Below are 41755 nucleotides of genomic sequence, written 5' to 3'. Positions count from 1 at the left end.
GACACCGCCGAACTCAACTTAAAAGACCCGGTTCAACGATTTATCCGTTGAACCGGGTCTTTTTATATTCGAGCCTTTTACTGCTCGAACCCTGACGAATGCGCCACAGTGACCGGGGCGGCGTGGGAGCGGTACACACACCATCGGTAGTCTCCGGTCACCCACAGGTCGATGAGCAGCTCTACCTCGGGTGACGCGCGGATAACGCCTCCCCACCAAATCGGCAGCCGCCGAACGGGTCCTTGCAGTCAAGACTTACCCTGCTATTCCGTGACCCCGTTGCTGATAGTCCAGCCGGACGCGACGGACCCACCAGGTCTGCTCGCCGACTGGCTTACCGAGGCCGGCGCAGAACTGACGGTGTGCCGACCCTTCGCGGAGGACCCGGTTCCCGCGGATCTCGAAGGATTCACCGGGCTGGTCGTGCTCGGTGGCGCCATGGGTGCGCTGGACGATGAACAGTATCCGTGGCTGGCGAAGGTACGCGCACTCCTGTCCTCGGCGGTGGGGAACCGGGTGCCGACGCTGGCGATCTGTCTCGGTGCCCAGCTGCTGGCGGTGGCCACCGGTGGTCGTGTCCGGGAGATGCCGGACGGAGCGGAATCGGGCCCCTCGCTCGTGGCGAAGCGGGATGCGGCGAATCAGGACCCGCTCTGGGCGGAACTGCCGTTCACCCCGGACGTGATCCAGTTCCACCGGGACGAGATCACCACACTCCCCGGTTCGGCGCAGCTGCTCGCCTCGGCGCCACAGTGTGCGAACCAGGCGTTCCGGGTCGGGCAGTCGGGGTACGCGACCCAGTTCCACATCGAGACCACCCCGCGGATCGTGCTCGACTGGGCGGCGGAGGCTCCGGAGAGCGCGGCCGCGGCCCCGCAGGGCACGCTGGACCCGGAATACCTTGCCACGGTCCACGAAAACCTGACCGAGACCTGGCGGCCGTTCGCCGCCCGATTCGTCCGACTGGCCGCAGGCGAGCTCGAGCCCGCCTCTTCACGGATATCGATTCCGCTGGTATGACTTTCCGTGCACAGTCCATAACAGTCGGACGGAGGTCCGCATGGACTACTCGCTGATCATCATCGTCGTGATCACGGCGCTCGCCTTCGATTTCACCAATGGCTTTCACGACACGGCGAACGCCATGGCGACCTCCATCGCGACGGGGGCACTCAGACCGAAGTTCGCGGTGGGCCTTTCCGCGGTACTGAATCTCGTCGGTGCGTTCCTCTCGGTCGAGGTGGCGCGCACGATCTCCTCCGGGATCGTGGCCGAACGGGTCGTGACCCCCAACGTGGTGTTCGGTGCGCTCGTCGGCGCGATCCTGTGGAACCTGGTCACCTGGTACTTCGGGCTGCCCTCGAGCTCCTCGCACGCGCTGTTCGGCGGGCTGATCGGGGCTGCCTGGGTCGCGGCGGGCACCGGGGCGGTGCACTTCGGCGCGATCGTGGAGAAGATCCTGCTCCCCGCGCTCGCCGCTCCGATTGTCGCGGGGCTCGCCACGGTGTGCGGGACCGCGCTGGTGTACCGGATGACCCGCGGGGTGAGCGGGAATGTGCGCACCCGTGGGTACCGCTGGGGCCAGATCGCCTCGGCCTCCCTTGTCTCCCTCGCGCACGGCACCAACGACGCGCAGAAGACGATGGGCGTGATCACGCTGACGCTGGTGTCGATGAACGCGCTTCCCACCGGTGCGGCGCCGCCCACCTGGGTGATCGTCTCGGCGGGTGCGGCGATCGCGCTCGGCACCTATCTCGGTGGCTGGCGGATCATCAAGACGGTGGGCACCGATGTCACCGATATCGAGGCACCGCAGGGCTTCGTGGCGCAGACCGGCTCCACCGCGGTGATCCTGGCTTCGGCGCACCTCGGATTCGCGCTGTCCACCACGCACGTGGTTTCCGGCGGCATCGTCGGCTCCGGGGTCGCCCGCGGGGCGCGCGCGGTGCGCTGGGGCATCGTCGGCCGGATGGTCGCGGCCTGGGCGATCACGCTGCCCGCTGCGGCGCTCGTCGGCGCGCTCGCCGGCTATGTGGCCGAGCTGGGCACCGGCGGGTTCATCGCGGTCGGCCTGGTCGGGCTGGCGATCGCGATCCTGCTGTTCGTGCTCGCCAGGCGCAGCAAGGTCGGCGCGGACACCTTCGCGAAGGACAGCATGACCCGCACCAAGTCGAAGTCGAAGTCGAAGAAGGACGACAAGGACATGCCGCTGGCCGCGTAGCGGCGCAGTAGTGTGGTCGGTGATGAACGAACGCAGGCGTGGGGTTCCCTCGCCGGCGCGGTTCGGGCTCACCGACGCGAGCTCGGAGACCGAGCTGCGCGCCGCGGGATGGTGGGATGACACTGGGCCGGTGCCTTCGGCGCACCCGGTGCTCACCGCGCTCGCCCGTGCGGCGGACCCCAACCTCGCGCTGCGCACCCTCGACCGGCTGCGCACCGCGGCGGGGCAGGAGTGGCCGAAGCTCGCCGAATGGCTGACCGATTCGGCCCGCTTCCGCGGCCGGTTGTTCGGGGTGCTCGGGGCATCGACCGCGCTCGGCGACCATCTCGTGGCCAACCCGGAGCAGTGCGCCTGGCTGCGCGCCGCGGACCCGGCCGATCCGGACGAGGTGCTCGCGAACGCGCTGCGGGACACGGCGGGCTCGGCCGCGATCGCCACCCTGCGCACCTGCTACCGGGGCCTGCTCGCCGGGATCGCCGCCGAGGACCTCGCAGGCACGGTGGAACCCGAACTGCGCACCCCGAGCCTCGAAGAGACCATGGCGGCGCTGACCGGGCTCGCCGAGGCGGTGCTGCGGACCGCCCTTGAGCTGGCTCGCGCCGAGCACACCGAGACCGAACCGTGCTCGCTCGCGGTGATCGCCATGGGCAAATGCGGCGGACGCGAACTGAACTACGTCTCCGATGTGGACGTGGTCTTCGTCGGTGAGGGCGATCTGCCCAGCGCGACCAAACTGGCCAGCGCCATGATCCGGATCGCGAGCGCGGCCGCCTTCGAGGTGGACGCCGCGCTGCGGCCCGAGGGCAAGGCGGGCGCGCTGGTGCGCAGCCTCGAAGGGCACATCGCCTACTACGAGAAATGGGCGCGCACCTGGGAGTTCCAGGCACTGCTCAAGGCGCGGCCGGTGGCCGGGGACACCGAACTCGGCCGGCGCTACCTGGACGCGGTGTACCCGATGGTCTGGCAGGCCGCGGACCGGGAGAACTTCGTGGCCGATGTGCAGTCCATGCGCCGCCGCGTCGAGGAACACATCCGGCCGGACTTCCGGGAACGGGAGATCAAGCTCGGCAGGGGCGGGCTGCGGGATGTGGAGTTCGCCGTGCAGCTGCTCGAGCTGGTGCACGGCCGCACGGACGAGCACATCCGCAGGCAGTCCACGATGGACGGGCTGCGCGCGCTCGGTGCGGGGGGCTATGTGGCCCGGACCGATGCCGCCGAGCTCGCCGAGTCCTATGCGTTCCTGCGCCTGCTCGAGCACCGGCTGCAGCTGGAGAAGATGCGCCGCACGCACGTGTTCCCGGCCGAGGACGACCTCGAGGGGCTGCGCTGGCTCGCCCGCTCCGCGCGCATCACCCCGGTACGCGGCAAGGACATGCCCGCCAGCCTGCTCGCCCAGTTCCGCACCCATGCGGCCCGGATACGCAGGCTGCACGAGAAGCTGTTCTACCGGCCGCTGCTCGATGCCGTCTCCCGGGTACCGACCGAGGACCTGCGGCTGACCACCGACCAGGCCGTGCGCAGGCTCGCGGCACTGGGCTTCGCCGCACCGGATGGCGCGCTGCAGCACATCAACGCGCTCACCTCCGGGGTCTCCCGGCGTTCCGCGATCCAGTCCACCCTGCTTCCCGCGCTGCTCGGAATGTTCGCGGACACCCCGGACCCGGACGGCGGGCTGCTCGCCTACCGCAAGGTCTCCGACGCGCTCGCCGAAACCCCCTGGTACCTGCGCTTCCTGCGGGACGAGGGCACCGTCGCGCAACGGTTCGTCTACCTGCTTGGCACCGCGAAGCTCATCCCCGACCTCGCGGTGCGCGCCCCGGAGACCCTGCGGCTGCTCGCGAACGACAGCGCACTCGCCGCACGGGCCCCCGAGGAGGTCACCGCGGCCATGCGCAGCGCGGTCGCCCGGCACGGGCTGCTCACCAACGCCGTCTCCGCGGCCCGTTCGCTGCGCCGCCACGAGCTGCTGCGCATCGCCTGCGCCGATCTGCTCGGCATGATCGAGACGGAGACCGTGTGCGCGGCGCTGTCCACCGTGTGGACCGCGGTGCTGCAGGCCGTGCTCTACACGGTCGACCGTGCGGAGTCGGTCGCCGCGGACGGCAGGAAAGCCACGATCGCGGTGATCGGCATGGGGCGGATCGGCGGCCGGGAACTGGGCTACGGCTCGGATGCCGATGTGCTGTTCGTGTGCCGTCCGCTGGAGGGCGTCGAGGACCGGGACGCGGTCAAGTACGCCTCGCGGGTCGCCGAAACCGTGCGCAGGCTGCTCGGTTCCCCCTCGCAGGACCCACCGCTGCAGGTGGACGCCGATCTGCGCCCGGAGGGCAAGGCGGGCCCGCTCGTGCGCACCCTCTCCGGGTATCGCGGCTACTACGAGAAATGGGCGGACACATGGGAATTCCAGGCCCTGCTGCGCGCCCGGCCGATCGCGGGGGATGAGGAACTCGGCGCGGAATTCCTCGCGATCGCCGACCGGTACCGGTATCCGGAAGACGGCATCGGTACCGCGCGGGCCACCGAGATCCGGCGGATGAAGGCGCGGGTGGAGAACGAACGCCTGCCGCGCGGCACCGATCCGTCCACCAACACCAAGCTCGGCAAGGGCGGACTCGCCGATGTGGAATGGCTGGTGCAGCTGCTCCAGCTCGAGCACGCCGGACAGGTGCCGGAACTGCGCACGCCCTCGACGATCGAGGCACTGCGCGCGGCCCAGGGCGCCGGGCTCATCGAGGAACCCGATGCCGAGGCGCTGCTCGAGGCGTGGCTGCTCGCCACCAAAGCGCGCAACGCCACCATGCTCGTGCGGGGCAAGCAAAGCGATCAGTTGCCCCGCGCCGGACGGGAACTGACCGCGGTCGCCAGTGTGTGCGGTTTCGAGAATTTCGACGATCCCGGTGAATTCCTGGATCACTACAAACGGACGGCGCGGCACGCCCGCGAGGTTTTCGAGCGGCTTTTCTACGACGCGTGAAACTCAAACAAGCTTGCGCCGCAACAGGATCCGCACTCGCATGTCCCACAGATAGCCGTTGAACGGGAACCGGCGCAGGATCGGCGGAAGCGGCCGGGTGAGAGTGCCGATCAGGCCGATCAGTCGTTCGAATTGCTGCTGTTTGCGTGCGTTCCACGGCAGGCCCAGCTGCTCGCGGAACGGCTCGGGAAGAAAGCCCGTCGTGACGAACCTGTTGAAATTGCCGAGCATTTTCCCGAACGGTTTCGGCATGAACTCGAACATGATCAGCTTGTACAGGTATTCCTGCACGAGTTCGTCGATCTCGATCCGGGACATCCCGTCCTGCCAGTACTTCTCGAACTCCTCCCGATCGGCGGGCCACATCTCGGCGGGCACCTGCAGGGTGGTGCCGAGTGTGGCGGCCTCCTGGTAGATGTGTTCGGGAACCTGCGCACCCTTGTTCAGGAAGCGGAAGGTGTCCTCCACACCCTTGTACAGGCAGGCGGCGACCCAGAGCTGTAGCTCCCGGTCGAAGGCGTTGTAGCGCACCGGATCGCCGGGGCGGGAGTGCACATCGCGATGCGAGGCATTGGTGGCCTCCCGGTAGAGCTGCCGCTCCTTCTCGGTACCGGAGATCGCCACCGCGAGGTAGGTCAGCGTGGTGCGCAGCCGTTTGATCGGGTGCCGGAACAGCTGCCCGCTCTCCACCCGGCTTTCCGCGACCCCGTGCCCGACCGGAAGCATCGCCAGCTGCATGATCACGTTCGCCGTTGCCCCGAGCAGGGCGGCGCCGTGCACCGTGTCCAGCAGTCTCTTCGGCTCGCGCATCTCGCAACCGCCAATCTGCGAACGACCGTATGCAGATATATACTCATACCCGTGACGAGCTGTCAAGATCAGGCCCCGTTGCGCACCTATGGCGGCGTACGCGGTTCCGAACGCAGGTCAGCGCGCCGGGAGCGGTTCATCGACGCCGGGCTCGAACTGCTCGGTACCGGGGAGAACGCGCTCACCGTGCGCGGGGTGTGCAAGCAGGCCGGGCTCGCCGCGCGCTATTTCTACGAGAGCTTCACCGATCGCTCCGCGCTCGAGCAGGCCGTCTACGACCACGTTGTCGAGCTGGTCGCCGAATCGACCCTGGCCGCGGTCGCCGAGGCCGGGGCGGGAACCCGGGCGAAGGTCAGCGCGGGGGTCGGCCGGATCATCGGACTGATCGGGGACGACCCGCGGCTGGGCCGCCTGCTGTTCTCCACCGCGCTGGCCGGGGAATCCTTCGCGGTGCGGCGCGGCGAATCCGCCCGGTTGTTCGCCGGACTGCTCGGTCAGCAGGCCCGCCAACACTACGGTGAACAGGAGAACGCCGGACCGGCCGAGACGGCGCTGAATGTCGAGGCCGAGTTCGCGGTCGGCGGGTTCGCGCAGGTGCTGACCGCCTGGCTGGAGGGCGGACTGGAGTTGAACCGCGCCGAGCTCGTGGCGCACTGCACCGAGTTGTTCCTGCGGCTATCGTCGGGTCATGGGTGAGAACAAGGAACGGATGCTGCGCGGCGAGCTGTATCAGGACAAGGATCCCGAACTCGTCGCCGGACGCAGACGGTGCCAGGAACTGCTCGACGAGTTCAACATGACCCGCGCGGGCCAGGAGAGCGAACGCGAGGCGATCCTGCGCAAACTGCTCGGCGGGCTCGGTGAGGGTTCCTGGATCATGCCGCGCTTCCAGTGTGACTACGGATCGCTGATCACCATGGGGCGCAACAGTTTTCTCAACTACGACTGCATTCTGATGGACGGTGCGCCGATCACCATCGGCGACGACTGTTCGATCGGCCCGCGCACCCAGCTGGTGACCGCGCTGCATCCGATGACCGATCACGAGATGCGCCGGAATCGTTGGGAGACAACGGCTCCGATCAGCATCGGGGACAATGCCTGGTTCGGCGCCGGGGCGATCGTCTGCCCCGGGGTGAGCATCGGTTCGAACACCGTGATCGGCGCGGGAAGCGTTGTCACCAAAGACATTCCCGATGCGGTGTTCGCCGCGGGAAATCCGGCGCGGGTCATCCGGGAGCTCTAGGATGGCACCGGTTCTCGTATGGATCAACGGCCCGTTCGGCGGCGGGAAGACCCAGACCGCGTTCGAGCTGCATCGGCGGCTGCCCGGAAGTATCGTCAGCGATCCCGAACTCATCGGCTTCGGCATCCATCGCATGCTGCCGCGCGGAATGCGGCGGGATTTCCAGGAATTTCCCGCCTGGCGCACCGGAGTCCGGGAAGTGCTCGATCATCTGCTGCGCGCGCATGCGGAAACCGATCAGGTCATCATCGTGCCCATGACACTCGTGGTCGGGGACTACTTCGAGGAGATCATCGGAAAACTGCGCGCCGAAGGGCACGACGTCCGGCATTTCGCGCTGCTGGCCCGTCCGGAAACGGTGCGGCGCAGGCTGCGCTCGCGTGGTACACCACTGCTACGCGCCGATTCCTGGGCGCTTTCCCAGGTCGACCGTTGCCTGAATGCCTTGGCGGACAAGCGTTTCGCCGAACACCTGTACACCGATGAGCTGCCGATCCCGCAGGTCGCGGACCGGATCGCCGCAGGGATCGGGCGAACCCTGCTGCCCGCGAGCGGGTCATTCCGAAACCTGGTCGAGCGCGCCAAGACCGGGATCCGGCACATCCGGTTGGGCTGAGGCCGCGATCATTCCTCGGGGCCGAGCGTGGCGAACAGCCTGCGCGCCTCGTCGAAGCCGAACGCGTCGCGGGCCTGCTCGCCGAGTTCGCGGATCGCCACCGGATCCTTGATGCCGTGGAAGAGGTGCATCGCCGACTCGATGATCTGTTCCTGCTGGGTGGACAGTTCGTGCGCGTGCGCCTCGCGGTAGCGCCGGAACTGTTCCATCCACAGTGCGTCCTGCTCGTGCTCGGCGAGGCTGCCGTACCACTGCCGCCGCTGCTCCAGCGAGCCTGCCGTGAACTCGTCATAGCTTCGAGGTGGCTGTTCCATGGGGGCAGCGTAATCGCGGTGGCGATTCCGGTCACTGTGATCGCCGGACACGGCGCGCACTGGTTCCGGATCCCGGAGCTGACCAGGCAGAATCCCGACACCCCTGGACGGTTCGGCTTCCGGTTCCCCTGGCTCGCCGGTGGCAGAATGCCCAGCGTGAGCAGGGGAGAACAGCAGAGCTCGGGGCTCGTCCGGCTCGCCGTCGTCACGGTACTCGTCGGCCTCGGCGCGGGCGTGGGCGGGACCTGTCTCGCCCTGCTGCTGCACGCCCTGCAGCACTTGGCCTACGGCTACGCGGACGGTTCCTTCACCGCCGGGGTGACCTCGGCAGCCTGGCCGCGCAGGCTCATCGTGATGGCGATCGCCGGGCTCATCGCGGGGTTCGGCTGGTGGGCCGTGTACCGGTTCGGTCGTCAGCTGGTCAGCATCGCCAAGGCCGTGCGCAGCGAGGACCCGCGCATGCCCATGCTCACCACCGCCTGCCATGCGCTGCTGCAGATCGTGACCGTCGCGCTCGGCTCGCCACTCGGCAGGGAGGTGGCGCCACGCGAGATCGGGGCGATGTTCGCCGGCTGGCTCACCCGCAGGGCCCGGCTGACCATCCGGGAGTGCCAGATCCTCGTCGCCTGTGGTGCGGGCGCCGGGCTCGCCGCCGTCTACAACGTGCCCGTCGGCGGGGCCGTGTTCACCCTCGAGGTGTTGCTCGGCACCTGGTCCGTGCGCGCCGTGCTGCCCGCGGTCGTCACCTCGGTGCTCGCCACCGTGATCTCCTGGATCGGGCTCCCCGACGCCCCGCAGTACCACCTGCCCGACCTGACCGTCGGCACCTCGCTGGCCATCTGGTCGGTCATCATCGGCCCGATCACCGGCGTGGTCGCCTACGGATTCGCCAAGCTGGCCGCGCGGGCGCGGAAAGGCGCACCACACGGCAGACTCATCATGCTGCTCGCGCCGCTCGCCTTCGTCATCGCCGGTGCCCTGTCCATCGCCTTCCCACAGCTGCTCGGCAACGGCAAAGGACCGGCACAGCTCGCCTTCGACAGCCAGCCCGTCCTCGGGATCGCCGTCGGACTGCTGGTGTTCCGCATCGTCATCGTCGCCCTGTGCCTGCGCGGCGGAGCCGAAGGCGGACTGCTCACGCCATCACTGGCGAACGGCGCGCTCATGGGCGTCGTGCTCGGCGGGATCTGGGCAGCCATGTGGCCCGGCCTGTCCATCGCGTCCTGCGCCATCGTCGGCGCCACCGCATTCCTGGCCACATCCCAGCGGATGCCCATCACCGCCGTCGTGCTCATCGTCGAGTTCACCAACGCGCCGCACCAGCTGCTCGTGCCCATCCTGCTCGCCGTGGCAGGAGCCGCCGCGACCGGTCACCTGTGCGAGCGCCTGGCCACCGCCAGGTCGAACGCCGCTTCGGGGTGACGGATTACCGGCTGCGGGACCCGGTTGCCCGCGCTGAAGCAGGAACGTACACCCGCGGGCAACCGGTACCTCGGAAGGAAGGTCACTCGCTCCCGCGGCAAAGGGGGCCTCTGGAAGTGCACTCCCTTACGGCTCCCACCAGGGAAATCGATGCCTCTGGTTGCTGCGTTACTCGTTAGGGTGAGGCAGTCGGCGCGCGCTGTTACGGGGTGTGCCAGTGCGCTCCGGTTACCGGAGGCCGTCCCGTACCTCGTACAGCCGCGCCGCCAGGATGTCCGGACGTCCGGAGCGTGCCGTGACGTACTCGGAACCTGCTGGTCCGCTCTTGTAGAACACGACACGCCCGTACTCGGCGTGGTCGATGTAGTTGGTCAACTGCTCGCTGGCCTGTCGGCGTCCGTGCTTGTTCCGCATGGCGACGTACAGTTGCCCCTTGCCGAGAGGGTTGCTGTCCAGCAGCCGGGCCAGCAGGCCGGCGTCGCCGCTGCGGCTGGCCACGGCGGACACCATGACGCCCCCGGTTTTCCTGGACTCCTGGCCGACGACCTCGCTGACGGGCGCGCTCGCCGAGCGGAACGCCCCGGTCGGGTACTCCGGCAACACCGAAACCAGGGCCTCGGCGGCGTAGTCCGGGGAAACCTGGTTGATCATCACCACGTCTCCGTCGAGAACCGCGAGATAGGCGTACCGGTCGTGGCAGGCGACGAACACGTTGAACGTGGTTCCATCGTCGCGCGCCACGTAGCCGTAGTACTCCAACGGCGGTCCCGAGAGCGCCTGATAGACCTGCTCCAGCTCGTTCGCGAACTCTTCATCGAACTCGCCGCCGCCGAACAGCTCCTGGTACGCCTGAACAGCAGAACCCACGGCCTCTTCGCTGGTCGTGCCCTTGTACAGGGTGAACAACGGTGCAGGCAGCTCTCCCACGTTGTCCGAGACATCCCAAGACCAGGCGAACACCTCACGGGACAGGTGCAGCGGGAACCGGAGTCGGCTCATTGATCCGTCGCCGTGTCGCCGATAACCGGTGGCGCGGTCGGATCCAGGTCGCCGACGATCTGGTTGCCGTGTTCCTCGTGGATCAGGTACGAGGGAGTCTCGTGCTCTTCGTCGTCCTTCTTCTTACCGCCACGTCCGCCAGGGGGAACGGCGCCCGAGGAACCGCCCTTGCCCGCGGCGCCCGCGCCTTTCCCAACGGCCGTGCCCTCCGGTTCGGCGCCGAGCGCCTTCGCCGCGGTGCGGCCACCCGGCTGGGTTCGTTCAGTCGTTCCCGAACCCTTGCCGCCGCTACCGCTGCCGGATTCGGGCTCCTTCAAGCTGCCGCCGCGGAACGTGCCCGGTTTCGGTGTGCCGCGCAACGTCGATCCACCCCGCCCGCCAGCGCCATCCGTGACGGGCGCGAACGGCGGCACCCCGCCACCTCGTGCGCCGCCGGTCCCACCCGGAGAGGGTGAGAACGATTCCCCGCCACCACCTGGGAGACGCGGATCAGCACCACCGATCGGTCCAGGAGCCAACGGTCCACGACCAGGACCAGGAACGGGGCCGTTGCTCGGCGGAGGCACGTTCACCGGGCCATTCGACGGCGGAGCCTCCACACTCTGTGCCGAAGTTCCACCGGGAGCTCCCACCGGCGGGGCTGAGCGATTCCTGCCACTCGAGGAGGGGCCGCTGCCGAGAATCACCCCACCGGAGCCACCGGAGAAGTTGTAGGTCGAGGTCTGCCCGCCGCTGGTCCTCTGGTGATCTACTGATGGGTCGCTTCCGGGTGGCAGCGCCTGGATCTGGTTGTTCGGGAGTGCTGCTCCCTGCGGGCTCGTCGCCCCGCCATAACCTTGGTAGGCATGCTGGTTGGCTTTCGCCTGATCCTGATATTGAGCGGCATTTATGTCCGCCGGAATACCAGTGATCATGCCGGCCGGTGTCATCGAGGCAATTCCGCCACCGGGCGGCGGGTTCTGCGGGACTTTCTGGACTTTGCCTTTTGCGTCATTGAAACTGCCGACCTGGTCGCCAATTTGCCCGGACGCTTTCCCGGAGAATTTGCCGACCTCATCGAAGTTGTTCTGCACGCGCCCCATTGCCGCGCGAGCGCGATCCGCGGCCTCTCCGTGCCAACCCGAGGCGAGTTGTTGCTTCGCTTTGTTGATGTCTTGAGATATCCCGCCGTACGAGTTCCCGGCCTTACCGTACACATGTTGAGCGGCAGCGTAGGACTGTGTTCCCGGGCCGCCGTGGAAGTATTCCCAGATCTCGTAAGGGTCGACACCACCGACTTTGCCGCCGAACATATGCAGCTTGAAGTAGTCGGCAACGTCCTTGGCGCCCTCTTCCAGCCCGTGGACGACTGCCTTTCCGGCGTCTCCGATCGCATCGCCAACAGCCTCAACCCCGTGGGCTATCCCCTTGCCGACATCGGACAGCATTGACCCGAGCCCCATTGCTACCTCCCGCTCGCATCTGTACCGAACACGATTAGCTCGCCGCCTTCAATGTCTGCACCGCCGCTGTTGCCAGCTTTGTTGCCGCATCGCACGGTTCAACGTCACCGGTGCCGCCCGTGTAGCTTGCAACTATGGCCTGGTGGTTGGATACACCGACTACCAGTCGGCAGTCTCCAGGTAGTTCTTTGTTCTGCGCTTCGTGTAGCACGGGATAGCCCTCGATGGGTGGGCGTTCTTCAAATACCGGAAGCTCCTTGCGTTGAGCGTAAATATAGGAAAGTCCGCCACCGCCTTGCAGGAACTGTAAACCGACCGTAGCATTATTCCCACCGCCACTCCATTGACAATCATTTGACAAGCCCTCGATGGCGCTTTCTTTGCCCGTGGATGGAAGTTGAATTGAAGAAGTTAATGATTCCTTCTGCTGATCAGATATCACAGCACATGGGTGCTTGATGAACTTATCAACTTTCAATGGGTTGGCTATGTTCGGGGCACCGTGTAGATCGTCTGGTGTTGCCGAATCGGAGGACGGACCTCCCGTGGTCGGTTTACCATCGACGGGACCTCCGCATCCGGCGACAACACCAGTAAGCGCTAGGGCTAAAGCGCCCTTTATCCACTTCGTCGACACAGCCTATTCCTTGGATTTTTCGATCGTAACGGTCTTTAAGTCGAGCTCGTTTACCAACTCTGCGTTGTTGTAAGCTTTGTCAATGGCGATAAGTTCGTTCAGAGCTTCGGCTATTTCCTGGCGACGAGCGCGATGATTGGCGACAAACGCCTGATTCGTGTGGATGAGGCTCTTGTGGAATTGGGTGGTGTACTCCGAGCGGCCTGGTTGAACAACGTCGTGAAGCGCGTCAACGGATTGTCGCATGTCGTTCAGGGCTCCCCATGAGTCGCGCAAGGTTGAAAGCGCGTTACGCATCGCGGCGCTGTCGTACTCCATGCTCCCGGACATCGGGGTTCCCTCCCTCGGCCGACCACTTACGCCTTGCGTTTTGCGAGTGTAGCCGACCTATCACCGGCGTAGTACCGGTTCCGACAAGTCTCTCGCTTCAGTACTCGGACGCGCGAGTGGAGGCGATGGTTCCCCGGTGACCGAACGAGTCGAGAGTCGGTTATGTGTGTTATGCGAACTCAAGTGCAGGACGGAGGTGCCCTGGGCTGAGCGCGCTCATACGATCGTCCACGGTGGGCACTAGCGGGGCGTTCCGCGGGGCGAGGGACAGTAAAGCGGCGGCCGACCGGGGAAGGTCAACCGCCGCTTCGGGTCGAGCCGGAACTCAGACGTCGTAGTAGAGCGCGAACTCGTAGGGGTGCGGGCGCAGCCGCAGTGGGTCGATCTCGTGCTCGCGCTTGAACGCGATCCAGGTTTCGATGACGTCCGGGGTGAATACGCCGCCTTCGAGCAGGTAGTCGTGGTCGGCCTCGAGCGCGTCGAGTACGGATCCGAGGTCGGCGGGCACCTGCTGGACGTCGCGGGCCTCTTCGGGCGGCAGTTCGTAGAGGTCCTTGTCGATGGGCGCGGGCGGCTCGATCTTGTTCTTGATGCCGTCGAGCCCGGCCATCATCATGGCGGAGAAGGCGAGGTACGGGTTCCCGGATGCGTCGGGGCAGCGGAACTCGATGCGCTTGGCCTTGGGGTTGTCTCCGGTGATCGGGATACGCACGCAGGCGGACCGGTTGCGCTGGGAGTAGACGAGCGAGACCGGGGCCTCGTATCCGGGCACCAGGCGGTGGTAGGAGTTCACCGTGGGGTTGGTGAAGGCGAGCAGCGAGGGCGCGTGGTGCAGGATGCCGCCGATGTAGTGCCGCGCCGAATCGGAAAGGCCCGCGTAGCCGGACTCGTCGTGGAACAGCGGCTGTCCGTCTTTCCACAGTGACTGGTGGCAGTGCATGCCGGAGCCGTTGTCGCCGTAGAGCGGCTTGGGCATGAAGGTCGCGGTACGCCCGGCCTGGTGTGCGGTGTTCTTGACGATGTATTTGAACAGCTGCAGGTCGTCGGCTGCGTGCAGCAGGGTGTTGAACTTGTAGTTGATCTCGGTCTGTCCCGCGGTGCCGACCTCGTGGTGGGCGCGCTCCATGGTGAAGCCGACGCTCTCGAGCTGCAGGCAGATGCGGTCACGCAGGTCGCCGAAGTGGTCCTGGGGCGGGACGGGGAAGTAGCCGCCCTTGAACCGGGTCTTGTATCCCTTGTTGCCGCCCTCTTCATCGGCGCCGGTGTTCCACCAGGCCTCGATGGAGTCGATCTCGTGGAAGGAGGCGTTCTCGGCGGAGTCGAAGCGGATGGAGTCGAACAGGTAGAACTCCGCCTCGGGGCCGAAGAAGACGGTGTCGGCGATGCCGGATTCGGTGATGTACTGCTCGGCCTTGCGCGCGATGTTGCGCGGGTCCCGGCTGTAGGGCTCGCGGGTGAACGGGTCGTGCACGAAGAAGTTGACGTTGAGCGTCTTCTCGGTGCGGTACGGGTCGACGCGCGCGGTCGTGAGGTCCGGCAGCAGCAGCATGTCGGACTCGTGGATGGACTGGAAGCCGCGCACGGAGGAGCCGTCGAATGCCAGCCCTTCGGCGATCGCGTCCGCGTCGAACGCCTTCGCGGGCACCGTGAAGTGCTGCATGACGCCCGGCAGGTCGCAGAACCGAACGTCGACGAACTTCACCCCTTCGTCAGAGATGAACTTGAGTACCTCGTCGGTAGTTTGGAACACCGTCACCTGCTCCTTCATCGTGGTTGCAGTCTCCGGCGAATCTATGTTCGAGGTGTTGCTCGACCATCACCCGCAGGTTTCGCTCACGTTAACCGCTCCGTTCGTGACGAGCGCGATACCGTGCGCACGAATGGGCGAGGCTATCCTCGCTGTGTGAACGATACGCAGCGTTCGAGCAGGTGGACGGGGTCGTGGCTGTCCGGGCCGCCCACGGCCGATCAGGGTGACCGGCAGGCCTACCCAGGGGAACGCCTCGACCTGCCGGAATCGGGCAAGGGCTCGGTGGCCTCGATGGGGCGCAAGCTCGGCGGGCTGCTCGTCGACCTGGTGATCGCCGGACTGATCGGTGCGCTGTTCCTGCGGGCGAACCCGACGGACACCCCGGCGATGCTGCAGCAGAATTACATCAGTGTCGGGATCTGGTACGTGATCACCGTGATCGGGCACGGTTTCTTCGGGTTCACCCCGGGCATGGCACTGCTCGGGCTGCGCGTGGTCCGCATGGACGGGACCCAGATGGTCGGAGTGCCGAGGGCGGCGCTGCGCACCCTGCTCATCGCGCCGATCATCCCGGCCTGCGTCTGGAACAGTGACAACCGCGGCCTGCACGACCGGGCCTCGGGCACGATGGTGCTCAACGCGCGCTGAGCACCCGGCTGCTCAGCGGCGGCGGATGGTGCGCTGCACGTTGCGCATCTTGGCGCCCTGCGGGGTCGGTCCCTTGGGCATGGCCGCGCCCTTGGTGCCGAGCGCGGTGACCCGCTTCTCGATCTCGTCCACCTGGTTGGTGGTGATGTTCCTGGGCAGCCGCATGAGGTGGCGCTGCAGCTTGGACAGCTTCACCTGGCCTTCCTCGTCCCCGATGATGACCTCGTAGATCGGGGTCTGCCCGATGACCCGGGAGATGCGCTTCTTCTCCTGGGAGATCAGCGACTTGACCCGATGCGGGGCGCCCTCCGCCACGAGGATCACCCCCGGCCTGCCGACCACCCGGTGCAGCGCGTCGAGCTGGGTGGTGCCCGCGACCGCCTGCTTGACCCGCCAGCCACCGCGCAGCTGGTCGAGCGCCCAGGCGGCGGCCCCCGGCTGCCCGTCCGCCTTCGCGTAGACGTTGCGCTGCACCCGCCGCCCGAACACGATCACCGCGCCGAGCACACCGAGCACCACGCCGAGCGGGAGCAGAATCCATGGCTGCCCGATGAGCCAGCCGATGGCGAACACCACGGCGGCGATGACGATGAAGGTGCCGAGCAGCCACGGGATGAGGCCCTTGTCCTCGCGAAGCTGCATCTTGAACGCTTCGAAGAACTGTCCGCGCTTCTGCTTGCGTTCGGCACGCTGCGCCTGCTTTTCCTGCGCCGAGGCTTTCTCCTTGCCAGCCATGCCTACCAGGATACGGCCGGGAGTGTCGTAGGCATCTGCGAGGATGGCTGAGAAGGCTGAGCCGATGCGCGAGGGAGGACCGAGGGAGTTGGCACCGACACTGCTCGAGGGGCTCGATGACGAGCAGCGTGCCGTGGTGCTCGCTCCGCGCGGTCCGGTCTGTGTGCTCGCCGGCGCGGGGACGGGGAAGACGAGGGCGATCACCCATCGCATCGCGCAGCTGGTCACCGCGGGGCACGTCGCGGCTGGTCAGGTGCTCGCGGTCACGTTCACCGCGCGCGCGGCGGGGGAGATGCGCACCAGGCTGCGTGCGCTCGGCGTGGCCTCGGCGCAGGCGCGCACCTTCCACGCCGCGGCGTTCCGCCAGCTCCGGTACTTCTGGCCGAAGGTGATCGGCGGCGCCCCGTGGGAGCTCGTGGAGCGCAAGCTGCAGCTCGTCGGGCGGGCGGCGCATCGTTGTGGCGTGTCCACCGAGCCGGAATCGCTCCGTGATCTCGCCTCGGAGATCGAATGGTCGAAGGCCTCCCTGATCACCCCGGACGGGTACGCCACCGCCGCGAGCAGGGCGCACCGGGACACTCCGGTCGCGCCCGAACTCCTCGCGAAGGTGTACGCGCTCTACGAGGAGGCCAAGACCGCGGCACAGGTGCTCGATTTCGACGACCTGCTGCTGCACACCGCCGCGGCACTGGAGGACAACGCCGAGGTGGCGCACGAGTTCCGGGACCGGTACCGCTGCTTCGTGGTGGACGAGTTCCAGGATGTGACCCCGTTGCAGCAGCGGGTGCTGGAAGCCTGGCTCGGCGGGCGCGACGATCTGACCGTCGTCGGCGACGCCAACCAGACCATCTATTCCTTCACCGGCGCCTCGCCGCGTCCGCTGCTCGATTTCACCAGGCGGTTCCCCGAGGCGACCCTGGTCCGGCTCGAGCGGGACTACCGGTCGACCCCGCAGGTGGTCTCCCTCGCCAACCAGGTCATCGGGGCGGCGCGGAACCGTCCCGCGGGCACCCGCCTGCGCCTGGTCGGCCAGCGGAAGCCGGGACCGGAACCCGAGTTCGCCGAGCACCCGGACGAGCACGCGGAGGCGGCCGCGATCGCGGGGCGGATCAAGCGGTGGATCGCCGAGGGAGTCCCGGCGAGCGAGATCGCCGTCCTGTACCGGGTGAACGCGCAGTCGGAGCGGTACGAGCAGGCGCTCGCCGATGCCGGGGTGCCGTATCTGGTCCGTGGCGGGGAGCGGTTCTTCAACCGGGTCGAGGTACGGCAAGCGCTTGCGGCACTGCGCACGGCCGAGGAGACGAGCGAACCATTGCCCGGCAGGGTGCGCGAGCTGCTGGCTCCGCTCGGGCTCACCGCCGAACCGCCGGAGGGTGGTGCGGCGCGCGACCGGTGGGGTTCGCTGCTGTCCCTCGTCGAACTCGCCGAGGAACTCACCGCGAGCGTTCCGCAGGCGGGGGTCGCGGATTTCGTCCGCGAACTCGAGCAGCGCGCGGACGCGCAGCACCCGCCGAAGGTGGAAGGGGTGACCCTCGCTTCGCTGCACGCGGCCAAGGGGCTCGAGTGGGATGCCGTGTTCTGTGTCGGGCTCGTGGAGGGCACGATGCCGATCCAGCACGCCGAGGGGGACGAGGCCGCGATCGAGGAGGAACGGCGGCTGCTCTATGTCGGTGTCACTCGCGCGCGTGAACGGCTGTCCTTGTCCTGGGCGCTTTCCCGGCATGAGGGCGGAAAACCGAATCGCAGGCGCAGCCGCTTTCTCTATGGGGTGATTCCCGAGGATCACCCGGCAGCGCGATTGCCGAAATCCGCGGGCCAGAAAACCGGGAAACGGGGAGGCACCTGCCGGGTGTGCGGCGGGCCGCTCACCGGTGCGCTGGCCGTGAAACTCGGCCGCTGCGACCATTGTCCGTCCAATGTGGACGATGAATTGCTGGCGCGGCTCAAGGAATGGCGCTCGGCGAAGTGCAAGTCGCTCGGTGTGCCCGCCTACGTCGTGCTGACCGATGCCACACTGCTCGCGATCGCCGAACAACAACCGGCCGATACCCGTGCGCTCGTCGCGATCCCGGGGATCGGCGCGACCAAGCTCGAACGGTTCGGCGAGGATGTCCTTGCCCTGGTCGGGGGCGATCCGATCGCCGTGACGGGGCTCGCGGAAGAAGATTCGAAAAAAGAGTTGCACCCGCGTACCCGATCCGAATAGCCTGCAAGCACCGGGCTCAACGTGGCCCGTGGATGGGGAAGGGTTCCCCGGCGCCGGTTCCCGAGCGGGGCGGCGTGCGTAGCGATGAAGGAGGTGGCCGAAGTGGTTCTCAAGTTCATGGAAATCGACGGTCACCTCGGCGCTCATGGCCAGTTCGAGCGCGCCTGCGCACAGTCCGCCGGAATCACTCGCGCGCGCCGTAGCACCGTTGGCGTGCAGATGGCGGCCAAGCAGGTCGTGATGACCCCAGATATGCCGATGCTGTCGTCCGTACCGGACCGATGCCCTTGACCCACGAGGACTCTCAAGGCACGAGAAGGCCGCGGACCGTGATCGGTTCCGCGGCCTTCTTGTGTTTTGGGGGCCGTTCCCCACAACCGAATATCGAACCGAGGAGACAAGGAGAGAGAGCAAGTGTTGACCGCAACGGTTCCAGTCGACGGTGGAGCCGTACCCGAACTCGACGAGGAATCCTGTACCGGCATCGCAGGTGTCCTCGACGCAGCCGGGACGGGCCGTACCGACTTGCCGTGCCAACTCGGCAATCCGGACCTGTGGTTCGGGGACACCCCGGCCGAGTTGGAAAAGGCCAAGAAACTCTGCACGGACTGCCCCATCAGAGCAGAGTGCCTGGCGAGTGCCCTGTCCCGCGGTGAGCCGTGGGGCGTGTGGGGTGGCGAGATCTTCGAAAGAGGAACCGTCATCGCTCGCAAGAGGCCGAGGGGACGTCCGCGCAAGAACCAGACCAGGCAGGAGGAATTCGTCGCATGACCCGCATTCGACTCGTTCAGACCGCGAATCGGCGGTACGCCGAGAAAACCCCGATCCCGACTTCCCGACCAACCGGGCTACGAACGAAGGAGACCAAGCGAATGTTGATCTACGAGGATATGTCGAGAATACGAATGCGCGAGGACCAGCGCGTGGCCGCCGAACAACGCACCGCGAACCGGATGCTGGCGATCCGCCGCTGGGAACGGCTCGCGGGCTGGGCGGCGAAGCGCGCCGCGAAGGTCCGCGACAGCTGATTCGCGCCCGAGGGCGTCGGTTCTCGCGCGCCTCGCCGGTCGGGGACGCTCCGGCGACCCCGGCCGGCGAGTACCGTGATCGCGATGGATGCCGAGGCGATCGCGTGCGGGCGCTGTGGTCTGGTGCTCGGGCAGGGTGCACCCGCTGCCGAACGGCTGACCTGGGTGCACGAGCGGGCATCGGAACGGGAATCCTGGCTGTGTCCCGCGTGCGCCCGGCTGCATCTGCGGGATATCGAGGGCAAGCTGCCGAGTGAGTACTGGTGATCATGGCGTGTGGCTGGCCGAACGGTCACCCGCCATGAGATAGGCCGTCTCGAGCAGCGTGCGCACCCGCGCCGCGTCCCTGGCGAGCATGCGCGGCGGGGTGTGCACGGCCGCCCTGCCCTGCTCGTTCAGCAGCTTCGCGTGGTGCCCGCTCGGGGTGAAGTCCCAGCTGAGATCGAGGTCCGGCCAGTGCGCCGACACCACGGTCAACGGCCGGTCCTCGGCGTCGGTGAGCGCGGCGTGCCAAAGCGGTGCCGGGATCCGGCTCGCCGCGCAGATGCGGCGCGCCCGCTGCTCGTTGATCGAGGACAGCTTGCCGGAGAGATCGCGGAGCCGGGCGCGCACGGTCGCCGCGCCGCGCTGGCTGCCCTGTTCGAGCTCGGTCTCGAGCTCGAACAGGGAGCACAGATCGTCGCGCAGGGTGGCAAGCAGGATCTGGTCCACCGAGTCGCAACCGGGTTGTTTGCGCGCCGCGTCGATACAGGCCCGTGCCGGGGCGGCGAGCAGGAGCCCGTCGGCCTCGATGGTGCGCGGGGTGCGCGTCGTGCGCTCCACGATCACCCCGGACGGGCTGCCCACCCTCCGGTTCGCCGGAACGAGCACATGCACCGATCCTCGCGGGACCTCCAGCCGCGCCCCATGCCGCCGTAGCGCGTCCGCCCCGGTCAGCACGGTCCCGGGGCCGAGATGCGCGAACACGGCGCGCAGGAACTGCTCGCGGTCCGGGGCTCCGGTGTGCAGCAGGACGACCTTGCCGAACAGCCGCTGCCACGGCCCGCAGGTCCGGCACCGGGTGGCGATCGCGTGCTCGGAGATCCCGGCCGCTTTCAGTTTCGCCAGCGTGGTGACCCCGTGATCCGCGGTATCCATGGCCCGCTCCGATACGGGTTTGGCTGTATTCCCCCACTTTGGGTGTTGTTCTCTGAGCATGGAGTCAATGATGCATGGCCGGTGAATTCCCGTCCTGCAATTTGCCAAAAATGTGGACAACTAACGTCGTGAATGGTCCATTCACACCATGGTGTGGATAACTCTGCTGAGGAATTGTGGACAACTCACGGTTCAGTGCTGTTCGGCGTGCTCGTCCTCGAAACCGTTGAGCCAGCGGTGGGCGATTCCGCGCACCGGAACCTGGGCCCCGAGCTGGCACAGGATGCCGGTGAGCCCACCGAGCACCCGGACGACCAGCAGATACTCCGGCGGGAGGTTGAGCATCCGCCCGGTCTGGAAGTCCTTGCCGCGCAGGTCCGTGACCCGTTCGGCCTCGACCCGCAGCCAGTCCCTGCTGAACTGGAACCGGTCCTGGCGCCAGGCGTCGACGAACGGCGCGAAGAAGGCCTGCACGGCGTTCGCGTCGACCTCGACGTGTTCGCGCACGTACCCCTCCGCGCGCAGCATGGCGAGCAGTTCCTCGGGATCGTCGTGCAGCGCGATGGTGGCGATCTCGCCCAGACCGCGCGGGCTGCCCTCGGGCATCCTGGCGACCGCGCCGTAATCGATCACGGCCATCCGGCCGTCCGCGAGCAGCATGAAGTTACCGGGATGCGGGTCGGCGTGCAGCAGGTGCGCCCGGTTCGGCGAGCTGAACCCGAACAGGGCCAGCAGGTACCCGGCGTGGTTCCGTTGCTGCTGGTCCCCTTCGGCGATGATCGTGGCGAGCGGGGTTCCGGTGATCCATTCGGAGACGAGCACCTTGGGGGCACTCGCCACCACCTTGGGGACCACGAACAGCTCGTCGTCGGCGAACGCCTCGGCGAACGTGCGCTGGTAGTTCGCCTCGGTGCGGTAGTCCAGTTCCTCGACCACGCGTTCCTGGATCTCGGCGAGCAGCGGTTTGACCTCCACACCCGGCTGTACGGTCTGGATCAGCCTGGAGAACCGCTGCAGCTGGCGAAGGTCCGCGTACAGCGCCTCGTCGGCGCCGGGGTACTGCACCTTGACCGCGACGGTGCGCCCGTCCCGGTAGACCGCGCGATGGACCTGGCCGATGCTCGCCGAAGCCACGGGTTCCTCGGTGAACTCGGTGAACCGCTCCCGCCACTGGGTGCCGAGCTGCTCGGTGAGCACCGTCTGCACGGTCTCGAAGGGCATCGGGGGAGCGGCCGACTGGAGCTTGGTGAGTGCCTCCCGGTAGGGCGCGGCCATGTCCTCGGGTACCGCGGCCTCGAACACCGAGAGCAGCTGGCCGACCTTCATCGCGCCACCCTTGAGCTGTCCGAGCACGGTGAACAACTGTTCGGCCGTCTTCGCCGAGATCTCCGCGTTGATCTGGTCGGCGTTACCGCCCGCGATCCGCCTCCCGAACCCGCCGACGACCCGGCTGGCCACGCCGAACGGCAGGCTGGCCAGCCTCGCGGTGCGTTGCATCGATTTGCGCGGGAGTTCGTCACTCACCCTCGCTAGTTTGCCGTGCACCGGCGCAGGTAACTACCCCCTCTCCCGTGTTGCTTGGCGTGCCGGATGTGATTCGGATGACGGTGCCGGTTCGTGCCCTGCTTGCCGTTCGCACGTGCACGCGGGATTCGGGGGCCACGTGCGCCACCGCAGGTTCAGGGTGTCCGGTTCGACGTCCACCGCGGCGTCGCGCAGCTGCCCGAGCGGATCACCGTCCAGGAAGCGCAGTGCCTGCGCGCTCGCGATGGCGCTGGTCAGGTGCGCGACGGCGAGCGGGCAGGGCTGGGGCAGATCGGCCAGTTGGGTCGCGATGCGCGGCCAGCCGGGATCGTTGCCGGTGCGCCACAGATCGATACAGCGCACACACCCGGTTTGGCCTGGGACGATGAGCGGGCCGATCACTCCGGTCCCGTCCCGTGGATAGGCGAGCAGCGCGGGGATGCCCGCGGAGTGCAGCGCGGTCGCGATCTCCGGGCGGGCCGCCGGGGTATCGGTGAACAGCACGAGATCGGGGGCGCGTTTCGGGGAGAGCTTGTCGAACCGCGCGGTGCTCGACACGGTGCGCAGCAGCTCTGGCGCGACCGTCGAGCGTGGTCTGCCGACATCGGTTTCGCGGTAGCCGGTGCCGCAGTCCTGGGCACGCACGGTCCCGCCCGCCGCGAGGTGCACGCGCCCGACACCGGCCGCGGCCAGCGCCAAGGCGGTGGCGATCCCGATCCGGCCGTCACCGTGGATGACCACGGCCGCCCTGGCACGCGCCTCCAGCACGGCGCGCGGGCGCGCGCCCTCGAGTGCCCGCGCCGCTAGATCGCCATCGAGCCTGCCGGGAGGAGGACGCGATCCGGTATCCTCGAGCAGCCCGGATTCATCCAGGTCGGTGACGAGTTCGCGGAGCAGTTCCGGTTCCGCGACGGACTGCAGCAGCTCGGTGTAACTGCGCCTGCCGTCGAGGCCACGGAGCAACTCGTAGATCCGCTTCGAGCCGGTGACACACAGGGCGTGCCCGAGTTGTGCGACGTCCGGGGCCCTGCTGAGCAGGGTGAGGCCCGGCAACAGCCGAGGACGGCTGGACAGTGATCTTCGCGGAGTGTTCGCGTGCTTCGTTATCTGGTTCATGACCGAACCCTGGCACGGTTCCGGCCTCGCCTGGAATACCGGCGACCGCGTCAATGGAACCATTGACGCGTACGAATCGAATGTTCGCGCGCGATAGCGACGAAGAATCCGCGGCCGAGCTGACGCGCGACCGGCGGAGTCACGGTGTCGGTTTAGCTGGCTTTGCCCAGGATACGGGTCATTTTCGTGCCGCAGACCGGGCAGGTTCCCTTGGCCATTCGCCTACCGTTGGTCTCGCTGATCTCCCCCTGGAAATCGCGCTTCTCCCTGCACTTGACGCAGTATCCGTTGTACTGATCCGCCACGACTCACACTCCTTGACTATTCCCTTTTTCCGAGGTCGTGATGTGCTCGGTTTGTTCGCACGCTACCCGTGTATGGGTGTCTATTTGTGCATGTGGGCCACGGTGTGTCTGCCCGGGCCGGTGGTTTTCCGGTGAGCGGTCCATTTTTGTCGGTGATCGGACGTACTGTGGACTCGTGTCAGAACCGCGCATCGAGGTGCGCCGCAGTAAGCGCCGAGTCCGCACAGTCAGCGCGTATCGCGAAGGGGACAAAGTGGTCGTACTCCTCCCGGCGCGCATGAGCAAACGGGAGGAACTCCATTGGGTGGATGAAATGGTCAGCCGCCTGCAACGCAGTGAACAACGCAGGCGTTCACCGGCGGGGGAATCGGATGCCGCGCTGCTCGCGCGTTGTCAGCACCTGGCCAAGACCTATCTCGATCCCGCCCTGGTACCGGAAGCGATCCGCTGGGTACCGCCGATGCGCACCCGCTGGGCCTCGTGCACGCCGAGCAGGCGCACGATCCGAGTGAGTAGCCGACTACGTGAAGCGCCGGGCTGGGTACTCGACTATGTGCTGGTGCACGAGCTGACGCACCTCAAGATCGCGGCGCACGACGACTCGTTCTGGGAGATGGTGAACCGCTACCCGCGTGCCGAGCGCGCGATCGGCTACCTCGAGGGGCTGGCCGCCGCGGCGGGCTGGCCGATCGATGAGGAAGCCGATACGGAAGATTCGGAATAGGCGGACCGAACCGGGCGGTCAGTCCTGCTCGCCCGGTTTCTCGTCGTCCTCGTCCTCGTCCTCGTTCTTGTCCTTGGCCGCCTGCTCCTCGCGCTCGGCCTGTTTGATCGCGGCGATCGGGTCATCGGGGATGGTGAACTCGTCCGAGCCCGCTTCCGCTCCGGCGAGCCGGTCGACGAAGTCGGTCGGGTTGTCCAGGTCCTCGGCGGTGGGCAGCAGGTCCCGGTGCGACCACAGCTTGTCCCGCTCCTCGATACCGAGCCGGTCACCGAGCAGCTTCCACAGCCCGGAGGCGGCACGCAGTTTGCGCGGCCGCAGCTCGAGGCCGACCAGGGTGGCGAAGGTGTGCTCGGCCGGTCCACCGGAGGCGCGCCGCCTGCGCAGGGTCTCGCGCAGCGCGTTCGCCCCGGGCAACCGCTCGCCGACGGCCTCGCTGACCACGACGTCGACCCAGCCCTCGACGAGCGCGAGCAGCGTCTCGAGCCTGGTGAGCGCGGCCTCCTGCTCGGGGGTCTGCTTCGGCTCGAGCATGCCCGAGCTCATCGCCTGCTCGATCGAGGCGGGGTTGTTCGGATCGATCTGTCCGGCCAGTTCCTCGAGGGCCGCGGTGTCCACGGTGATCCCGCGGGCGAACTCCTCGACGGTGGACAGCAGGCGTTCGCGCAGCCACGGCACGTGCTCGAACAGCCGCTGGTGGGCGGCTTCGCGCGCGGCCAGGAAGACCATCACCTCGGAGGCGGGGCGCTCGAGGCCTTCGGTGAACCGCTCGATGTTCGCGGGAAGCAGCGCGGCGGTGGCCGGCTTGCCGAGCGGGAGGCCGACATCGGAGGAGGTCAGCACCTCGGAGCCGAGCTGGGCGAGCGCGTTGCCCAGCTGCGAGCCGAAGGCCATCCCGCCCATCTGGCCGAGCATGCCCAGCAGCGCGCCCGCGGCCTGCTTCGCCTCTTCGGGGAGCGCTTCCACCCAGGCGCCCGACATCCGCTGGGCGACCGGGTCACACAGCCGCTGCCAGGTCTCGAGGGTGTGCTCCACCCAGTCCCGGGCCGACCAGGAGCTGATCTCGCGGGCACCCACCGGCAACGTGGTCACCGGATCGAGCCACATCTCGGCGAGATGCATCGAATCGGTGACCGCCTTCTGCTGATCGGCACCGGCGAGCCCGGCCGCGTTGGTGAGCTGCTGCACGGCGATCTGCTTGGCGAGGTCGTAGTTGACCGGTCCGCTCGACGTGCCCGCGTTCGACAGCATCTGACCGAGCTGGGAGAGCATCTGGCCGAGCTGGCCGACGTCGAAATTCTCCCCGCCGGGGCCGCCCATACCGGGCATGCCCGGCATTCCCCCGGGCAGCGCGCCGAAGCCGAACCCGCCCTGCTGCGGGCCCTGCTCGTTCTCGCCTCGCTTGTCGGGGTCCTCGGGCTCGCCCTGAGAGAACCCGAACGGCATATTGGTCATGCCTCCCACCGTACGCGGAGTGCGCGCGAAACGCGTATCGCCGCCTGCGAACAGGCCAGGTCGCCAGGGCTCTAGGCTGGCGCCCGTGAGTGAACAGACCGAGGCGCCGTCCGGGCGCAGGTGGAACAGGCGAACGTGGACGGTGCTGTTCAGTTTCGGACTGGTCATCGTGTTCGCCCTGATCGGCATCTTCGTGCGGGTTCCCTATGTGGCGGTCGGGCCCGGTCCGACCTTCAACACCCTGGGCAAACACGACGGTGCGGACGTCATCGAGATCGGCAAGGGGCCGAAGACGTATCCGACGACCGGCCAGCTGCGGATGACCACGGTCTCGCTCACCGACAACCTCAGCCTGTTCGCCGCGATGGGCCTCTGGCTCGGTGGCCGGGAGGCGCTCGCCCCGCGCGAGGCGTACTTCCCACCGGGGCAGTCCCGCCAGCAGGTCAACCAGCAGAACACCCAGGAGTTCGAGAGCTCGCAGAGCAACGCCGAGGTCGCCGCGCTGAGCTACCTGCACTTCCCGACCAAGGTGCTGGCGAACACGATCGTCAACGGCGGCCCCTCGGACAAGAAGATCAAGGCCGGCGATCAGATCCTCGCGATCGGCGGGAAGAACGTGACCACGGCCAAGCAGGTCTTCGACGTCATGCGCGGAACCAAGCCGGGGCAGTCGGTGGATGTGAAGGTCACCGCGCAGCACGGCGGGCAGCCGCGGGACGAGCAGATCAAGCTGGGCCGCAACCCGCAGGGCGCGTTCGGCTTCCTCGGGCTCACCCCGACCAACCGGGCCGATGTGCCGTTCGACATCGGCATCCGGCTCAATGACGTCGGCGGTCCCTCGGCCGGGCTGATCTTCGCGCTGTCCATCATCGACAAACTCACCCCGGAGCAGCTCACCGACGGCAAGACGATCGCGGGGACCGGGGAGATCGACAGCGAGGGCCGGGTCGGGCAGATCGGCGGGATCAACTTCAAGCTGATCGCCGCCAAGGAACAGGGCGCCTCGACCTTCCTCGTGCCCGCGGGCAACTGCGTCGAGGCGAAGGCGACCGCCCCGCAGGGAATGCAGCTGGTGAAGGTCGGTTCCCTCACCGATGCCGTCACCGACCTGCGCAAACTACGCTCCGGGCAGGCCGTCCCGCACTGCTAGGCGAGCGTGGTGCGCAGCGCCTCGACCAGGTTGGGGGCGAGGTCGGGGTGCTCCACGATCTCCTCCGGCTCTTCCTCGTCCGCCGCGGCGCGCAGCCGTAGCACGCAGGCGGCGACCTCGTTCCGGTGCACCACCGCGACCAGGCGGGCCTCCCGGCGCTGCGGGTGCTGCGCGGCGAGCTGTTCCAGGTGCTCGTCGTTCTCGCCGAGCTCGTCCACCTCGGCCTGGGCTTCGGGTGGCAGGATCACGATCTCCTGGGCGAGCGCGCAGCCGTGCACCGTCTCCGGCCATTCGATCTGCGCGAGCGCCTCGCCGATGTCCTCGGCGGGCAGTCCCTCCTGGGCGATCGGGGTGAGCTCGGCGGCCTCCGCGAGCTGCTCGGCGAGCTCGGGCTGTTCGGCGATCAGCACGCTCGTCGGAACGAGCGCGAACAGCTGTGGGCCCTGATCCCAGCCCGCCGATCCGACGAACTCTTCGATTTCGCGGGCGAGGCCACCGAGCATCGCCGCGTTCGCGTCTTGTTCTGCCACCGCCCCATCGTGGCACGCCGTGTGCATGCGGGAACTGGTGGCGTGGTCAGGCACGTTAGGGTCGGGCAAGGGGATGTACTCGACGTTGACCTGTGTGGAGCGTGTCTGGTGGCCAGTCGGCCTGCGGGAGCACTGCCGAGGTTGTCTCGGCGCAGCAAGATACTGATCGGTATCGGGGTATTCATCCTCCTGGTCCTCGTGCTCGGGAACCGGCTGCTGGCGAAATATGTGGACTGGCTCTGGTACGGCGAGGTGAACTTCCGCTCGGTGTTCGGCACCCAGCTGGTCACCGAGATCGTGCTGTTCTTCGCGGCCGGGGTGTTCATGGCGGGCGCGGTGCTGCTCGCGATGTTCCTCGCCTATCGCACCCGCCCGGTGTTCGTACCGGTGACCGGCAGCGACGACCCGCTCACCCGGTACCGCGCGACGATCGTGCGCAGGCGGAAGCTGTTCATCATCGGGATCCCGGCGCTGATCGGGCTGATCACCGGGTGGACCGCGACCGCGCAGTGGCAGACCGTGCAGCTGCTGTTCAACGGCGGCTCCTTCGGCCAGACCGATCCGCAGTTCCACATCGACATCGGCTTCTACGTCTTCACCCTGCCGTTCATCCAGTGGATCAAGAGCCTGCTGTTCGTCGCCATCACGCTGTCCTTCTTCGCGGCGCTGATCACCCATTACCTGTTCGGCGGGATCCGGCTCGCCGGGCGCGGGGGACAGATCTCGGTGCCCGCGCGCATCCACCTCGGGCTGCTCATCGGCCTGTTCGTGCTGCTCAAGGCGGGCGCCTACTACCTGGACCGGTACGAGGCACTGTTCTCCGGGCACTCGGACAAGTTCAACGGCGCCTCCTACACCGACGTGAACGCGCTGCTCCCGGCGAAGCTGATCCTGCTGTGCATCGCGGTGTTCTGCGCGGTCGCGTTCTTCGTCGGCGCGTTCATGCGCAATATGCAGCTGCCCGCGATCGCCTTCGTGCTGATGCTGCTCTCCGCGCTGCTCGTGGGAACCGTCTGGCCACTGCTGATGCAGCAGTTCTCGGTGAGCGCGAACGCGCAGCAGAAGGAAGCGCCCTATATCGAGCGCAACATCCAGGCGACCCGCCAGGCCTACGGGATCACCGGCGACAAGATCGACAGGATTCCCTACGACCCGGGCAAGTCGGCGAAGCCCATCTCCCAGGTCAGCCAGGACGACCCGACCATGTCGAACATCCGGGTGCTCGATCCGGCCATCCTCTCGCCGACGTTCACCCAGCTCGGCGCCGGGAACAAGAACTTCTACGGGTTCCCGGACAACCTGGGGATCGACCGTTACACGGTGGGCGGCAAGAAGCAGGACTACATCGTCGCCGCGCGGGAGATCGATCCGAACAAGCTCGCGAACACCCAGCGCGACTGGATCAACAAGCACCTGGTCTACACGCACGGGAACGGTTTCGTCGCGGCCCCGGCCAACCAGATCAAGTCCGGCGACGAGGGCGGTTACCCGGACATCAAGGTCAGCGATCTCGACCATCCAGGCGATGGCGGGCTGCGGGTCAACCAGCCGCGCATCTACTACGGCCTGCTCAACCGCTCGCCGGACGACTACGCGATCGTCGGCGGCGGCACCGGCGCGCCGCGCGAGTACGACGCGGACAACAAGCCCAAGTACACCTACCAGGGCTCGGGCGGGGTCCAGATCGGCAACTGGTTCAACCGGCTCGCCTTCGCCGCCTACTACACCGAACGCAACTTCCTGTTCTCGAACGATATCGACGACAGCTCGCGGGTGATCCTCAAGCGGGATCCGCGTGACCGCGTGCAGGCCGTCGCGCCCTGGCTGACCACCGACGGCGACCCGTATCCCGCGGTGGTCAACGGTCAGGTCGAATGGATCGTGGACGGGTACACCACGCTGTCCAAGTACCCGTACTCCCAGTCGACTCCGCTCGCGCAGGCGACGAACGTGTCCACGACCGGGGGCAGCGTCCGGCCCCAGGAAGACCGGAACATCGGCTACATCCGCAACTCGGTCAAGGCCACGGTGAACGCCTACACCGGCAAGGTCAGCCTCTACTCGGTCGACGAGCAGGATCCGGTGCTCAAGGCGTGGGAGCGGGTCTTCCCGGGGACCGTGAAACCCAAGAGCGCGATCCCGCCCGCCCTCTCCGAACACTTCCGCTACCCGGAGGACCTGTTCAAGGTGCAGCGGGACCTGATGGCGAAGTACCACGTCAGCAATCCCCAGGAGTTCTACTCGCAGAACAGCTTCTGGAGCGTGCCGAAGGACCCGACCTACCACGAGGAGAACACCCCGGCGGCCCAGCCAGGATTGCGGCCGAGCAGGGAAGCGCCCGGTCAGCCGCCTTATTACGTGCTCGCGCAGGCACCCGGACAGCGCTCTCCGACCTTCCAGCTGACCTCCACGTTCACCCCGCTGAACCGGCAGAACATGGCCGGCTGGCTCTCCGCGTCGAGCGATCCGCGCAACTATGGCAAGTTCACCATGCTGACCCTGCCGTCCGGGGCACAGACCAGGGGACCGTTCCAGACCCAGAACGCCTTCGACACCAACCCCGCGTTCACCACCGACCGCACCCTGTTCGGCAACAAGGACGTCGAGCCCAAGTTCGGCAACCTGCTGACCCTGCCGGTCGCGGGCGGGATCATGTACGTGGAACCGGTGTACATCCAGCGCAACGGGCAGGACTCGTATCCGAACCTGGCCAAGGTGCTCGTCTCCTACAACAACCAGGTGGGCGTCGGGAACAACCTGCAGGACGCGCTGAACAAGCTCACCCCGGGCTCGGACAGCACGCCGGGCAGCGACCAGGGCAACGAGGGGCAGCAGCCGCCGCCCTCCTCGTCCAGCCAGCCGCCGCCGAGTGGTGGCGGGGGCGGCGGGGTCAGCCCGCAGCTGTCTTCGGCCGTGCGCGACATTCAGGGCGCGCTGGAGCAGGTGCGCGACGCACAGCGCAGCGGTGACTTCGGCAAGCTCGGCGAGGCCTACAAGCAACTGGACGAGGCCACCAAGCGCTTCGAGTCCGCGCAGGGCAATCAGTCCGGTGCCAACGGCGGCCAAAGCGGAGGTGGCTGAGCGGCGAAAACGCGGTAACCACCCCCCGTGCGAGGGGCCGTGGAGGCGTGGGATAGAGTGTTCTCAACACGCCGACGCGGGGTGGAGCAGTTCGGTAGCTCGCTGGGCTCATAACCCAGAGGTCGCAGGTTCGAATCCTGTCCCCGCTACCAATTGAAATCGGGCTCCCGGAAATATCCGGGAGCCCGATTTTTTGTGCCCTCGTTTTTCCCGGAAAGCTTTGCACATTTGTCTTCCCGAACGGATTGTTCGCTCCGAAAAACGCTCCTGCGAAAACCCGGCCGCGCGCGACCGGGCGAGTGTTTCAGGGATTCGTGCCGGATGTCCGGCTCGTGCTCCGCGGGGGGTCGTCACGGATCACCGTATCGGTGATTACGGATAGAGAAGGTGGCGCCCGAGTAATGGGATGCACCTGTTCGGGTCGATCTACCACCCTGTTGGCCTAAGAAACTCCGCCTATTACGATGAATGGCCGATAGCAACTCTACTGTGTGTAGAATCGTCTCAGGCCGATTTGCGGCGTTACATCCCGCCCGTGTTCATTTTCCTGTCGGTAACGCCACTTTTCGGATAGGGCGTCGAAATAGGGTGCTCCGGGCCACTTTGTGTTCCCGGGCTTTCTTGATAATTTCCTGTCCGCTCTCGTCCAGCCATTGGTCTATGCACTGAGTCGGCGGGAATGGTGCGCTTTGGCGGGGGCAATCTTCCAGGTCATGCGAAAGGATTATTGATGCGCGGAAAGCTCCTGGCCACCAGTGGTGTGGCCGGTGTCGTCGCGGCTGCGGCGATCTTCGCGGCCACTGCACCCGCAGCGGCGGCCACGGCGAAGCCGGGTCACGGTTCCGCTTACGGTGCCGAGGCCGAAGTCAAGCTGCTCCCCGGAGTCCTGGGTGGTGTGCACGTCGGCACCGGCAAGATGGCCGCGTCGAGCACGGACGGCAAGACCAAGAACGAGGTCGTCGGCGCCGAGCTCAAGCCGATCATCAACGCCTCCGTGGTCTCGAGCTCGAGCAAGCACGACGCCAAGTCGGGCAAGGTGACCTCCTCCGCGAAGGTCGTCGACGCGACGCTCCCGCTGCTCAAGGGTGTCGTCGGCAAGACGCCGGAGGCCTCGGTGATCACCTCGAAGTGCGTCGCCACGAGCAAGGGCATCACCGGTAGCTCGGACCTCGCGAACCTCGACCTCGGCAAGCTCGGGAACATCCACGCGGGTACCCCGAACCTGAAGATCGAGATCCCCGAGGTCGCGAAGATCGTCGCGAACGAGCAGGTCAAGAACTCCGACGGCTCCCTGACCGTGAACGCGCTGCACGTGCAGCTGCTCGGCGGCAAGGTGACCAAGGCGCTCGGCAGCGGTGACATCGTGCTGGCCTCCTCCACCTGCGGCAAGGCGACCGACTCGAAGCCGAACCCGCCGACGGACAAGCCGAAGCCTCCGACGACCACCCCGCCGCACCACGGTGGCGGTGACCACAACGGTGGCGGCAACAACGGCGGCGGCGACCACAACGGTGGCGGCTCGAACGGCGGGTCCACCGGTGGCGCGACCACCCCGGGCACCCCGCAGGTCAGCGTCGTGCCGAAGGGCGCGCCGGAGACCGGTGACGGCAGCCTCGCGGCCGTGGCAGGCTGAATCTGATGCACGCCAGCACATGGCGGGCAGGACACGGCCGCCGACCACTCCGGTTGGCGGCCGTGTTGCTTGCCCTGGTAGCGACGATCACCCTGGCCGGTTGCGGCTCGGGGGACGAGGGCGCGGGCAAATCCGCGGCCAATGCCGCACCCGCGGCGGCGAAGGGGATGCCGCGTTCGGAACCGACCTGGGTGAAGGTGCCCAGCATCGACGCGAACTCCTCGCTGGTTCCGCTCGGGCTGAACAAGGACAAGACGGTCGAGATCCCGCCGGTGAGCCAGCCGCTGCAGGCGGGCTGGTACAAGTACAGCCCGACTCCGGGGCAGCTGGGTCCCTCGGTGATCCTCGGCCACATCGACGGCAATCACAAGAAGGGCATCTTCTGGCGGTTGCACGAGGTGAAAAAGGGCGCGAAGGTGCTCATCGGCCGCAAGGACGGTTCGGTGGCCACGTTCATCGTGAACAAGATCAAGCAGATCCCGAAGACGTCCTTCCCGAGCGACGAGGTCTACGGCAACACCCCGGACTCCCAGGTCCGGTTGATCACCTGTGGCGGGGAGTTCGACGCCAGCAAACGCAGCTACAAGGACAACACCATCGTCTACGGCCAGCTGCAGCAGTGATCACTTCGTCCGGCTGACGGTACGAGTGCTGTGTGTGGTGAGGTCCCGGTAGATCCGCAGCGCGCTGTGGTGATTGCGGAACTCGAACCGCGTCCCGCGCGGGCCGACCTCCCCGTCGGTCGCGAGCCGGACCGGGGCCTCACTGCGCACACTCAAGGTTTCGGCACAGTTGCGGCGGTAGGTCTTCGTCTCGTGCAGTGAACCGGTGAGCGCGGCGAGGATGAACCGCAGCCGCGAGTAGGGCCCATCGGCGAGGATGATCCGGACATCGAGCAGCCCGCTCGCCATGGACGGCCGGTATCCCGGAGTGAACTCCGAGGGCAGATAGGCGTTGTTGCCGACGAACACGGTCCACGCCCGGTGCGGTTTCCCGTCGATGGTCAGCTCGAGCGGCTCCGCGGAACGCAGCACCCGGACCAGTGCGACCGCCGCGGCGGGCCATTTGCCGATCCGGTGCTCCAGCCGTTCCCGTTCGGCCACGATCTGCGGATAGACCCCGAGGCTCGCGGTGTTCAGGATCCACCGGGGTTCGGCACCATCCACGCGCACACTCGCCAGATCGATGCGGGCGGTCGTGCCTTCGGTCGTCGCGGCCTGCGCGGGGGTTCCGCACCCGGCGTCCCGCGCGAAGTGGTTCAGCGTCCCGCTGGCGAGCACCACCAGCGGCAGTCTGGTCTCGGCCGCGATCGCCGCGATGGCGGCCACCGTTCCGTCCCCACCGGCCACTCCGAGCGCGACGGGGTTCAGCTCGGCGATCCGGGCGCGGACCAGTGCACCGAGATCCTCGCCCTCGCCCGGTTCGACCCGGTGCGCGCGCGGCCAGTTCGCCTGCACGGTGTCCCACCCGGAACCGTCCCCGGAATACGGATTCACCGCGAACAGCAGCCCCTCGCCCTCGTCCAGCCGGGGACCGTTCGCCGCGGGCGGCACACTCCTCGGCTCGTCCTCGCGAACGGGGGAGAAGTAGCTGGTCAGCAGTGCCGCCGAGGTGCCGATCAGGGTTCCGGCGACCACATCGGATGGCCAGTGCACCCCGGTGTGCACCCGCGAATAGGCCACCGCCCCGGCCAGCGGGAGGAAGGCGAGACCGGCCGGCGGGCTTTCCAGGGCGACCCCGGTCGCGAAGGCGGCGGCCGAAGCGGCATGGCCGGAGGGGAACGCGGGGGAGTTCGGTTCCCGCACCGCGCGCCGGTGCAGCGGCAGGTGCGCGCTGCTGGGCCGCTGCCTGCCGAACAGCCGCTTGCCGACCAGGTTCACGCTCGCGCTGGCGATGCCGATCGCGACCAGTCCGCGGATCGCGCCGCGGCGCGCCTGGCCGGAGCGCGCGCCGAGCACGGCTGCCGAGCAGAACCACAGCACCCCGTGGTCGGCCGCGCTGGAGAGCTGGCGCAGGGCGGAATCCACCGGAGGCGTCGACAGCCGAGCGCTGTGCCGGGTGAGCTTCCTGTCGAGTTGTCCGATCCGCTTCAGCATTGCGTGATCCTAGGAAAGCGGATGTGAGATCCGCACGTGCTCCGCTGCGCGTCCCCCGACCGTGGTGCCGATGCCGGACTCTCCCCGCTGCGGGCGAGTTTTGGGTATCCGGTTCGCAGGGCTTCCGGCTGTACAGGTTGATCATAGAGTTCTATACTTATATTCGGGCAGTGTTCCTCCGGACCCGAGGAGTCGAGATGACCGAGCACGCCTGGCGCACCTCCAGTTATTCCGGTGGCAGCGCGGAAACCTGCGTCGAGGTGGCACCACTGGCCGATGGCGGGGTGCTGTTACGGGACACGAAGGATCGCGGCCTGCCGCCGTTGCGGTACACGGCCGCGGAGTGGAGCGCGTTCCTGAAGGGGGTCAAGGACGGCGAGTTCGACTTCTGAACCGCGACTGGCCACTGTGGACAGACGGAGAACGGCGTGGCACGGTGGTTGCGTGTCTGCACTGAATGCGACCGCGGCAGCGTTGCTCGGTCTACTGCACGATGGTCCACGCACCGGCGGCGAGCTGATCTCGGCGGCGGGTGAGCGATTCGGCGCGTTCTTCAGCGTGACGCGCAGCCAGGTCTACCGGGAGCTGCCCGCCTTGGCCGAGGCCGGGCTCGTCCGGGAGGGCAAGCAGGGCCCCCGCTCCTCGCAGCAGTACCTGATCACCGCCGCGGGGAAGAAGGCCTTCAAGTCCTGGCTGACCGAAGAGCCCGGCCCGGACCACCTCCGCAGCCCCCTGTTGTTGCGTATCGCGCACGCCGACGCGCTGACTCAGAAGCAGCGCTCCGCGCTCGTGGAGCAGGCGAAGGCGCGGTACGCGGGTGAGCAGGAAGCGGCCAAGGCGGCGGCGCGTGCCGCGGACGGTCCGTACGCGAAGGCGATCGCCGAGTTCGCGAACGCGCAGAACAAGGCGTTGCTCAAACTGCTGGATTCGATCCCGACCACCTGAAGCACGGGCGACGCGACTAGGCTTGACGGTCGTGAATGCCGACGTCGCCGCCGAACTGAAAGAGCTGTCCGACACGCTTGGCAGCATCGAGGCCGTGATGGACCTCGACACGCTTCGTGCCGAGATCGCCGGGCTCGAGGAGGAGTCGACCAAGCCCGATCTGTGGGACGACCAGGAGCGGGCGCAGCGGGTGACCACCCAGCTCTCCTACAAGCAGGCCGACCTGCGCCGGGTGACCGGACTGCGGCAGCGCCTGGAGGACCTCGAGGTGCTCTACGAGCTCGCCGAGGCCGAGGAGGACAAGGCGAGCGCGGACGAGGCGAACACCGAGCTCACCAGCCTGCGAGAGGCGGTCCAGTCGCTGGAGGTGCGCACCCTGCTCTCCGGTGAGTACGACGAACGTGACGCCCTGGTCACGGTGCGCTCCGAGGCGGGCGGTGTGGACGCGGCCGACTTCGCCGAGATGCTGCTGCGCATGTACCTGCGCTGGGCGGAACGGCACGAGTACTCCACCGAGGTCTACGACACCTCCTATGCCGAGGAAGCGGGCATCCGCAGCGCCACCTTCAAGATCAGCGCCCCGTACGCCTACGGCACCCTCTCCGTCGAGCAGGGCACCCACCGGCTGGTGCGGATCTCGCCGTTCGACAACCAGGGGCGGCGCCAGACCTCCTTCGCCGGGGTCGAGGTGCTGCCCGCGGTCGAGGAGACCGACCGGGTGGAGATCGCCGAGAAGGACATCCGGGTCGACGTGTTCCGCTCCTCGGGACCGGGTGGCCAGAGCGTGAACACCACCGACTCCGCGGTGCGCATCACGCACCTGGCCACCGGCATCGTGGTGTCCTGTCAGAACGAGAAGTCGCAGCTGCAGAACAAGGCCGCCGCGCTGCGCGTGCTACAGGCCAAACTGCTCGCCAAGAAGAAGGAAGAGGAGCGCGCCGAGATGGACGCGCTCAAGGACAGCGGGTCCAGCTGGGGCAACCAGATGCGCTCCTACGTCCTGCACCCGTACCAGATGGTCAAGGACCACCGCACCGAGCACGAGACCAGTCAGACCACCGCGGTGTTCGACGGGGACATCGACCCGTTCCTGGAGGCGGGCATCCGCTGGCGGCGGCAGCGCGAACTCGGCGAGGACTGACCGCGGCGGAGTAGGACCCAGATCACTACTCCAAGCGTGTGAACGGGCGTGACCCGCCCGAGAGCAGGGTGAGACCAAAACTTCACGTGCACCCCGAGTACACTCCCCGCTCGTGATCCGGCTCGAAGGAGTATCGAAGGTCTACAAGACCTCGACGCGTCCCGCACTGCACAACGTCAGCGTCGATATGGACAAGGGAGAGTTCGTCTTCCTCATCGGCCCGTCAGGCTCGGGCAAGTCGACGTTCCTGCGGCTGCTGCTGCGCGAAGAGGTGCCGAGCAAGGGCCGGGTGTACGTGTCGAACTTCGACGTCGCCCGGATGGCCCGGCGCCGGGTGCCGCGGCTGCGTCAGTCCATCGGCTGCGTGTTCCAGGACTTCCGGCTGCTGACGAACAAGACCGTCGCGGAGAACGTGGCGTTCGCCCTCGAGGTGATCGGCAAACCGCGCAACACGATCCGCAAGGTCGTCCCCGAGGTGCTCGAGCTCGTCGGCCTTGACGGGAAGTCCGACCGGATGCCGCACGAGCTCTCCGGTGGTGAACAACAGCGGGTGGCCATCGCGCGTGCCTTCGTCAATCGGCCGCTCGTGCTGCTCGCCGACGAGCCGACGGGCAACCTGGACCCGGACACCAGCCAGGACATCATGCTGCTGCTCGAACGCATCAACCGCACGGGCACCACGGTGCTCATGGCGACCCACGACCACGGCATCGTGGACTCGATGCGCCGCCGTGTCGTGGAGCTCTCGCTCGGCGAGGTCATCAGGGATGACGCGCGGGGCGTTTACGGCGTCGGCCGCTAGCGCCGCGCGCACCCGCATGCCGACCAGACCCACCGACCGACCGAGATAGGACCCAAGTTCCCCGATGCGCGCCAGTTTCGTCTTCAGCGAGGTCCTCACCGGCCTTCGCCGCAACTTCACGATGACGATCGCGATGATCCTCACCACCGCGATCTCGTTGACGACGCTCGGCGCCGGGCTGCTCATCGTCCGCGCGGTCGGTGAGGTGCAGGAGAACTTCGCCTCGCAGACCGAGGTGCAGATCTTCCTGACCAACGACTCCTCGGCCACCGACACCAGCTGCTCGCAGAGCCCGTGCGCGGACCTGAAGTCCCAGCTGCAGAACACCTACGGCGTGCGCGAGGTGAACTACGAGAACCGGCACCAGGTCTTCGAGCGATTCAAGAAGATCTTCGCCGCGCAGCCCCAGCTCGTCGAACTGACCAGGGAACAGGCGCTGCCCGCGACCCTGCACGTCAAGACGAATCCGGGTACCCCGACCGAAGTGCTCGCGCAGCAGTTCAAGAACCGGCCGGGGGTGAAATCCATCGGCGATCAGGGCCAGTTCGTGCGCGACCTGTTCAGCAAGCTCAACACGATCCGGGATGTCGCCTTCGGGTTCGCCGTCGTGCTCGCGGTCGCGGCATTACTGCTGATCTCCAATACCGTGCAGCTCTCCGCGTTCAACCGGCGGACCGAGGTCGGCATCATGCGGCTCGTCGGCGCGACCCGGTGGTATACCCAGCTGCCCTTCCTGCTGGAGGCGGTGGTTTCCGGCCTTGTCGGTGCGGTCATCGGAATCGGTGGCCTGCTCGCCCTGGTCGGCGCGGTCTTCGGCGGCGGCGGATCCTCCATCGGCGGCATCGTGACCAGTATGGGGATCGGCGATGTGCTGCTGGTCTCGCCGATCCTGCTCGGGGTGTCCATCGTGATCTCCGCGCTCACCGGCTACGTGACGCTCAGGCTCTACGTGCGCCACTGAGCACTGTCCCGGAAACGGGTTGAGTGGGGCGCGGGTAGCGGAACCTCCGGCGCCCCCTCGCTCCGGGATCGTCTCCTCATGTATGCCGATACACCACGTCGGCGCTGTCCTCGCGAGGAAACACCGGAGAACCCGCCACGGTGCGAGCTGCACGGGCGGCGGAAACGCGGCTCCGCCGCTTCGGAACACCGCCTGGCACGGGAAAGCGTTCGCGAGCGCCCGTAGAATGGGTTCTCATGGCCAAGGAACGCGGACAGCGGGTGATCGCGAGCAACCGGAAGGCGCGGCACGACTACGAGATCCTCGACATCTACGAGGCGGGGATCGCGCTCGTGGGTACCGAGGTGAAAAGCCTGCGCCACGGCCGGGTCTCGCTCGCGGACGCGTACGCGAGCGTGGACGACGGGGAGATCTTCCTGCGCGGGCTGCACGTGCCCGAGTACACGCACGGTTCCTGGACCAACCACGAGCCGCGGCGGGTGCGCAAACTATTGCTGCACCGCAAGGAGATCGCGAAGCTCATCGGCAAGACCCATGAGGGCGGGCTGACCCTTGTCCCGCTCTCGCTGTACTTCAAGGACGGCTACGCCAAGGTGGAGCTCGCCCTGGCCAGGGGCAAGAAGGCGCACGACAAACGCCAGGCCATCGCGAAACGGGACGCGCAGCGCGAGATCCAGCGCGCCATGGGCCGGTTCGCGAAGGGCAGGGATCTCGCATGAGCGCGCCCACGTCCGGGCCCGCCGGGGACGCCGAGATCGCCTCCTGGGTTCGCGGCCTCGGCCTTCCGGGCCTGGTGGATCTGCACGTGCATTTCCTGCCGAAACCCGTGCTGGACAAGGTGTGGGCGTACTTCGACCGGGCCAGTGAGCACTACGGCACGGAATGGCCGATCCACTACCGGCTGCCCGAGGCGGAACGGATCGAGAAGCTGCGCGAGTTCGGGGTGCGCGGCTTCGCTCCGCTGGTGTACCCGCACAAACCCGAAATGGCGGCCTGGCTTTCCGAATGGGCGAGGGAATTCGCCGATCGGGTGCCCGAGGCCGTGCCCACCTGCACGATCTACCCGGAACCCGGGGTCGCCGACTACGTGCGGCAGGCGATCGAGTCGGGGGCGCGGGCGGCCAAGGCGCACGTTCAGGTCGGCGCCTACGATCCGCGCGATCCCCTGCTGTCCAAGGCATGGGGGCTGCTCGCGGAGGCCGGGATCCCGGTGATCGTGCACTGCGGGCACGGCCCGATCCCCGGCGCGCACACCGGGATGGACGTGTTCGGTGAGGTGCTTGCCGCGCATCCACGGCTGACCGCGGTGCTCGCGCACGCCGGGATGCCCGACTACGCGGGTGCGCTCGAGCTGGTGCACCGCTACCCGAACGTGCACCTGGACACGACCATGGTCGGGACCCCGTTCACCGAGCGGTTGATGGCCGTTCCCGCGGACTGGCCCGCCCGGATCGCCGACTGCGCCGACCGGATCGTGCTCGGCACCGACTTCCCGAACATCCCCTATGACTACGCGACCCAGCTGCGGGCGATCGCAGACTGGGCCGCGCGGGACGACCGGCTGGGGGAACGGTTCCTGCGTTCGGTGCTCTACGAGGCCCCGGCCCGCTTGCTCGCCTTCACCGGCTGAGCCGGTTTGCCCGGCTGCGTCGCCGTGACCACCATGGACTGCATGATCAGCCCGTAGTTGTAGCCGAGGCCGCCGCTGCTGCGGGTGATGTTCTCCAGTCCGGCCTCGGTGAGCGCCTCGACATACTCCTTGGTGCGCCCGATGTCCGCGATCACGAGTTTGCCGCCGGGTTTGAGCACCCGGGCGGCCTCGGTCACCGCGGCCTTGCGCTCCTCGGCCCCCTTGAGGTTGTGGAACACCGCCGCGGAGAGCACCACGTCGAAGCGCGCCTTCTTCCAGGGCAGCTCGCGCAGGTCGGCGGTGCGCAGCTCGACCCGGTCGGCGACCCCTTCGGCCTCCGCGTTCGCCATCGTCGCGGACTCCGCATTGCCCGACTGGTCCTTGGTCCGCCACAGGTCGACACCGGTGACCTTGCCCTCGGGTACCCGCTTCGCCGCGGCGATGAGCACCATTCCGCGGCCGCAGCCCGCGTCCAGGATCTGCTCGTCCCCGCGCAGTTCGAGGCGATCGAGCAGGCGCTCCCAGGCGAGGAACTTGCCCTTCTTGGTCGCGTACAGGTAGCTGACCGCCTGCGCGATCTCGAAGGCGGCGCCGGCGAACGGGAACGCCGCCCACCACCCGGCCATGATCACGAACCCGATGCCGACTCCGATCAGCGCGATCGCGCCGAGGATCATGCCGACGGGGGCCGAGGGTGCGTCGATGCCGTAGGAGGCTTTTCTGTCGTTCGCCATTCCGGCGATGGTAGAGCACGCCTGATGACTCCATGTCCTGCTACGCGGGGCCAGATCCGCGCCTTGCGGCGTTGTCCTCCTCCCGCGCAGCGCCGCTGCTGACGAGCGTCCGCCTTGCAATGCACTTCCTCGGGTGCGGGTGTCCCGCAGGACTCTGTGGCTCCCGCTCGCGACGGACGAGAGTCATCAGACGCACTCTTAACGGTTCTCCAGGAACGTCAGGACCGCGCGTACCCTGCGGTGTTCCTCGCTTGTCACCTCGAGTCCGAGTTTGGCGAAGATGTTCCCGATGTGCTTTTCCACCGCGCCGTCGGAGACCACGAGGGTGCGCGCGATCGAGGTGTTCGACGCGCCCTGGGCCATGAGTTCCAGCACGGTGCGCTCGCGCGCGGTGAGCGCGGCGATCGGGTCCTTGCGGCTGCGCACGAGCAATTGGGACACCACCTCGGGATCGATACTGGTACCGCCGCCCGCGACATTGCGCACCGCGGCGAGGAAGTCGGTGACATCGGCGACCCGTTCCTTGAGCAGATAACCGACCGCGCCGCCGCCCCCGGAGATGAGCTCGACCGCGTACTGCTCCTCCACGTACTGGGAGAGCACGAGCACCGGGAGCCCGGGCACGAGTTCGCGGGCCTTCAGCGCGGCGCGCAGCCCCTCATCGGTGAACGTCGGCGGCATGCGCACATCCACGATCGCCAGATCCGGCCGGTGTTCGAGTACCGCGTCCGGCAGCGAATCCCCGTCCGCGACCGCGGCCACCGTCTCGATGCCGTCGTCGGCGAGCAGGCGCTGCACGCCCTCGCGAAGCAGGACCGAATCCTCGGCGATCACGGCGCGCATGGGTTCTCCTTTAACGTGTACATGGCAGATCGGCACGGACCACGGTAGGGCCGCCGATGGGGGAGAACACCGTCACCACACCGTCGATCGAGGCGGCCCGGTCGGCAAGCCCGGAAAGCCCGCCGCCCTGGGTGAGCACGGCGCCACCCTTCCCGTCATCGGTCACCTCGACGACCACGGTGTCCTCGGTGCGCTGCACCCGCACCTGGGCGGAGTTCGCCCCCGCGTGCTTGGCCAGGTTCGTCAGCGATTCGCCGACCAGGAAGTAGGCGGTCGACTCCACCGCTGTCGGCGGGCGCGGGTCCACGTTCACCGAGACCTCCACGGGTACCGGGCACTTCGCGGCGAGCGCGGACAGCGCGGCGTCCAGTCCACGGTCCCCGAGCACCGCGGGATAGATGCCCCTCGCCAGATCGCGCAGTTCCGCGATCGCCTGCTTCGCGTCCGCGTGCGCCTCCTCGATCAGCGAGCTCGCGCCCTCCGGATCCTCGGCGAGCTTGCTGCGTGCCCTGCCGAGTCCCATCGCCACCGCGACCAGCCGCTGCTGTGCCCCGTCGTGCAGATCGCGCTCGA

At 67.5% G+C, this 41755-nt stretch carries 43 protein-coding genes and 1 tRNA gene; 26 read left to right on the top strand and 18 right to left on the bottom strand.

Annotation, left to right across the window (positions count from 1 at the left end; genetic code table 11):
• Positions 1-270: 270 nt before the first annotated feature.
• Genes AD72_RS23670 through AD72_RS23660 form a run of 3 tightly spaced genes read left to right on the top strand, consistent with a single transcriptional unit; the run spans position 271 to position 5195 of the window.
• The gene (locus AD72_RS23670; protein ID WP_031468766.1) at positions 271-1020 is read left to right on the top strand and encodes a type 1 glutamine amidotransferase; all 750 of its coding nucleotides are present in this window, start codon (positions 271-273) and stop codon (positions 1018-1020) included.
• Positions 1021-1060: 40 nt separating this feature from the next.
• The gene (locus AD72_RS23665; RefSeq protein ID WP_037347139.1) at positions 1061-2221 is read left to right on the top strand and encodes an inorganic phosphate transporter; all 1161 of its coding nucleotides are present in this window, start codon (positions 1061-1063) and stop codon (positions 2219-2221) included.
• A 22-nt stretch (positions 2222-2243) separates the two neighbouring features.
• On the top strand, positions 2244-5195 hold the full coding sequence (locus tag AD72_RS23660; RefSeq protein WP_031468764.1) for a bifunctional [glutamine synthetase] adenylyltransferase/[glutamine synthetase]-adenylyl-L-tyrosine phosphorylase: 2952 nt from the start codon (positions 2244-2246) through the stop codon (positions 5193-5195).
• 3 nt (positions 5196-5198) lie between these two features.
• Here the strand turns inward: AD72_RS23660 and AD72_RS23655 are convergent, their stop codons facing one another.
• Positions 5199-6005: an oxygenase MpaB family protein gene (locus AD72_RS23655; RefSeq protein ID WP_031468763.1), complete on the bottom strand. Its 807-nt coding sequence runs from the start codon at positions 6003-6005 to the stop codon at positions 5199-5201.
• Positions 6006-6056: 51 nt separating this feature from the next.
• Between AD72_RS23655 and AD72_RS23650 the strand changes: the two genes are divergently transcribed.
• From AD72_RS23650 to AD72_RS23640, 3 genes are read left to right on the top strand one after another with little or no spacing between them, the layout of a single operon-like run.
• Positions 6057-6701, top strand: coding sequence for a TetR/AcrR family transcriptional regulator (locus tag AD72_RS23650; protein WP_031468762.1), 645 nt, complete (start codon positions 6057-6059; stop codon positions 6699-6701).
• On the top strand, positions 6694-7251 hold the full coding sequence (locus AD72_RS23645) for a sugar O-acetyltransferase (protein ID WP_031468761.1): 558 nt from the start codon (positions 6694-6696) through the stop codon (positions 7249-7251). The genes AD72_RS23650 and AD72_RS23645 overlap by 8 nt, the downstream gene beginning before the upstream one ends.
• Position 7252: 1 nt before the next feature.
• A complete protein-coding gene (locus tag AD72_RS23640; protein WP_031468760.1) occupies positions 7253-7867 on the top strand; it encodes an AAA family ATPase in 615 nt (204 codons plus the stop codon).
• Positions 7868-7875: 8 nt separating this feature from the next.
• Here the strand turns inward: AD72_RS23640 and AD72_RS23635 are convergent, their stop codons facing one another.
• A complete protein-coding gene (locus AD72_RS23635; RefSeq protein WP_031468759.1) occupies positions 7876-8181 on the bottom strand; it encodes a bacteriocin fulvocin C-related protein in 306 nt (101 codons plus the stop codon).
• 18 nt (positions 8182-8199) lie between these two features.
• On the opposite strand from AD72_RS23635, the gene AD72_RS23630 reads away from it, so the two are divergent.
• Positions 8200-9603 (top strand): chloride channel protein, encoded by a 1404-nt coding sequence (locus tag AD72_RS23630; protein WP_082469121.1) that lies wholly within the window; start codon positions 8200-8202, stop codon positions 9601-9603.
• A gap of 228 nt (positions 9604-9831) precedes the next feature.
• On the opposite strand, the gene AD72_RS23625 is transcribed toward AD72_RS23630, so the two are convergent.
• The 5 genes from AD72_RS23625 to glnA all read right to left on the bottom strand — a co-directional run bounded on the left by AD72_RS23625 (position 9832) and on the right by glnA (position 14779).
• Positions 9832-10602, bottom strand: coding sequence for an ESX secretion-associated protein EspG (locus AD72_RS23625; RefSeq protein ID WP_031468757.1), 771 nt, complete (start codon positions 10600-10602; stop codon positions 9832-9834).
• Complete coding sequence (locus AD72_RS38065) at positions 10599-12029, bottom strand: WXG100 family type VII secretion target (protein WP_156365347.1); 1431 nt, start codon at positions 12027-12029, stop codon at positions 10599-10601. Before AD72_RS38065 ends, AD72_RS23625 begins: the two co-directional genes overlap by 4 nt.
• A 49-nt stretch (positions 12030-12078) precedes the next feature.
• On the bottom strand, positions 12079-12681 hold the full coding sequence (locus tag AD72_RS35895; RefSeq protein ID WP_082469119.1) for a DUF3558 domain-containing protein: 603 nt from the start codon (positions 12679-12681) through the stop codon (positions 12079-12081).
• A gap of 3 nt (positions 12682-12684) precedes the next feature.
• Positions 12685-12999: a hypothetical protein gene (locus tag AD72_RS23610; protein ID WP_156365346.1), complete on the bottom strand. Its 315-nt coding sequence runs from the start codon at positions 12997-12999 to the stop codon at positions 12685-12687.
• Positions 13000-13336: 337 nt separating this feature from the next.
• Positions 13337-14779, bottom strand: coding sequence for a type I glutamate--ammonia ligase (gene glnA, locus AD72_RS23605; protein ID WP_031468755.1), 1443 nt, complete (start codon positions 14777-14779; stop codon positions 13337-13339).
• A 135-nt stretch (positions 14780-14914) separates the two neighbouring features.
• Between glnA and AD72_RS23600 the strand changes: the two genes are divergently transcribed.
• Complete coding sequence (locus AD72_RS23600; RefSeq protein WP_031468754.1) at positions 14915-15409, top strand: RDD family protein; 495 nt, start codon at positions 14915-14917, stop codon at positions 15407-15409.
• Positions 15410-15421: 12 nt separating this feature from the next.
• On the opposite strand, the gene AD72_RS23595 is transcribed toward AD72_RS23600, so the two are convergent.
• On the bottom strand, positions 15422-16144 hold the full coding sequence (locus tag AD72_RS23595) for a DUF4191 domain-containing protein (protein ID WP_031468753.1): 723 nt from the start codon (positions 16142-16144) through the stop codon (positions 15422-15424).
• A gap of 43 nt (positions 16145-16187) precedes the next feature.
• On the opposite strand from AD72_RS23595, the gene AD72_RS23590 reads away from it, so the two are divergent.
• From AD72_RS23590 to AD72_RS23575, 5 genes are all read left to right on the top strand, one after another.
• Positions 16188-18350 carry an ATP-dependent DNA helicase UvrD2 gene (locus AD72_RS23590; protein WP_051898929.1) on the top strand — a complete coding sequence of 721 codons (2163 nt, stop codon included), beginning with the start codon at positions 16188-16190 and terminating at the stop codon, positions 18348-18350.
• 84 nt (positions 18351-18434) lie between these two features.
• Positions 18435-18641: a hypothetical protein gene (locus AD72_RS23585; RefSeq protein ID WP_031468751.1), complete on the top strand. Its 207-nt coding sequence runs from the start codon at positions 18435-18437 to the stop codon at positions 18639-18641.
• A gap of 123 nt (positions 18642-18764) precedes the next feature.
• Complete coding sequence (locus AD72_RS23580) at positions 18765-19121, top strand: WhiB family transcriptional regulator (RefSeq protein ID WP_031468750.1); 357 nt, start codon at positions 18765-18767, stop codon at positions 19119-19121.
• A gap of 101 nt (positions 19122-19222) precedes the next feature.
• Positions 19223-19378, top strand: coding sequence for a hypothetical protein (locus AD72_RS36765; protein WP_156365344.1), 156 nt, complete (start codon positions 19223-19225; stop codon positions 19376-19378).
• A gap of 84 nt (positions 19379-19462) precedes the next feature.
• The gene (locus tag AD72_RS23575) at positions 19463-19645 is read left to right on the top strand and encodes a hypothetical protein (RefSeq protein ID WP_037347145.1); all 183 of its coding nucleotides are present in this window, start codon (positions 19463-19465) and stop codon (positions 19643-19645) included.
• On the opposite strand, the gene AD72_RS23570 is transcribed toward AD72_RS23575, so the two are convergent.
• The 4 genes from AD72_RS23570 to AD72_RS37695 form a co-directional block, all read right to left on the bottom strand.
• A complete protein-coding gene (locus AD72_RS23570) occupies positions 19646-20515 on the bottom strand; it encodes a hypothetical protein (protein WP_051898928.1) in 870 nt (289 codons plus the stop codon).
• 192 nt (positions 20516-20707) lie between these two features.
• Entirely contained in the window at positions 20708-22012 is a 1305-nt protein-coding gene (locus AD72_RS23565) for an ABC1 kinase family protein (protein WP_051898932.1), read from the bottom strand.
• 60 nt (positions 22013-22072) lie between these two features.
• Positions 22073-23155: a TOMM precursor leader peptide-binding protein gene (locus tag AD72_RS23560; RefSeq protein WP_197285055.1), complete on the bottom strand. Its 1083-nt coding sequence runs from the start codon at positions 23153-23155 to the stop codon at positions 22073-22075.
• A gap of 152 nt (positions 23156-23307) precedes the next feature.
• Positions 23308-23460 (bottom strand): DUF5679 domain-containing protein, encoded by a 153-nt coding sequence (locus AD72_RS37695; protein WP_020497605.1) that lies wholly within the window; start codon positions 23458-23460, stop codon positions 23308-23310.
• A 175-nt stretch (positions 23461-23635) separates the two neighbouring features.
• On the opposite strand from AD72_RS37695, the gene AD72_RS23555 reads away from it, so the two are divergent.
• Complete coding sequence (locus tag AD72_RS23555; protein WP_031468746.1) at positions 23636-24184, top strand: M48 metallopeptidase family protein; 549 nt, start codon at positions 23636-23638, stop codon at positions 24182-24184.
• A gap of 18 nt (positions 24185-24202) precedes the next feature.
• Here AD72_RS23555 and AD72_RS23550 read toward each other — a convergent pair whose 3' ends face one another.
• The gene (locus AD72_RS23550) at positions 24203-25636 is read right to left on the bottom strand and encodes a zinc-dependent metalloprotease (RefSeq protein WP_031468745.1); all 1434 of its coding nucleotides are present in this window, start codon (positions 25634-25636) and stop codon (positions 24203-24205) included.
• 85 nt (positions 25637-25721) lie between these two features.
• Here AD72_RS23550 and AD72_RS23545 point away from each other — a divergent pair, with 85 nt between their 5' ends.
• The gene (locus AD72_RS23545; RefSeq protein WP_231644941.1) at positions 25722-26786 is read left to right on the top strand and encodes a YlbL family protein; all 1065 of its coding nucleotides are present in this window, start codon (positions 25722-25724) and stop codon (positions 26784-26786) included.
• Here AD72_RS23545 and AD72_RS23540 read toward each other — a convergent pair.
• The gene (locus AD72_RS23540; RefSeq protein ID WP_156365343.1) at positions 26783-27316 is read right to left on the bottom strand and encodes a PPA1309 family protein; all 534 of its coding nucleotides are present in this window, start codon (positions 27314-27316) and stop codon (positions 26783-26785) included. The genes AD72_RS23545 and AD72_RS23540 overlap by 4 nt on opposite strands.
• A gap of 108 nt (positions 27317-27424) precedes the next feature.
• Between AD72_RS23540 and AD72_RS23535 the strand changes: the two genes are divergently transcribed.
• The 4 genes from AD72_RS23535 (at position 27425) to AD72_RS23520 (ending at position 32653) form a co-directional block, all read left to right on the top strand.
• Entirely contained in the window at positions 27425-30397 is a 2973-nt protein-coding gene (locus AD72_RS23535) for a UPF0182 family protein (protein ID WP_031468742.1), read from the top strand.
• Positions 30398-30472: 75 nt separating this feature from the next.
• Positions 30473-30549, top strand: a tRNA-Met gene (locus AD72_RS23530).
• A gap of 578 nt (positions 30550-31127) precedes the next feature.
• Positions 31128-32030, top strand: a complete 903-nt coding sequence (locus AD72_RS23525; protein ID WP_031468741.1) for a choice-of-anchor P family protein — start codon at positions 31128-31130, stop codon at positions 32028-32030.
• 5 nt (positions 32031-32035) lie between these two features.
• Positions 32036-32653 (top strand): class F sortase, encoded by a 618-nt coding sequence (locus AD72_RS23520; protein WP_051898926.1) that lies wholly within the window; start codon positions 32036-32038, stop codon positions 32651-32653.
• Here the strand turns inward: AD72_RS23520 and AD72_RS23515 are convergent, their stop codons facing one another.
• On the bottom strand, positions 32654-34126 hold the full coding sequence (locus tag AD72_RS23515; RefSeq protein WP_037347126.1) for a bifunctional phosphatase PAP2/diacylglycerol kinase family protein: 1473 nt from the start codon (positions 34124-34126) through the stop codon (positions 32654-32656). It abuts the gene before it with no gap.
• 197 nt (positions 34127-34323) lie between these two features.
• Between AD72_RS23515 and AD72_RS23510 the strand changes: the two genes are divergently transcribed.
• The 7 genes from AD72_RS23510 to AD72_RS23480 all read left to right on the top strand — a co-directional run bounded on the left by AD72_RS23510 (position 34324) and on the right by AD72_RS23480 (position 39605).
• The gene (locus AD72_RS23510; protein ID WP_031468738.1) at positions 34324-34518 is read left to right on the top strand and encodes a DUF397 domain-containing protein; all 195 of its coding nucleotides are present in this window, start codon (positions 34324-34326) and stop codon (positions 34516-34518) included.
• A gap of 52 nt (positions 34519-34570) precedes the next feature.
• Positions 34571-35071 (top strand): PadR family transcriptional regulator, encoded by a 501-nt coding sequence (locus tag AD72_RS23505; RefSeq protein ID WP_031468737.1) that lies wholly within the window; start codon positions 34571-34573, stop codon positions 35069-35071.
• Positions 35072-35102: 31 nt separating this feature from the next.
• Positions 35103-36212 carry a peptide chain release factor 2 gene (gene prfB / locus AD72_RS23500; protein ID WP_031468736.1) on the top strand — a complete coding sequence of 370 codons (1110 nt, stop codon included), beginning with the start codon at positions 35103-35105 and terminating at the stop codon, positions 36210-36212.
• A gap of 112 nt (positions 36213-36324) precedes the next feature.
• Positions 36325-37014, top strand: coding sequence for a cell division ATP-binding protein FtsE (gene ftsE, locus AD72_RS23495; protein WP_031468735.1), 690 nt, complete (start codon positions 36325-36327; stop codon positions 37012-37014).
• A 64-nt stretch (positions 37015-37078) separates the two neighbouring features.
• Positions 37079-37975 carry a permease-like cell division protein FtsX gene (gene ftsX / locus AD72_RS23490; RefSeq protein WP_031468734.1) on the top strand — a complete coding sequence of 299 codons (897 nt, stop codon included), beginning with the start codon at positions 37079-37081 and terminating at the stop codon, positions 37973-37975.
• Between the two features lie 236 nt (positions 37976-38211).
• A complete protein-coding gene (gene smpB, locus AD72_RS23485) occupies positions 38212-38694 on the top strand; it encodes an SsrA-binding protein SmpB (protein WP_031468733.1) in 483 nt (160 codons plus the stop codon).
• On the top strand, positions 38691-39605 hold the full coding sequence (locus AD72_RS23480) for an amidohydrolase family protein (protein ID WP_031468732.1): 915 nt from the start codon (positions 38691-38693) through the stop codon (positions 39603-39605). Before smpB ends, AD72_RS23480 begins: the two co-directional genes overlap by 4 nt.
• Here AD72_RS23480 and AD72_RS23475 read toward each other — a convergent pair.
• From AD72_RS23475 to AD72_RS23465, 3 genes are all read right to left on the bottom strand, one after another.
• The gene (locus AD72_RS23475; RefSeq protein ID WP_051898925.1) at positions 39566-40339 is read right to left on the bottom strand and encodes a class I SAM-dependent methyltransferase; all 774 of its coding nucleotides are present in this window, start codon (positions 40337-40339) and stop codon (positions 39566-39568) included. The genes AD72_RS23480 and AD72_RS23475 overlap by 40 nt on opposite strands.
• Before the next feature lie 198 nt (positions 40340-40537).
• Positions 40538-41182: a response regulator transcription factor gene (locus AD72_RS23470; protein WP_020497658.1), complete on the bottom strand. Its 645-nt coding sequence runs from the start codon at positions 41180-41182 to the stop codon at positions 40538-40540.
• Positions 41183-41192: 10 nt separating this feature from the next.
• On the bottom strand, positions 41193-41755 hold a 563-nt coding region (locus AD72_RS23465; RefSeq protein WP_031468730.1), incomplete at its 5' end, for a sensor histidine kinase.

This window comes from Sciscionella sediminilitoris, from assembly GCF_000737195.2.
In the GTDB taxonomy this organism is placed as follows: Bacteria; Actinomycetota; Actinomycetes; order Mycobacteriales; family Pseudonocardiaceae; genus Sciscionella; species Sciscionella sediminilitoris.
This window is presented reverse-complemented; position numbering and strand designations above follow the sequence as displayed.

Coding starts and splice junctions, on each gene's coding strand:
- AD72_RS23665 (WP_037347139.1), top strand. CDS start 1,061: ATGGACTACTCGCTGATCATCATCGTCGTGATCACGGCGCTCGCCTTC.
- AD72_RS23660 (WP_031468764.1), top strand. CDS start 2,244: ATGAACGAACGCAGGCGTGGGGTTCCCTCGCCGGCGCGGTTCGGGCTC.
- AD72_RS23655 (WP_031468763.1), bottom strand. CDS start 6,005: ATGCGCGAGCCGAAGAGACTGCTGGACACGGTGCACGGCGCCGCCCTG.
- AD72_RS23645 (WP_031468761.1), top strand. CDS start 6,694: ATGGGTGAGAACAAGGAACGGATGCTGCGCGGCGAGCTGTATCAGGAC.
- AD72_RS23640 (WP_031468760.1), top strand. CDS start 7,253: ATGGCACCGGTTCTCGTATGGATCAACGGCCCGTTCGGCGGCGGGAAG.
- AD72_RS23635 (WP_031468759.1), bottom strand. CDS start 8,181: ATGGAACAGCCACCTCGAAGCTATGACGAGTTCACGGCAGGCTCGCTG.
- AD72_RS23625 (WP_031468757.1), bottom strand. CDS start 10,602: ATGAGCCGACTCCGGTTCCCGCTGCACCTGTCCCGTGAGGTGTTCGCC.
- AD72_RS38065 (WP_156365347.1), bottom strand. CDS start 12,029: ATGCTGTCCGATGTCGGCAAGGGGATAGCCCACGGGGTTGAGGCTGTT.
- AD72_RS23610 (WP_156365346.1), bottom strand. CDS start 12,999: ATGGAGTACGACAGCGCCGCGATGCGTAACGCGCTTTCAACCTTGCGC.
- glnA (WP_031468755.1), bottom strand. CDS start 14,779: ATGAAGGAGCAGGTGACGGTGTTCCAAACTACCGACGAGGTACTCAAG.
- AD72_RS23595 (WP_031468753.1), bottom strand. CDS start 16,144: ATGGCTGGCAAGGAGAAAGCCTCGGCGCAGGAAAAGCAGGCGCAGCGT.
- AD72_RS23590 (WP_051898929.1), top strand. CDS start 16,188: ATGGCTGAGAAGGCTGAGCCGATGCGCGAGGGAGGACCGAGGGAGTTG.
- AD72_RS23585 (WP_031468751.1), top strand. CDS start 18,435: ATGAAGGAGGTGGCCGAAGTGGTTCTCAAGTTCATGGAAATCGACGGT.
- AD72_RS36765 (WP_156365344.1), top strand. CDS start 19,223: ATGTTGATCTACGAGGATATGTCGAGAATACGAATGCGCGAGGACCAG.
- AD72_RS23575 (WP_037347145.1), top strand. CDS start 19,463: ATGGATGCCGAGGCGATCGCGTGCGGGCGCTGTGGTCTGGTGCTCGGG.
- AD72_RS23570 (WP_051898928.1), bottom strand. CDS start 20,515: ATGGATACCGCGGATCACGGGGTCACCACGCTGGCGAAACTGAAAGCG.
- AD72_RS23565 (WP_051898932.1), bottom strand. CDS start 22,012: ATGCAACGCACCGCGAGGCTGGCCAGCCTGCCGTTCGGCGTGGCCAGC.
- AD72_RS23560 (WP_197285055.1), bottom strand. CDS start 23,155: ATGAACCAGATAACGAAGCACGCGAACACTCCGCGAAGATCACTGTCC.
- AD72_RS23550 (WP_031468745.1), bottom strand. CDS start 25,636: ATGACCAATATGCCGTTCGGGTTCTCTCAGGGCGAGCCCGAGGACCCC.
- AD72_RS23525 (WP_031468741.1), top strand. CDS start 31,128: ATGCGCGGAAAGCTCCTGGCCACCAGTGGTGTGGCCGGTGTCGTCGCG.
- AD72_RS23520 (WP_051898926.1), top strand. CDS start 32,036: ATGCACGCCAGCACATGGCGGGCAGGACACGGCCGCCGACCACTCCGG.
- AD72_RS23515 (WP_037347126.1), bottom strand. CDS start 34,126: ATGCTGAAGCGGATCGGACAACTCGACAGGAAGCTCACCCGGCACAGC.
- AD72_RS23510 (WP_031468738.1), top strand. CDS start 34,324: ATGACCGAGCACGCCTGGCGCACCTCCAGTTATTCCGGTGGCAGCGCG.
- ftsX (WP_031468734.1), top strand. CDS start 37,079: ATGCGCGCCAGTTTCGTCTTCAGCGAGGTCCTCACCGGCCTTCGCCGC.
- smpB (WP_031468733.1), top strand. CDS start 38,212: ATGGCCAAGGAACGCGGACAGCGGGTGATCGCGAGCAACCGGAAGGCG.
- AD72_RS23480 (WP_031468732.1), top strand. CDS start 38,691: ATGAGCGCGCCCACGTCCGGGCCCGCCGGGGACGCCGAGATCGCCTCC.
- AD72_RS23475 (WP_051898925.1), bottom strand. CDS start 40,339: ATGGCGAACGACAGAAAAGCCTCCTACGGCATCGACGCACCCTCGGCC.
- AD72_RS23470 (WP_020497658.1), bottom strand. CDS start 41,182: ATGCGCGCCGTGATCGCCGAGGATTCGGTCCTGCTTCGCGAGGGCGTG.